This window comes from Peptoniphilus olsenii, from assembly GCF_040545475.1.
Taxonomy (GTDB): Bacteria; Bacillota; Clostridia; order Tissierellales; family Peptoniphilaceae; genus Peptoniphilus_A; species Peptoniphilus_A olsenii.
The window spans coordinates 1-57671 of the sequence record NZ_JBEPMA010000009.1; the positions used below are offsets into that span (position 1 = coordinate 1).

56 protein-coding genes (1 of these 56 running past the window's edge) are annotated in these 57671 nt (G+C 30.6%); 38 read left to right on the forward strand and 18 right to left on the reverse strand.

The window, feature by feature from the left end; genetic code table 11:
- Window positions 1–61: 61 nt before the first annotated feature.
- On the reverse strand, window positions 62–961 hold the full coding sequence (locus tag ABID14_RS07075) for a LysR family transcriptional regulator (protein WP_354368568.1): 900 nt from the start codon (window positions 959–961) through the stop codon (window positions 62–64).
- 128 nt (window positions 962–1089) lie between these two features.
- On the opposite strand from ABID14_RS07075, the gene ABID14_RS07080 reads away from it, so the two are divergent.
- The 5 genes from ABID14_RS07080 to ABID14_RS07100 all read left to right on the forward strand — a co-directional run bounded on the left by ABID14_RS07080 (window position 1090) and on the right by ABID14_RS07100 (window position 7130).
- Window positions 1090–2331 carry an NAD/NADP-dependent octopine/nopaline dehydrogenase family protein gene (locus tag ABID14_RS07080; protein WP_354368570.1) on the forward strand — a complete coding sequence of 414 codons (1242 nt, stop codon included), beginning with the start codon at window positions 1090–1092 and terminating at the stop codon, window positions 2329–2331.
- Between the two features lie 63 nt (window positions 2332–2394).
- Window positions 2395–3738, forward strand: a complete 1344-nt coding sequence (locus tag ABID14_RS07085; RefSeq protein ID WP_354368572.1) for an MmgE/PrpD family protein — start codon at window positions 2395–2397, stop codon at window positions 3736–3738.
- 5 nt (window positions 3739–3743) lie between these two features.
- The gene (locus ABID14_RS07090; RefSeq protein WP_354368574.1) at window positions 3744–5120 is read left to right on the forward strand and encodes a sodium/glutamate symporter; all 1377 of its coding nucleotides are present in this window, start codon (window positions 3744–3746) and stop codon (window positions 5118–5120) included.
- Between the two features lie 15 nt (window positions 5121–5135).
- On the forward strand, window positions 5136–6488 hold the full coding sequence (locus ABID14_RS07095) for an alanine/glycine:cation symporter family protein (RefSeq protein ID WP_354368576.1): 1353 nt from the start codon (window positions 5136–5138) through the stop codon (window positions 6486–6488).
- A 12-nt stretch (window positions 6489–6500) separates the two neighbouring features.
- Window positions 6501–7130, forward strand: coding sequence for a type 1 glutamine amidotransferase (locus ABID14_RS07100; protein ID WP_354368578.1), 630 nt, complete (start codon window positions 6501–6503; stop codon window positions 7128–7130).
- A 253-nt stretch (window positions 7131–7383) separates the two neighbouring features.
- Here the strand turns inward: ABID14_RS07100 and ABID14_RS07105 are convergent, their stop codons facing one another.
- Window positions 7384–8160, reverse strand: coding sequence for an IclR family transcriptional regulator (locus tag ABID14_RS07105; protein ID WP_354368580.1), 777 nt, complete (start codon window positions 8158–8160; stop codon window positions 7384–7386).
- Between the two features lie 155 nt (window positions 8161–8315).
- On the opposite strand from ABID14_RS07105, the gene ABID14_RS07110 reads away from it, so the two are divergent.
- The gene (locus ABID14_RS07110; RefSeq protein WP_354368582.1) at window positions 8316–9527 is read left to right on the forward strand and encodes an Nramp family divalent metal transporter; all 1212 of its coding nucleotides are present in this window, start codon (window positions 8316–8318) and stop codon (window positions 9525–9527) included.
- A 38-nt stretch (window positions 9528–9565) separates the two neighbouring features.
- Window positions 9566–10549, forward strand: coding sequence for an agmatinase family protein (locus ABID14_RS07115; protein WP_354368584.1), 984 nt, complete (start codon window positions 9566–9568; stop codon window positions 10547–10549).
- Window positions 10550–10623: 74 nt separating this feature from the next.
- Here the strand turns inward: ABID14_RS07115 and ABID14_RS07120 are convergent, their stop codons facing one another.
- Both ABID14_RS07120 and ABID14_RS07125 read right to left on the reverse strand, forming a co-directional pair.
- The gene (locus ABID14_RS07120; protein WP_354368586.1) at window positions 10624–11049 is read right to left on the reverse strand and encodes a hypothetical protein; all 426 of its coding nucleotides are present in this window, start codon (window positions 11047–11049) and stop codon (window positions 10624–10626) included.
- 20 nt (window positions 11050–11069) lie between these two features.
- On the reverse strand, window positions 11070–11432 hold the full coding sequence (locus ABID14_RS07125; RefSeq protein WP_354368588.1) for a hypothetical protein: 363 nt from the start codon (window positions 11430–11432) through the stop codon (window positions 11070–11072).
- Between the two features lie 143 nt (window positions 11433–11575).
- Here ABID14_RS07125 and ABID14_RS07130 point away from each other — a divergent pair, with 143 nt between their 5' ends.
- The 4 genes from ABID14_RS07130 to ABID14_RS07145 all read left to right on the forward strand — a co-directional run bounded on the left by ABID14_RS07130 (window position 11576) and on the right by ABID14_RS07145 (window position 15422).
- Complete coding sequence (locus tag ABID14_RS07130; protein WP_354368590.1) at window positions 11576–12433, forward strand: DNA adenine methylase; 858 nt, start codon at window positions 11576–11578, stop codon at window positions 12431–12433.
- A 5-nt stretch (window positions 12434–12438) separates the two neighbouring features.
- Window positions 12439–13221 carry a DNA-methyltransferase gene (locus ABID14_RS07135; protein ID WP_354368592.1) on the forward strand — a complete coding sequence of 261 codons (783 nt, stop codon included), beginning with the start codon at window positions 12439–12441 and terminating at the stop codon, window positions 13219–13221.
- Window positions 13205–14116 (forward strand): type II restriction endonuclease, encoded by a 912-nt coding sequence (locus ABID14_RS07140; protein WP_354368594.1) that lies wholly within the window; start codon window positions 13205–13207, stop codon window positions 14114–14116. The genes ABID14_RS07135 and ABID14_RS07140 overlap by 17 nt, the downstream gene beginning before the upstream one ends.
- A 289-nt stretch (window positions 14117–14405) precedes the next feature.
- Entirely contained in the window at window positions 14406–15422 is a 1017-nt protein-coding gene (locus tag ABID14_RS07145; RefSeq protein WP_354368596.1) for a CAMP factor family pore-forming toxin, read from the forward strand.
- Here ABID14_RS07145 and ABID14_RS07150 read toward each other — a convergent pair.
- The 13 genes from ABID14_RS07150 to ABID14_RS07210 all read right to left on the reverse strand — a co-directional run bounded on the left by ABID14_RS07150 (window position 15395) and on the right by ABID14_RS07210 (window position 29738).
- Window positions 15395–15634, reverse strand: coding sequence for a hypothetical protein (locus ABID14_RS07150; protein WP_354368598.1), 240 nt, complete (start codon window positions 15632–15634; stop codon window positions 15395–15397). The two genes, ABID14_RS07145 and ABID14_RS07150, sit on opposite strands and share 28 nt — an antisense overlap.
- Window positions 15635–17070: 1436 nt before the next feature.
- Window positions 17071–17532 carry a MarR family winged helix-turn-helix transcriptional regulator gene (locus tag ABID14_RS07155; RefSeq protein ID WP_354368600.1) on the reverse strand — a complete coding sequence of 154 codons (462 nt, stop codon included), beginning with the start codon at window positions 17530–17532 and terminating at the stop codon, window positions 17071–17073.
- 15 nt (window positions 17533–17547) lie between these two features.
- The gene (gene lplA, locus ABID14_RS07160) at window positions 17548–18504 is read right to left on the reverse strand and encodes a lipoate--protein ligase (RefSeq protein WP_354368602.1); all 957 of its coding nucleotides are present in this window, start codon (window positions 18502–18504) and stop codon (window positions 17548–17550) included.
- The gene (gene lpdA, locus ABID14_RS07165; protein ID WP_354368604.1) at window positions 18480–20159 is read right to left on the reverse strand and encodes a dihydrolipoyl dehydrogenase; all 1680 of its coding nucleotides are present in this window, start codon (window positions 20157–20159) and stop codon (window positions 18480–18482) included. Before lpdA ends, lplA begins: the two co-directional genes overlap by 25 nt.
- Window positions 20160–20308: 149 nt before the next feature.
- The gene (locus ABID14_RS07170; protein WP_354368606.1) at window positions 20309–20752 is read right to left on the reverse strand and encodes an OsmC family protein; all 444 of its coding nucleotides are present in this window, start codon (window positions 20750–20752) and stop codon (window positions 20309–20311) included.
- 1229 nt (window positions 20753–21981) lie between these two features.
- The gene (locus ABID14_RS07175; protein ID WP_354368608.1) at window positions 21982–22554 is read right to left on the reverse strand and encodes a GNAT family N-acetyltransferase; all 573 of its coding nucleotides are present in this window, start codon (window positions 22552–22554) and stop codon (window positions 21982–21984) included.
- 70 nt (window positions 22555–22624) lie between these two features.
- Window positions 22625–24211, reverse strand: coding sequence for a potassium/proton antiporter (locus tag ABID14_RS07180; RefSeq protein ID WP_354368610.1), 1587 nt, complete (start codon window positions 24209–24211; stop codon window positions 22625–22627).
- Between the two features lie 55 nt (window positions 24212–24266).
- Window positions 24267–25619, reverse strand: a complete 1353-nt coding sequence (gene mgtE, locus ABID14_RS07185) for a magnesium transporter (RefSeq protein WP_354368612.1) — start codon at window positions 25617–25619, stop codon at window positions 24267–24269.
- A gap of 114 nt (window positions 25620–25733) precedes the next feature.
- Entirely contained in the window at window positions 25734–26015 is a 282-nt protein-coding gene (locus ABID14_RS07190; protein WP_354368614.1) for a hypothetical protein, read from the reverse strand.
- Window positions 25984–27204 carry a pyridoxal phosphate-dependent aminotransferase gene (locus ABID14_RS07195; RefSeq protein WP_354368615.1) on the reverse strand — a complete coding sequence of 407 codons (1221 nt, stop codon included), beginning with the start codon at window positions 27202–27204 and terminating at the stop codon, window positions 25984–25986. The genes ABID14_RS07190 and ABID14_RS07195 overlap by 32 nt, the downstream gene beginning before the upstream one ends.
- 9 nt (window positions 27205–27213) lie before the next feature.
- Window positions 27214–28173: an ATP-binding protein gene (locus ABID14_RS07200; protein ID WP_354368617.1), complete on the reverse strand. Its 960-nt coding sequence runs from the start codon at window positions 28171–28173 to the stop codon at window positions 27214–27216.
- Entirely contained in the window at window positions 28148–29164 is a 1017-nt protein-coding gene (locus tag ABID14_RS07205) for a DnaD domain-containing protein (protein ID WP_354368619.1), read from the reverse strand. The genes ABID14_RS07200 and ABID14_RS07205 overlap by 26 nt, the downstream gene beginning before the upstream one ends.
- A gap of 4 nt (window positions 29165–29168) precedes the next feature.
- Window positions 29169–29738 carry a GNAT family N-acetyltransferase gene (locus ABID14_RS07210; protein ID WP_354368621.1) on the reverse strand — a complete coding sequence of 190 codons (570 nt, stop codon included), beginning with the start codon at window positions 29736–29738 and terminating at the stop codon, window positions 29169–29171.
- A gap of 192 nt (window positions 29739–29930) precedes the next feature.
- On the opposite strand from ABID14_RS07210, the gene ABID14_RS07215 reads away from it, so the two are divergent.
- The 18 genes from ABID14_RS07215 (at window position 29931) to ABID14_RS07300 (ending at window position 48959) form a co-directional block, all read left to right on the forward strand.
- On the forward strand, window positions 29931–30419 hold the full coding sequence (locus ABID14_RS07215; RefSeq protein WP_354368623.1) for an Lrp/AsnC family transcriptional regulator: 489 nt from the start codon (window positions 29931–29933) through the stop codon (window positions 30417–30419).
- A 23-nt stretch (window positions 30420–30442) separates the two neighbouring features.
- A complete protein-coding gene (locus ABID14_RS07220; RefSeq protein ID WP_354368694.1) occupies window positions 30443–31144 on the forward strand; it encodes a response regulator in 702 nt (233 codons plus the stop codon).
- Window positions 31144–32937 (forward strand): HAMP domain-containing sensor histidine kinase, encoded by a 1794-nt coding sequence (locus ABID14_RS07225; protein ID WP_354368625.1) that lies wholly within the window; start codon window positions 31144–31146, stop codon window positions 32935–32937. The genes ABID14_RS07220 and ABID14_RS07225 overlap by 1 nt, the downstream gene beginning before the upstream one ends.
- Window positions 32927–34315, forward strand: a complete 1389-nt coding sequence (locus ABID14_RS07230) for a hypothetical protein (protein WP_354368627.1) — start codon at window positions 32927–32929, stop codon at window positions 34313–34315. Before ABID14_RS07225 ends, ABID14_RS07230 begins: the two co-directional genes overlap by 11 nt.
- On the forward strand, window positions 34263–35111 hold the full coding sequence (locus tag ABID14_RS07235) for a two-component system regulatory protein YycI (protein ID WP_354368629.1): 849 nt from the start codon (window positions 34263–34265) through the stop codon (window positions 35109–35111). The genes ABID14_RS07230 and ABID14_RS07235 overlap by 53 nt, the downstream gene beginning before the upstream one ends.
- A gap of 49 nt (window positions 35112–35160) precedes the next feature.
- Window positions 35161–35946: an MBL fold metallo-hydrolase gene (locus ABID14_RS07240; RefSeq protein ID WP_354368631.1), complete on the forward strand. Its 786-nt coding sequence runs from the start codon at window positions 35161–35163 to the stop codon at window positions 35944–35946.
- Window positions 35947–35956: 10 nt separating this feature from the next.
- Window positions 35957–36709 (forward strand): 5'/3'-nucleotidase SurE, encoded by a 753-nt coding sequence (gene surE / locus ABID14_RS07245; RefSeq protein WP_354368632.1) that lies wholly within the window; start codon window positions 35957–35959, stop codon window positions 36707–36709.
- Window positions 36710–37343: 634 nt separating this feature from the next.
- Complete coding sequence (locus ABID14_RS07250; RefSeq protein ID WP_354368634.1) at window positions 37344–38405, forward strand: TAXI family TRAP transporter solute-binding subunit; 1062 nt, start codon at window positions 37344–37346, stop codon at window positions 38403–38405.
- Window positions 38405–38935, forward strand: coding sequence for a DUF1850 domain-containing protein (locus ABID14_RS07255; protein WP_354368636.1), 531 nt, complete (start codon window positions 38405–38407; stop codon window positions 38933–38935). Before ABID14_RS07250 ends, ABID14_RS07255 begins: the two co-directional genes overlap by 1 nt.
- Entirely contained in the window at window positions 38925–41030 is a 2106-nt protein-coding gene (locus ABID14_RS07260; RefSeq protein WP_354368638.1) for a TRAP transporter permease, read from the forward strand. Before ABID14_RS07255 ends, ABID14_RS07260 begins: the two co-directional genes overlap by 11 nt.
- Window positions 41031–41365: 335 nt before the next feature.
- Complete coding sequence (locus tag ABID14_RS07265) at window positions 41366–42553, forward strand: M20 metallopeptidase family protein (RefSeq protein ID WP_354368640.1); 1188 nt, start codon at window positions 41366–41368, stop codon at window positions 42551–42553.
- 1 nt (window position 42554) lies between these two features.
- Complete coding sequence (locus ABID14_RS07270; RefSeq protein ID WP_354368642.1) at window positions 42555–43388, forward strand: DUF3100 domain-containing protein; 834 nt, start codon at window positions 42555–42557, stop codon at window positions 43386–43388.
- Complete coding sequence (locus tag ABID14_RS07275; protein ID WP_354368643.1) at window positions 43385–43831, forward strand: DUF340 domain-containing protein; 447 nt, start codon at window positions 43385–43387, stop codon at window positions 43829–43831. Before ABID14_RS07270 ends, ABID14_RS07275 begins: the two co-directional genes overlap by 4 nt.
- 256 nt (window positions 43832–44087) lie before the next feature.
- Window positions 44088–45926, forward strand: a complete 1839-nt coding sequence (gene ftsH / locus ABID14_RS07280) for an ATP-dependent zinc metalloprotease FtsH (RefSeq protein ID WP_354368645.1) — start codon at window positions 44088–44090, stop codon at window positions 45924–45926.
- 18 nt (window positions 45927–45944) lie between these two features.
- Window positions 45945–46898, forward strand: a complete 954-nt coding sequence (locus tag ABID14_RS07285; protein WP_354368647.1) for a glutathione S-transferase family protein — start codon at window positions 45945–45947, stop codon at window positions 46896–46898.
- Window positions 46899–47781: 883 nt separating this feature from the next.
- Entirely contained in the window at window positions 47782–48252 is a 471-nt protein-coding gene (locus ABID14_RS07290) for a DUF2975 domain-containing protein (protein ID WP_354368649.1), read from the forward strand.
- Window positions 48253–48259: 7 nt separating this feature from the next.
- On the forward strand, window positions 48260–48466 hold the full coding sequence (locus ABID14_RS07295) for a helix-turn-helix domain-containing protein (protein WP_354368651.1): 207 nt from the start codon (window positions 48260–48262) through the stop codon (window positions 48464–48466).
- A gap of 4 nt (window positions 48467–48470) precedes the next feature.
- Window positions 48471–48959 carry a hypothetical protein gene (locus tag ABID14_RS07300; RefSeq protein WP_354368653.1) on the forward strand — a complete coding sequence of 163 codons (489 nt, stop codon included), beginning with the start codon at window positions 48471–48473 and terminating at the stop codon, window positions 48957–48959.
- Window positions 48960–49035: 76 nt separating this feature from the next.
- On the opposite strand, the gene ABID14_RS07305 is transcribed toward ABID14_RS07300, so the two are convergent.
- On the reverse strand, window positions 49036–49581 hold the full coding sequence (locus tag ABID14_RS07305; RefSeq protein ID WP_354368654.1) for a nitroreductase family protein: 546 nt from the start codon (window positions 49579–49581) through the stop codon (window positions 49036–49038).
- 348 nt (window positions 49582–49929) lie between these two features.
- Between ABID14_RS07305 and ABID14_RS07310 the strand changes: the two genes are divergently transcribed.
- The 9 genes from ABID14_RS07310 to citF all read left to right on the forward strand — a co-directional run.
- On the forward strand, window positions 49930–50592 hold the full coding sequence (locus ABID14_RS07310; protein WP_354368655.1) for an S-layer homology domain-containing protein: 663 nt from the start codon (window positions 49930–49932) through the stop codon (window positions 50590–50592).
- Between the two features lie 215 nt (window positions 50593–50807).
- Window positions 50808–51629: a triphosphoribosyl-dephospho-CoA synthase CitG gene (gene citG, locus ABID14_RS07315; RefSeq protein WP_354368656.1), complete on the forward strand. Its 822-nt coding sequence runs from the start codon at window positions 50808–50810 to the stop codon at window positions 51627–51629.
- Complete coding sequence (gene citC / locus ABID14_RS07320) at window positions 51626–52627, forward strand: [citrate (pro-3S)-lyase] ligase (RefSeq protein WP_354368658.1); 1002 nt, start codon at window positions 51626–51628, stop codon at window positions 52625–52627. The genes citG and citC overlap by 4 nt, the downstream gene beginning before the upstream one ends.
- Window positions 52605–53138 (forward strand): citrate lyase holo-[acyl-carrier protein] synthase, encoded by a 534-nt coding sequence (gene citX, locus ABID14_RS07325; protein WP_354368660.1) that lies wholly within the window; start codon window positions 52605–52607, stop codon window positions 53136–53138. The genes citC and citX overlap by 23 nt, the downstream gene beginning before the upstream one ends.
- A complete protein-coding gene (locus ABID14_RS07330) occupies window positions 53122–54468 on the forward strand; it encodes a pyruvate carboxylase subunit B (RefSeq protein ID WP_354368662.1) in 1347 nt (448 codons plus the stop codon). The genes citX and ABID14_RS07330 overlap by 17 nt, the downstream gene beginning before the upstream one ends.
- 196 nt (window positions 54469–54664) lie before the next feature.
- Window positions 54665–55294, forward strand: coding sequence for a 2-hydroxycarboxylate transporter family protein (locus ABID14_RS07335; RefSeq protein WP_494338277.1), 630 nt, complete (start codon window positions 54665–54667; stop codon window positions 55292–55294).
- 12 nt (window positions 55295–55306) lie between these two features.
- Window positions 55307–55588 (forward strand): citrate lyase acyl carrier protein, encoded by a 282-nt coding sequence (gene citD, locus ABID14_RS07340; protein ID WP_354368664.1) that lies wholly within the window; start codon window positions 55307–55309, stop codon window positions 55586–55588.
- On the forward strand, window positions 55588–56487 hold the full coding sequence (citE, locus tag ABID14_RS07345; RefSeq protein ID WP_354368666.1) for a citrate (pro-3S)-lyase subunit beta: 900 nt from the start codon (window positions 55588–55590) through the stop codon (window positions 56485–56487). Before citD ends, citE begins: the two co-directional genes overlap by 1 nt.
- Window positions 56477–57671, forward strand: partial view of a citrate lyase subunit alpha gene (gene citF, locus ABID14_RS07350; RefSeq protein WP_354368667.1) — the 5' portion only. 353 nt of this gene lie beyond the right edge of the window; the window shows 1195 of its 1548 coding nt (coding positions 1–1195); it begins with the start codon at window positions 56477–56479; its stop codon lies beyond the right edge, outside the window. Before citE ends, citF begins: the two co-directional genes overlap by 11 nt.

The following is a 57671-nucleotide window of genomic DNA, read 5'->3' on the forward strand; positions in this document are numbered from 1 at the left end:
TTGACAGAACCTTTTAAGTATTTATTTGATAGCTAAGGCAAATGATAGATTAAATATTGTACTAGATTAATTTACACAATATTATGGACTTGACATCTAATTGTTTTACCAAATTTATATAATATTTTAAAAAAGGAGATTTCCATTTTTCTTTATTTATATTTGCACTTAATTTAACATTAATTTTAGGTAGTTTAGTATCTAATATTATAAAATTTTTATCTTCAATGTATTTTCTAACTACATACTTTGGCAGAAAAGTTATTGCTTCATTATATTCTAAAAAGTCTAGTATCGCATATATATTTTGCATATGAATTTTTTTATTTAGGATGATGTCGTTTTTCACAAATAGATTTTTAAGTTTTTTATTGTAATAACTTTCCTCTTCAGTTAAAACAAATAAATTATTATATAAATTATTTATATCTATATTATCTATATATTTTTTGTTAGCCATAAATACTAAATCTGTCTGTGTAGAAAACACTTCTTCAAAATCTGTTATATTATTTGGGTCTGAAATACCAAATACAATATCTAAATTATTTTTAGATAGTTCATTATAAAGCTCAAAAGAGCTCCCTGTCCTTATTGATATTTCAACTTTAGGGAATTCCTGCATAAATTCTGAAAACTCATGCATAACTCCAGAGTAGAATAACGATTCTATAGTTCCAATTCTCAATGTACCTTCCATATTTTTCAAATCTTTATTTAAATAATTCATTTCCAAAGAAAGATTATACATTTCTCTAGCTAAAGACAAAAACTTTTCTCCATAAGATGTTAAAAATATTGATTTTCCAATTCTGTCAAATAATTTCACATTTAATTCTTCTTCCATTTGTTGAATTTGCATAGTTACCGTAGATTGGGCATACCCAATGTTTTCTGCTGCTTTTGTAAAACTATTATATTTAACGATTTGTAAAAAGGTGATTATATTTCTTAATTCCATGATTATTCTCCAATATAGTTCAATTTTTTTGATTGATATCATTGTTAACATCTATTTTACTTATGAATAATATCATATTATAATAACGTTGTAAAGTGAAAAGTACATAAATTTTAAGGAGGAAGAAAATGAAAAATATGGAATATTTAAAAGAAAAACCAATTGCAGTTCTAGGTGGAGGAGCAGTTGGTAAAACAATAGCAGCGGATAGTAAGCTTGGTGGAGTAGAAGTAAGATTATATGATATTATGCCTTTTGCTGAAAAATCCTTAAAAGGATTAGAAAAAACAGGAATCTTATTAGATGGAATACAAAGAAATAGAGATGGTTTTGAAAGATCTGGTAAAGCATTTATAGATGTCATAACTTCTGATATGAAAGAGGCTGTTAAAGGTGCAGGAATAATTGTCGTAGCATGCGGTTCTTGGGGACATGAACCAATGTTTAAAGAACTTATTCCACATCTAGAAGATGGTCAAGTAATAATGATATTCGCTGACAACTTCGGTTGTCTTCTACTGAGAAGAATGATGCGAGATATGAATTGTGATAAAGATGTCATTATTGGTGGATGGTCTAGTGCTCCTTATGGAACTCGCGTTGAATCTATAAATGGTTTTCAATTCCCACATGTTGGGGTTAAATATAGAGCTATTACTTTAAGAGGATCTGCATTGCCAATGACAGACACTGAATCTTTTATTGAAGCGGGTAAATACCTTCCGGCAATGGATGCTGTTTATAATGGAGATGGACTTACCATTGGCGAAACTATTTTGGATATTGATTTTGCAAATGTTAATCCAGTAATTCACGTGCCAGCAACAGTACTTGGGGTATCTACAATGGAAAACTGGGGAGTTATATATTGTGGTCACGATAGAACAACTTACTCTATGTATAGTCATGGATTATCACCTTCAATTTGTGAAGTTCAATATAAGTTTTACAATGAAGAAATTGCATTAGCTAATGAAATTGGTGTTGGAATACCAAAATATAAGAAAAAAATGTTCTTCTCGAGAAGAAGTGTTCTTACTCAAGAATATATGGGTTTAGATGAAAATGGAGATGATAATGTTGTATTTCCATTAGATCAACCTTCTGATGAAGGTAATACTGGACCAAATTCAATACATCACAGATATATGACTGAGGATGTGCCTATTGGTTGTAAAATATATCATGATTTAGGTGTACAATATGGAGTAAAAACTCCAGTTATAGATTCAATGATAATTTTAGCCGGTGCAATGCATGATAAAAACTTCTTTGAAGAAAGTAAGTATACATTAGAGTATCTAGGAATTGATAATATGTCTAAAGAAGAACTTTTAGAATATTTAAATAATGGAGTTTATAATAGATAAACTTTAAAGAGGCTTATAGTTTTTGTTATAAACTAAAGCCTATTGTTTTATATGGAGGATAATATGCAATTTAATTTTAATAGGAATCTCAAAATTGAGAAATATATAAAAAATACAAAATGGGAAGATTTTTCTGATGATATAAAATCACAAGCTATAATATGTAGCATCGATTTATTTAATGCTTTAATATTAGGTAGTTGTGGAGAACAGTTTAATATTGGACTGAGTTTTGCTAAAGATTTTTATAGTAAAGGAAAAGTTAAAGTTGTAGGAACTGATGAATTATTAAATTTACCAGGGGCAGTAGTAGCTATGTCACATTCGTCAAATTCATTTGATATTGACGATGGATATAATTTGATTAAAGGTCATCCTGGAACTTCTTTTATTGGAGGTTTATTAGCTTCTTCGTCTTTTAAAAATGTAAATTATAAAAATTTTTTAGAAGCATTAGTAGTTTGCTATGAAGTTTGTATTAGAGCAGGATTAGCTATACAAGATCATTATAATTACCTCCACAGTACAGGCACTTATGGGGCTGTAGGTACAGCGGTAGCAATTTCGAAAATACTTGGTCTAAATGAAAGGCAAATAAACAATGCGCTCTCAATTGCCGAATTTCATGCTCCACTCACTCCTGTTATGAGATCAGTACAGCATCCTTCTATGAATAAAGATGGTGTCCCTTTTGGAGGACTAATAGGTATGCAATCTGTTCTTGAAACAATATACGGAAGTACTGGAGTAGGGTATTTATTAGAATTACCTGAATATGAACATTTTGTTCAAACATTAGGAAAAAAATATTTATTTAGAGACCTTTATTTTAAACCTTATACGTGTTGTAGATGGGCACATCAACCTATTGTAGCTAGTATAGATTTGATAAATGATAATAATTTAGATTATAAAAATATAAAAAAAGTAAATGTTTATACATTCAGTGCAGCTGCACAATTAAGCAAAATAAAACCAAATACAACTGATGAAGCACAATATAATATATCATGGCCAGTTGCGGCTGCCTTAGTATATAAAGATGTTGGTATTGCACAGGTAAAAGACTCTGCTCTAAAAGACAATGAAGTTATCAATATGATGGATAAACTTTCTTTTAAAGTAGATCAGGAAATGGAAAGACAATTTCCAGAAAAAAGATTAGCTTGGATAGAAATAGTAATGAATGACAATAAAATATTTAAGTCAAAAGTTTATTCAGCTCCAGGCGAACATACTGACAAGATTGATATCGAATGGATTGAAAAGAAATTTATTACAAGAACAAAAGATATTATTAAAGATTCATCACAACTTGAAATTTTAGATGTTTTACAAAATGGTATAGACCTTAAGATAAATGACATTATAGATTTAATAAATAAACAATTAATTAATAAGGGGTGAGTATTATGACAGGATATGATTTTCTAATGGATTTCGCATTGATGTCAATATTACTGTTTGTAGCACAAATTTTAAGAGCTAAAGTAAATTTAGTCCAAAAACTTTTACTTTCATGTTCTCTAATTGCTGGGTTTTTAGGATTATTCTTAGGTAGTCAATTTTTGAATATACTTCCTTTTTCTGAAGAAGTAGGAAGTTATCCTTACATGTTAGTAGTATTTCTATTTGCTTCTTTATTTATAGGAAATAAAAGACAAGGTTCTTTTAAAAAAACTATGAATGAGGTGGGAGACACCTTTCTAATAAATTCATCTGTATATTTTTTGCAATATGCTATTGCTCTTGTGATAGGTGGAATAATTTTAAAATTGTTTTTTCCTAATGTGCCTGATGCATTTTCTGTTTTAATGCCAGGTGGATTTATAGGAGGTCATGGTGCTGCAGCTGCATTTGGTGGGGCTTTTGAAGAACTTATAAATTGGAGCGAAGCATTGCCAATCGCTCAAACATTTGCAACTATTGGACTTGTTTTTGGAGTTTTAGGAGGAATAGTTTTTATAAATATTGCTACTAGAAAAAGATGGACTAGATTTATAAAAACAATACAAGAATTACCAACTGGGATGAGAACTGGAATGAATCCAGTTAATGAGAGAGAAATTATAGGTGAAGAAACCATTAATAATATGAGTTTAGATTCATTAACTTGGCATTTTATGTTAATCTTGATAGCTACATGTGGTGGATATTATCTAACTAATTATTTACAAAGTTTATTTCCAAAGTTGAGTATTCCAATGTTTTCTATCTCTATGCTATTTGGAGTTTTATTGCAAGGAATATTAAAAAGTTTAAATATTGATGATTATGTGGATAAAAATGCAATAAGCCATATAGGTAGTATGGCTACGGATTATCTTGTAGCTTTTGGTATCGCTACTATAAAGGTTTCAGTTGTTATCAAGTATATCATTCCAATAATAATATTAACTTTAATAGGTGCAATATTTGTAACCATGTACTTATTATTAGTTTCTAAAAAATTATTTTCAAAATATTGGTTTGAAAAAGGTATATTTATATTTGGATGGTCTACAGGTGTTATTGCTATAGGAGTAACTTTGTTAAGAATAGTAGATCCTAACTATAAAAGTAAAACATTAGAAGATTATGGAATGGCATATATTTTTATTTCATTTATTGAAATAGGTTTAATCGCAATTTTGCCTACCTTAATAGTTAATGGATTTTCAATTATTTCAGGTTTAATTTTGGCAGTAATCGGATTTATATTGCTAAATATATGTAAGAAAAAATATGGAGTTTATAAAGATGCTGGTTCGGAATTAAGACCTGGCGAAATTGAAGTAGATTTTAAATAATAGTAGGAGGTAAAAATGGTATTACAGATTTTAAAAATTATTAAATCAATTAATGGTTTCTTATGGGGGCCTGCAGCTCTAATATTTTTAGGATTGATAGGAATTTATCTAACTATTGGAACAAAAGGTGTACACATCAGAAAATTCAAATTAATTTTATCTAAAACTATTGGAAAGATAGGTAAAAAAAATGAAGATGATGGAGTTGGAGTTCTGACTTCTGCCCAATCAATGTTTACGTCTCTAGCTTCTGTAATAGGAATGGGAAGTATAGTAGGAGTTGCGTCTGCTTTAATTTATGGAGGACCTGGTGCTATTGTTTGGATGTGGATAGCTGCTTTTATAGGAATGATAATTAAATATGCAGAGATAATAATTATTATAAAATATAGAAGAAAAGCAGAAGATGGCACATATGTTGGAGGACCTGGATTATATGTAAAAAATGGTTTAAATATACCTGGTTTAGGAGAAATTTTAGTCGCTCTGATGGTAATAGTATGTTTATTAAGCACGATGATTCAATCTAACGTAATTATTGAAAACGTAATCAATATTATTCCAAATGCTAAAAATTATAAAATAGTAGTTACAATTATTAACATGATTTTGGCGGGTTTAGTAGTTATTGGAGGTATTAAACGAATTGGCGATGTAGCTGAAAAGCTAGTTCCGTTTATGTCTATTTTTTATCTAATAGCTTCTATAATAGTGATAGGTTTTAATTATCAAAATATTATTCCAATAATTGGACTAATGTTTAAAGGGGCTGTAAGACAAGTTTCGATTACTGGAGGAGCACTTGGTTATGGGATAATGAAGGCTATGCAATTTGGAATTGCAAGAGGTTTCTTTGTTTCCGGAGCAGGACAAGCAGTGTTTACTGTGTCTCATGCACCAGCAAGGGTAAAAAATCCGGTGGAACAAGCTATATATGGTGTTACTGAAATATTTTTAGTGACAATAATTTGTACGGCTACTGGTTTAGCAGTTTTAACCAGCGGAGTCTTTAGTCCAGATAATAATTCTGCAATTATGGTGACTCAGGCTTTTGCTCAAACATCTAAAATATTTGGATATGCTGTAGGAATAGCCACAATTTTATTTGCTTATACTACTGTTATTGGTTTTGGGTATATAGGAGAATCTCAACTTTCTACAATTATTTCCTCGAGAAAATCTAAATATTATAGAATTTTTTATTTAATTGCAGCTTTTATAGGTGGAATTACGGTTTTAGATTCAATATGGGACATAACAGATTTTTTCTTAGCAATAATTATGGTAATTAACTTAATTGTGATTTTATTAAAAAGCAGAGAAATATTTGATATTAGTAACGATTATTGGAGAAATTTAAAAGCATAGGAGGTAAAGTATATGAAAAAAATTCTAATAATAAATAATGAAAAAGATCGTGATGATTTTGGTTGGATACCTATAATAAAAGAGGCTATACTCAATATTGGAGATTATGAATTTTACGTATTACATTATACAGAAATAAATGAAAATATTTTTGCTTCATTTAAACCCGATTTTATTTATTTAACAGGTAGAGTAACCTATGATTGGGATTTAGAAGAAATACTTCAGAACTATTCACAAGAACTTAAATTAATTAAAGATACTACAGTTCCTACCATAGGAGTATGTGCAGGACATCAGTTAATAGCTGTAGCTCATGGAGCTGATTTTGGAAAAATGGTTGAAGTAAAACAAGATGAAGAGGATATAAGGGAAAAAGGATTTACAAAAGTAGATATTGTAAAAAGAAACAGAATTTTTGATGGTTTAAGTGATAATTTTAAAGTATACCAACTACACAGAGACGAAGTAAAAACTTTGCCTGAAGACTTTGAATTGCTTGCATCTACAGAAATGTGTAAAATTCAAGCTATGAAACATAAACAAAAATATCTATATTCAGTACAATTTCATCCCGAAAAGTATAATGAAGAAAATATTGACGGAAAAATAATATTGGAAAATTTTTTGAATATAAAGTAGTAATATAATATCAAAATGTATTAGAAAATATTCGTATAAAATAGGATTAAATTTCATAATTCATACAATAAACTTAAAACTAAAATTTGGATTATTACAAATTTCATTAGAAGTATCAAGCCCCAAATTTTAGTTTTAATTTGGCTATACCAAAATGATTATAAATAACTATCAGATTATACAAATATAATATCATATGCATCAAATGATTCATTATTGGAAGTATATTTTATTTTTTTATTGAATAATAGAGCTAAATGGAATTATTTACTAAAGAATTTTTTATCATTTCTGCACTTTCTACTAAATCTTCTATCACTTCATTTTTAATTTTTTCTAAATATTCTGAAAAGCTTGTGACACTAATAGTTGCTAAAAGCTTTGTATTATCTTTAGAAAATATAGGAACAGCGATTCCTCTGACGCCTAATTGATATTCTTGGTCTTCAATTGAATATTTTAAACTTTTAATTTTTTTTAATTCCTTTTTTAAATCATCCAAACTTACTATTGTTTTATCGGTATATTTGTTGAAAAAATTATTTGATAAATTATTTAAATATTCTTCAGAAGCATTATAAGCTAATGTCAATTTTCCAGAAGCAGTCACTAAAAGCGGTAGGAATGTATTTTCTTGAACTTGGATTTCGTAACCTTTACTATTATTACTTGAACTATATATTGTATAACAATTTAAATTTTCAATTAATTGAAAACTTGATGTTAAATTATATTTATCGGATATATTTTTTACAGATTTTTGAATTGTATAGTTATATAAAGAATTTTTACTTAATAAAATACTAGATTTGTGTAAAAAATATAAACCTAGTTTGTACTTTTTATTATCTTCATTATATTGAAGTAGTCCATGAAAATAAAGAGTTTTTACTAAACCTCTACAAGTACTAATGTTTAAATTTGTCATTTCACTAATTTCATTTAACGTAAGACTAAAATTCTCATTTGAAAAACAATTTAATATTGCTATAGCTCTATCTAATGCCTGAATTGTTTTAATAGTTTCCACCAAATTATCACCCATTCATTATAGTTTATTATACATATAAGAAAAATAAAAGTAAACTTAATTATTGACAACATTTTCCTTTGGTGTTATAATCTACTAAAACAAATGATAATAACGCAAAAAAAACGACATTATCATTTAACAGGAGGTTATACATGAAAAAATACACTTTAAAAGAAAAACTTAAAGCATTAGGACCAGGTATGTTAGTGGTAGGATCATTTATAGGACCAGGAACAATTACAAGTTCAACAAGAGCAGGTGCTATGTATGGATATAAATTATTATGGTGCATACTTTTTTCTGTAGTTGCAGTAATTGTAATGCAAGGTATGGCTTCTAGATTGGGAATTATTACCCAAACAGGTTTATCTGAAAATTTACTTATAGCTTTTGAAGATAATCCTACTATAAAAAAAATTATGATTGCACTAGTATCATCAGCTATAACATTAGGTGGCTTAGCTTATATGAGCGGAGATCTTACTGGAACTGCAATTGGAATTTCGGCTATCACTGGAATATCTTCAAGAATAATAGCACCTATTTGGGGGATATGTATATTGTTTATAAGTAGTCATAGTGATGCTATAAAATGGTTAGAAAAATTATTAACAGTCTGTGTTTCTATAATGGCTGTAATATTTATAATAACTATGTTTGTAGTCAAACCTAATATTGCAAAAGTAGTTAATGGTATTATGCCAGAAATACCAAACAAGGATATTATGTCATGTGTAGCTTTAATAGGAACTACAGTGGTTCCATATAATTTATTTATACATACTACTAGTTCCTCACAAACTTGGAACGATCCTGATGATATAGAATTAGCACAATTTGATGTAAGATTTTCTATGATTATTGGTGGTATTATAACAGGTGCAGTTTTGATTACTGCAGGTACTGTTGTTAGAGGATTGGAAATAAATTCAGCCGTTGATATGGCCCAACAATTAAAACCACTATTAGGAGATTTTGCAGTGCCTTTTCTAGCCTTAGGGTTAATAGCTGCTGGTATATCTAGTGCAGTGATAACACCATTAGGTGTATCTTATGTATTATCAGGTTTATTTGGATGGAAACTTGATAAAAGTGATAAAAGATATTTTTACACAAATATAGGAATAGTAATATTTGGAATTATTGTTTCTGCTACAGGTATTAATCCAATTAACATAATAATTATGGCACAAGCAGTAAATGGTATTTTTTTGCCAATTAGTGTCCTTACATTATTGTATTTAGCTAGCAAAAAATCTATTATGGGTGAATATAAAAATAATACCCTTCAAATAATACTTGGAACTGTAGTTTTCCTTATATCTTTATTTATTGGTATAAGTAGTATTATCTCGTTATTTTAAGTTATAGTTTTATTTAAAATTAAGAAAGGAAATAAAAAATGAAAAATAGTAAACCAACAATTTATGATCCAAAGTTTTTACCTAACAATATTTATAGTGGAGTACCATCATGGCTAAACTCTCCAGTTATAGAGAGTGACGAAGACTTAAAAAAATTAGACGTAGCTATTAGTGGAATACCTTGGGAAGGAGGTTGTACAATAGGGGGTTATTCTTCTTGTACTGAAGGACCAAAAGCTGTAAGATCAGCTTCTATTAGATATACTGGGTTTTTACCTGATTTTGGTATAGATTCCTTTGATTATTTAAAAGTAGCAGATTATGGAGATGTTGCTACACAAAACGGAAGTTATGATTTTACATTTTCGCAAATTAGAGAAAGAACGCAAAAACTGATAGAAAATAATATAATTCCAATAACTTTTGGAGGAGATCATTCCATTTCATTTCCTATAATTAGTGAAATTGCTAAAAAACATCCTAAAAAAGTAGCGGTTTTACATTTTGATGCACATTTTGACAACTATGAACAATATGGGGATGATTTATATGCTAGATGTTCACCATTTTATAGATTATATAATGATAAAAATATTGATCCAACAAAAATTGCTCATATAGGTATTCGTGGACCAAGAAATCACAAGGAAGAATTTGAAAATGCCAAAAAATTTGGCGCCAATGTATACACATCAATTGATGTAAAAGAAAGAGGCTGGAAAGAGGTTATAAAAGAAGCTTTAAGAATTATTTCTAAAAACACTGAGTTTATTTACATCACTATATGTTCTGATGCTTTAGATGCTGCATTTATGCCCCAAGGACCTCAAGATATGGCTGGACTAACTTCTTATGAATTATGTATGATGGTTCATGAAGCAGGGTTAGCTGGAGCAAAAGGATTTGATTTTGTAGAAATATATCCTTATACTAATTCTCTACAGACAGCGGCACATGTGGGAAATTGGTTAGCTCTTTATTATCTAAACGGTTTAGCTCAAAAAGTAAAAGAAAATAAATAATAATATAAAATAAATACTAAATAATAAAACACTCCTGTCCAAAAGAAAAAAGGAGTGTTTTATTATTTTAAGTCTTAACCATTTAATTTAGAATCTGCCCATAATGGATATTCCAACATATCTTCAAAAATATAGTCGTTATCAACATACATAAAATTTAAGTGTTCGAGTGAGTTGTATTCATAAAAAGAGTTTGAAAAATCTACATAGACATCTTCGTCTATTACTTGAATTATGAATTTTTTAGTGAACTTATTTACACTTTGTGCTTTTTTTAAGTTATTGGTAGCTCTCCTCATATTATCTAATCTGAAATATAGCATAGAAAGGGCAAGATAAAATTCTACACTTTCTTCATCATATTTTTTAATTAATTTTAGTAGTTTTTCTTCTTCTTCTAAATAAGCATAAATGAAAGCTAGGTTATATCTTATACCTAGATTATCTCCATCATTAAGTCTTATAATATCTTCTGCTTCGGCAGCAGCTTTTTTCATCATTCTAAGACTTAGAAGAGTGTCTAGATATTATTTTTTTGCAAGGATATATGGGGTCTTGTTTCATATATTAGATAATAATCGCCAATGCATGAATCATCTTCATAACCTTCTTTTTTCAGTTTTGAAAATTCTCTTGATATAATTTTTTCTATTTTCTTTTTCTTATCTATTAAATTTTTTGCTGTAGCTTCAGCGAGATTAAGTCTAGCATCTATATTGTCTGGATCGCTTTTTAAAATTTCTTTATTTGTTTTAATTACCTCCTCCCTTGTATTTTTTAATTGAGTAATAATTTCCTTTATTTCTTCTAATTGTTCGTTCTCTAACTTGTCAAAAAAATTATCGATTGAATCTTTTCCTATAGATTTGTCATCAAAATTCATAAGTATTCCTCCTTTATTTTAAATATTAATTAGATATTAGCATTTAATTGGATATTATGGTATTAACGTAAATGAAATTAAAATATATGTTTGATATAATATTTATCAAGATTAATAAATATTTGTAATTAAGGAAGATGATTTTGAATATATTGAAAGAAAATAAATTGATGCCTTTTACTAAATGGACAGGTGGTAAAAGACAGCTATTGAAAGATCTAACTAGATACCTACCAAAAGAATTTAATAGATATTTTGAACCTTTTATAGGTGGTGGGGCTTTATTTTTCCATTTGACTCCAAGTGTGGCAACTATAAATGATATGAATGAGGATTTAATACTTTCATATAGACAAATTAGAGATGATGTTGATAATCTTATCGAGTTATTGGAAAAACATTCCAAGAATAATTCTAAAGAATATTTTTTAGATATTAGAAAAGTTGATAGGGATGGAAGAATTAAAGAAATGAGCGATACTGAAAAAGCTGCTAGATTATTATATATGCTTAGAGTAGATTTTAATGGTTTATATAGAGTAAACAAAAAAGGACAATTTAATGTTCCTTATGGTAGGTATAAAAATCCAAAAATTGTTAATGAAACTCTATTGAGAAATATAAGCTTTTATTTAAATAGTAATGAAATTGATATATTAAATACTGATTTTGAAGAGGCTATTTTAGAAGCTAGCTTTAATGATTTTGTATATATTGACCCACCTTATGCTCCTATTTCTGCTACAAGTGCATTTACAGCTTATACTCATGATGGTTTTAATGAAAGTGATCAGATAAGGTTAAGAGATACCTTTAAAAAGTTAAGTGATAAGGGGGTCAAAGTTATGCTTTCTAATTCAGATGTTGGTGCTATACGGGACTTATATTGTAACCTGCCTGGTGTCAATATTGAGGTTGTTAGAGCTAGAAGAAATATTAATTCTCGGGCTGATGGTAGAGGTAAGATCAATGAATTGATAATTAGAAATTATTGTGAGTGATTATTATGGAAATAAAGGTATATTTTTCGGATAAAACTTATCATTCTAAGTTAGTATTAGCTGATACTTTTGAATATTTAAAAGCTGCTCCTGAGAATCGTTTTGATATGATATTTGCTGATCCACCTTATTTTTTGAGCAATGGAGGCTTTTCTAATAGGGGTGGTAAGAAAGTATCAGTTAATAAGGGTGATTGGGATAAAATTGACAGTTTAAATGAAAAGCATAATTTTAATAGGACATGGATAAAATTGGCTAAACGGGTACTCAAACCTAATGGAACAATTTGGATTTCTGGTACTCTACATAATATTTATTCTGTTGGTTTTGCCTTAGAACAAGAAGGTTTTAAAATAATGAATAATATTACATGGGTAAAAACAAATCCACCGCCAAATTTATCTAAGCGTTATTTTACTCATTCTACGGAAACAATTTTGTGGGCAAGAAAAAACGATAGAAATATAAAACATTATTATAATTATGATCTAATGAGACAATTAAATAATGGTAAACAAATGAAAGATGTGTGGCAAGGTTCTTTGACTCCTCCAAGAGAAAAAAGAATGGGCAAGCATCCAACGCAGAAACCAGAATATATTTTGGAAAAAGTGATACTATCATCTACAAAAGAGGGAGATTCTATATTAGATCCATTCGTAGGCAGTGGTACTACTGGAGTTGTAGCTAAGAAGTTTAATAGATCTTTTATTGGTGTGGATAATAATATAGAATATTTAGAAATTGCTAAAAGACGATTGGAGAATACTAATGGAATTAAATTATAATGAATATTTAAAATTAAATGCTAATGATAAACTATCTTATTTTATGTCATCCTTATCTTCTACAAACCGTACTCCAGAGTATTATGTTAATTGGGATAAAACTATAAGAAATACTAAAAATTATGAATTAGAATTAAATACTTTGAATTATTTAATTGGAAAAGATAATATTGTCGAACTTGCTACAAATCTATTTAATCAGCAGCCAGAATTATTAAAAGCTGTTCCTATTTTGATAGCACACAGAGATATGAGTTTTGATGTGTTAGAATTATTGGAAGATAAAGCAGATTTTTACCATTTGAATTTCGATATTATAGATACATATAACATCAATAAATATATAAAATTTTGTGAAGAATGTGGACTACTCAATTTTTTAAAAAATGAGGCAAATAGGTCCCTAGTAGATTATGTTTATGGAGTGGAAGTGGGGCTTGACAGTAATGCTAGGAAAAATCGTAGTGGCTCTATAATGGAGATGTTAGTTGAAAAAAATACTAAGAAAATTTGTGAAGAGATAGAGTTTCAATATATGATTCAGGCTTCACCTAAAAATTTAAAAAAGGTTTGGAATATTGATGTGCCAGTTGATAAATCGTCTAGAAAATTTGATGTAGCTGTATTTGATCCTTTTAAAAGAAAACTATTTTTAATTGAAACTAATTATTATGGTGGTGGGGGCTCTAAGCTAAAATCTGTTGCAGGGGAATTTACAACTTTAAATAATTTTTTATTATCTAATAGTGAAAATATTTCTTTTCTATGGATTACAGATGGTCAAGGTTGGAAGACGGCACATATACCTTTATTAGAAGCTTTTGGTAAAATAGATAATATTTTTAATATTGAAATGTTGTCGAAAAATTTCTTAAAAAGCTGTTTTTTGAAATAATATATGCATGTGGTTTATTAGTATTGATATTAATCCTGTTTCAATCAGGTTTAGTGTCAGATTTAGTATTAAAAGCTATGAAAATATTCTCGAATTTTTAATGGAACATACATTAATGTATTGCACTAAACTTTAGTATTATTTGACAAACATAAAAATCAAGTCTATACTCAAACTATAGTAAAAAGAAGTAGAAAAAAGCGCTTTATTAATCTGCAAAATATTTTACTATTAGGTAAGTGTATAGTTCCTATATTGTTCAATAGCAATATACTAATAGGGGATAATTATGAAAATCAAAAAGAAATTAGTTGGGGTATTAGCCATTACATTATTATCAAATGCGGCAATGCCATCAGTATATGCAGCTAATCAAACAGATGATGTCAATGCACCTGTTGTATATGCGACAGAAGAAAGAACAGTCAATGAAGTAAATTCTAAGCTAGACTGCTTGAGTAATTTAATTAAAGGGATTAAAGATATTTCTGATAGTTTAACAGATGGGCAATTAAATTTGTTAAACAGATTAGAAAATGCCTTTGATTTTATTGACAAAATTGTAAACAAGAAAATAGGAAATATTAAAGAATTAAGAACTAAAATTATTCCAAGAATTGAACTATTGATTAATGTTGCTGAAACAATTACAGCAGATGCAACTGAATTAAATGATAGTGAGCAAGAGGCACATGTTATTATTGGTTTTTCTGTGACACGTGCTATGTTAAAGACTACTGATCTTTTTGAAACTGCAGATGGTCTTAATAAAGCATCTGAAGGCTTGTCATCTGCATTAGAAAGAGCGAGAGAAATTCCTAAACAAACAGAAAATTCTGTGAGAACACACTACAATTTGGATAAATTAAATAGGGTATTAAGTAGGGCAAAAGATTTAAGGAATAGAGAATTAAAAAATAAATTAGATCCATCTAAATTAGCGGAAATTGATATTGTCATAAGAAAAGCTGACAATGTCCGAAGAAACACAAGAGCCACTGTATTGGAAGTTAAAAATGTAACAGAAGAGCTTGATAAAATAATAGATAAAGCATATTTAGCTATACCTGACGGTGAAAGAGTTGCAAATAATGACACAAAACTTCAATTAGAAAAAGATATACAAATTGCAAAAAATTTGCGTGATTATAAGTTAAAAGGCAATGTTGATTCAGCTGTAATTAGAGAATTAAATAGAGAAATCTCAATAGCTAATAGAGTTTTAAACAATAGTAAATCAACAGTAAATCAAGTTGTAGACGCTGATGAAACAATAGTTCAAGCAACACAAGTTGCATTAGAATGACTTGATGCAAATGATGAAGAGGTTGTAGAAGAACCAACTGTTGTTGAATATAATGATGAAGCGAAAGACAGCACAGAAACAGAAGGTATTGAAGAAAATGCTGAGTCTTGGCAGACTTCTGATACTACATAAGATGAATTTGTAGAAATAGTTGAATAATTGTTTAAAATTTGGAAAATTTTATGATTTTTGAATAAAATTAATATAGTCAAAAATACTCTGGGTTATTTTATCTCAGAGTATTTTTTGTTGAGGTGATTTTTTTCAATGTTAAAATTTTTGATTTTATTTTTATGAAAGATTTTTAATTATTCATACAGTGCGGCTACTCTACAGGCAGATTCCTCGACTACAGTAAATTTTTTTCAAGAATTCACTTCCGCTCGGAATGACAGTTGTGGAAGTTGTCGTTACCCTTTCCAATGTCATCACAACTAAGTGAGCGACAGCGAACGCATAAAGAGTCTTGCATGTGATGGGGATAATGTGTACTGATGAAATAGAAAGGGTGGTATTATGCATAGGAAAAGACTTTTTATTATATCTACAGAGCTGCTACTAAACAAGCAGATTCCTCGACTACAGTAAATTCTTTTCAAGAATTCACTTCCGCTCGGAATGACAGTTGTGGAGGTTGTATCGGTCTATATGTTTCAATTCTTGCGAATTTTCTTTTGCGTACTCTAATGACAATAGTAAATCTTAAATGAAATCCTCTTATAGTGTCATCTCGACTAAGTGAAAGGTAGCGAACGCATGGAGAGATCTGCATTTAATGGAGAAAATCTGTAAAGTTTTAAATAAAAAAGTATTCAAGCACCCAAACCACGAACAACTATAGCAAAAAGTCGAAAAAGATTTTTAACTGTTCGAGCGTCAGCGAGTTTTAAAAATCCGACTTTTTGCGAGTGACAAAGAAAAATTAAAGAGGTAAAAACTTTGTCTAAAAAAGGCGTGGGGGTTTGGTTGGTAGCTCGAAGGAAGGAAAGGGGGCCTCGCAGCGAAAGCGGAATGCCCACTTTCCTTCCTTCGAAAGAACAATAGAAAATGGTGGTTTAGAAAATATTTATTAAAAAAAGATTTTTTATTATTTCTACAGAACTACTCCTCTACAGGCAGATTCCTCGACTCGCCTTGCTCGCTCGGAATGACAGTTGTGGGAGTGGTCTTGGTCTATAGACTTTAGTTCTTGACAATTATTCTTTCGTGTATTCTAATAACAATAGTAACTCTTAAATGAAATCCTCTTATAGTGTTATCTCGACTAAAAAGCGTAGCGAACGCATAAAGAGTCTTGCATGTGATGGGGATAATGTGTACTGATGAAATAGAAAGGGAGGTATTATGCATAGGAAAAGACTTTTTATTATTCCTACAGAACTACCCCATACAGGCAGATTCCTCACTCTTCGAGTACAAGGCGACTTTCCAAACCCTTCGGGTTTTCCGCTCGGAATGACAGTTGTGGAAGTTGTCGTTGCCCTTTCAACTGTCATCTCGACTAAAAAGAGTGCGAATGCATAAAGAGTCTTACATGTGGTGGAGAGAATCTATAATAATGAAATATAAAGATTAATTATAAGCATAAGAAAAAATTTGAAACTTCACCTGATTTAACAATCAAGCTCGGTTCCAAATTTTAGTAAGTTTATTGTGATATTTTAATTTCTTTTGTATCTTCATCCCATTTTTCTGCTGATACTACCATTTTGTTTAGTATTTGTAGAAATGTTTCTTGGTCTTTCTCGTCAATACCTGATAGACAAACATCTCTGAAGTCTTGGGCAATTTCTGTGAGTTCTTCATTAATTTCTTCGCCTTTTTTTGTCAAACGAATAAATTTTCTTCTTTTGTCTTTTTTATCTTCTTTTCTTATTATTAGTTTTTCTCTTTCTAGTCTATCTATTATGCCAGATATTGTGGGTTGTTTGGCACCCATTAGTTCTGCTAAGTCGTTATTATTTAAACTTTTATGTCTATTTATATAATACATTGCAATCCATTGGGATTTGGTTACTCCATATTTTAACAATCTGTTATTTAGACACTCTGAAAGTGTTTTTGATGCTATATTGGTAACAAATGCTACGCAACAATCTAAGTCAAACAAGAATATCCTCCTGTTCTAATTAAAGATATTTTTTATTATTTGATTTATATCCACTTCTAAATATTTTTTATGCAACAGACTATTTTTAAGTTTATCTATTGCTCTTAAGTTTAGGCTGTCCGAATATATTTCCAGTTTGTTAATTATATCATTCTCAATCCAAATATCCAAGTTAATTGGTTTATTATCTACGAAATATGTTTTTTGAAGCTCTGCTTTTTCATTTTTACCATAAATCCACTCTTCTTTTTGTATTGCTTGAGATATTTTTTGTTGATTTGTACTTTCTTTTTGTTTTTCTATAATAGTGTTAGGATAAAAAGTTCTAAAGGATTTTACCAAGTTTTCTTTAAGTTGTGTAACTGTTATTTCTTTATTGATATCAGATAGATTGCAAACTCTACTTTTTACAGATTTAATTCCCTTACCTATAAATTTGCTATAATCGGGCGTTAGGCATTTGCCCAGTACGGATAAATCAAGATTTACCATTAGTGTTCCGTGTATCATAAATTTTTCTTCATCTTCTAGCCATGCCATTCCCGAAAATTTTTTACCATTGCATAATAAGTCGTTTCTGCCTTCTTTTTTGGCTTGTATATCAGATAATTCTAATGCATTAAGCAAAATTTTCATCCATAAATCTAAATCTTTATTTTTTTGTGATGATATAAATGTAAAATTTAAATTGCCTAAATCATGATATACACAACCGCCACCTGTAAATCTTCTAACAGGGGATATTTTATTTTTTGTTATATATTCTAAATCTAATTCACGAAATATATTTTGATTTCTGCCTATAACGACACAAGACTCATTTTGCCACAACAAAAATATTATTTCATCTTCTTTTATATTGTTATAATAATCGTATTCTGTGGCCACATTTTCGTAGGGATTGTTGGAATTTAAATCTATTATTGTAGATTTCATTACATGTGTACTCATCTTTGTAAAAAGTTTAAGCATGCCTCGTGAATAACTTCTGCAGTAGTTGGATGTGCAAATACTGTATGAGTAAGCTCTTCAATTGTAATTTTGTTTTTCATGGCAATTGTAATACTTGATATTAAACTTGATGCATCAGGTCCAATTATCACACAGCCTAATATCTCACCCTTTTCATTGCCCATTATTTTTATAAAACCACTGTTTTGGTTCATAGTTAAAGCTTTTCCATTTGCTGTGAAATCAAATCGTGACACCTTATAATCTATATTTTTTTCTTTCAAATCTTCTTCGCTATATCCTACGACAGCTATTTCTGGTTTGGTATAAACTACTGATGGAATATCTGTATCAAGTAGTTTTCTCTCTTCACCGAGTATGTGATCAACTGCAATCATTGCTTCATGTGATGCTAAATGAGCAAGTTTTAACCTAGAAGAGACATCGCCTATTGCATATATATTGTCTAGATTTGTTTTTCTAAATTCATCTACAATTATGCTATTCGTTCTCTCATTTATTTTTATACTTGTATTTTCTAGACCCAATCCTTCTATATTAGCCTTTCTTCCTGTAGACATCAACACTTTATCCGCTACAGTACTATAATTTTTGCCGTCTTCTTCAAATGTAACTATATAAGTTTTTTCGACTGTTTCTTTTATTCCAACAACTTTACTTGAAACATCTATGGATATACCTTTTTGTAATGCTGTCTTTTTAATTTCTATGCCGCAATCACTATCTAGCATTGGAAGTAAAGTATCTTGGTATTCAATTACATGAACTTTAGATCCAAAGCTATTATATATAAAAGCAAATTCAAGTCCTATAACACCGCCACCTATCACAACTAAAGATTTAGGCACTTCATGGATATTTAAAGCTTCTGTTGAGTCAATTACTCCTTCTAGGTCATATCCTTCAACTTTAAGTTCATTTGCTACTGAACCAGTTGCTATAATTATATTTTTGGCCTCTACCACAGTATCATTTACTTCTACATTTTTATCGTCAATGAATGAACAGTTTCCTCTAAATAATTCGATATTATTTTTGGAAATTAAATATTCCACGCCCGAAACGAGAGTTTCTACTACATTTTCTTTTCTTTTTATTACTTTTTCAATATCTACAGTTACATTTTTATCAATATTTATTCCAAATAAGTCCATTTCTTTAATGGAGTCTAAGTGATGAGCACTTTCTACTAAAGACTTTGTAGGTATGCAGCCTACATTTAAACACGTGCCACCGAGTTCGCCTTTTTCTACTAGGGCTACATCAAGACCTCTTTTTGCAGCATAAATAGCAGCTACATAACCACCAGGACCCGCACCTATTACCAATAAATCTTTTTGAACTTTATTCTTTGTAGATTTTTTTATTACTATTTTTTTATTATCTTCGATGTTTTTAGAATTATTTGTATGATTATTATTTAAATTTTCATCAATTAGAATAATCACATCATTTGAAGATACCTCATCGCCTTCTTCAAAAAGAATTTTATTGACAACACCATTTACATTGGCCTTGATATCTCTATTTCCTTTGGCAGTTTCCACTTGACAAAGTGAATCCCCTTTAGAGACCACATCTCCCACAGTCACATCAATTTTTCCCACAACACTTGGTTTTTTCCCAGGAATCATGGGTACTTTAATCTCAATCATTTTTTCTCCTTTATAATCAATATATTCGTTTGAAAAACAAAAAAACCTCTTTAAAATTAATAATATGTAGCTCCCACACTTTTAGTTATTAGTTATTTAAAGAGATTTAAAATAAAAAATGCCTGCGTTATGACAGGCATTCGTTATAATTATGCAACAACAACTTTTGATAATTTTAATGGAACACCATTAGTCAAGCAGTCTCCAACTGGACATCTTGACTCAATAAATTCTGCATATTTTTCAAGTTCTTTTTGGCTTGCATCTGATTTGAAGTGCATAGAATAACGAATTTCTTGGAAACCATTTCTAACACCTTCAGCGAGCCCCATAAACCCATCTGGATCTAAATCCCCTTCAAGCTCAACATGAAATCCTTCCAAATTAATTCCACTAGCTTCAGCAAATGCAAAAGCAACTATTGTTTGGCAAGAACCAAGTGCACATAACAAAGCTTCAACAGGATTCATGCCAGTATTTGTGCCACCCATTTCTTCAGGTTCATCAAGAATCATTTTAAAACCTCTTGCTTCGGATTCCACTTGAAGACCTTCGCTGGTCTTTTTTGCAATTACTTTAAAAGTTTCTTTCATAATTGTTCCTCCTCAATATTCAAAAATATTAGCTCGCTAATACTTAGCACGCTATGTATTTCGAGAATATAATAATACATAATAAATTAATTGTCAAGGAGGCTTTACTTTTCTGAAATATTTGTCTTTTTAGAATTAGAAGATACATATATTTATTTAAACAGAATTACTCCTAAATAGGCAGATTCCTCACTCTTCGAGTACACGGCGACTTTCGCCTTGCTTGCTCGGAATGACAGTTATGGGGTTGTCGTGGTCTATTGGATTCAATTCTTGGTAATTATTCTTTTGTGTATTCTAATAACAATAGTAAATCTTAAATGAAATCTTCTTATAGTGTCATCTCGACTAAGTGAGCGGGAGCGAACGCATAAAGAGTCTACATATGGAGAAGAGAATTTGCATAGTTTTAAATAAAAAAGTATTCAAGCACCCAAACCACGAAAAATTATAGCAAAAAGTCGAAAATGATTTTTAACTGTTTGAGCGTCAGCGACTTTTTGCGAGGGAAAGAAAAGCTAAAGAGGTTAAAACTTTGTCTAAAAAAGGCGTGGGGGTTTGGTTGGTAGCTCGAAGGATAGGAAAGGGGGCCTCACAGCGAAAGTGGAATGCCCACTTTCCTTCCTTCGAAAGAATAATATAAGATGTTAGTATAGAAAATAATTGTTAAAAAAGACTTCTATCTATTTATACAGACCTACTCCTCTACAGGCAGATTCCTCGACTCGCCTTGCTCGCTCGGAATGACAGTTGTGGGGGTTGTAATCGTCTATATGCTTCAATTCGTAAGAATTTTCTTTCACTCGGAGTGACAGTTGTAGGGGTTGTCGTTACTCTTTCCAATGTCATCTCGACTAAGTGAGCAAAGCGAACGCATGGAGAGATCTACAATTAATGGAGAGAATCTGTTTAGGTAAAAAAGAAGTGTAATGAGAAAGATAATAAAAAAGACTTTTTATTATTTCTACAGAGCTGTTACTAAACAGGCAGATTCCTCGATTCCAAAAAATTCTTACGAATTTTCTTTCACTCGGAATGACAGTTGTGGAAGTTGTCGTTACCCTTTCCAATGTCATCTCGACTAAAAAGCGTAGCGAACGCATAAAGAGTCTGCATAGTTTAACATAAAAAAGCATTCTAGCACCTAAACCACGAACAATTATAACAAAAAGTCGAAAAATATTTTAATATTTAATAAAAAAGGAGACAATATGCATTCTTATAAATTCTTAAATTGTGGAATCCTTAGTCTTTTTATTCATGTCATAACCAAGTTCATAGTAATTATTGCCATTAAATACAAAAGTTTTAATTATTTCCATTCCAAGTTTTTCTGTGTGAGTGTGTAGTGAACGCGGATTTATTTTATTTATGAATGTAAGCATTATAGGGTATCTGTCTTTGAATTCTTGTCTTGAATATTCAAATATATTTTGGATAATTCCTTTGCCTCTATAATCTTTGTCTATACAAACTGGTCCATATTGGAAAGAATTTTTGGTATCTAAATCAACTCCATTAAATTTAGTGTTTGCTAAATCCTTTATCATGTGTTCAAAAAGTGGCCACTGTTTCCAATAATCCCAAGATGCATTCATTGCATAAGCGACTATTTTATCTTTATCTTTTGCAATTATTAGACCATTTTCTTTTTCTATTAATTCTTCAAATTGTTCACGAGTGAAAAGAGTTGTTACAAATCCATCTTTTTTATCTTCTTCGGATATTGTTGATACATGGTACTTTTGTTGCAGTCTTTCAACTTGATTTAAGTCTTCTTTGGTAGCTGTTGTGTAGTTCATAATGCCTCCTAATTTTAATATATTCCTATATTAAAGTATTAACTTAAAAATCAATAATGTCAATTGTTTTTTATTTATTTACTTGTCTTGATAGAACTATGCGATCATTTTGTTTAAGAATTATATCTCCTCTAGGTATAATTAATTTTCCTGAGGGTTTTTGTATCATAATAATTAGCTCATTATCAGGAATTTCGATATCTTTTAGTTTTTTATTTGCCCATTTGTGATTATCTGATATTTTGATATCTAAAAGTTTTTCACCAGTTTTATCAAAATAGGCTTCTCCTCCTAGGACAATAAGGTCATTTTCTTTTAGTACTGTATCTCCCCTTGGCACTATAGATTTACCTTCTCTTTCAATTTTTGCTATTATTACATTAAAAGCAATTTGTATTTCACTTATTTTATTATTTATCCAAGGTGAATTCTTTGAAACCTTAGTTTGAATGAATTCTAAATTTGTTTTTGCAGAATAATAATTGAAAGTGCGAAGTACGGAATCAGTTGGATCAAACATATTTAATTTTCTAGTAGCAAAGGGTAAAATACTGCCTTGAATTAGAAGGGAAAATATACATATAACAAAAACTATATGGTACATATCTGATGATAAATACACATGACTATTTATGACCATTATTGCAAAAGCAATAGCGGCTGCTCCTCGTAGGCCTGCTATTGATAATAGTATTAACTGATTCTTTTTAAGTTTAAAAGGTTGCATTAGACCAAATACAGCAATTGGTCTTGCTATCAAAAACATAAAAATCATGATGAATAGGCCTTGTGGTAGTGCCTTTAATATTGCACCCACATCTGATAATAATCCAAGTAAAAAGAACATTGCAATTTGAAAAATGGAGGATAGACCATCGTAGAAAAATATGACATCTCGTTTTTGCCTAAACTCATGATTACCAATATATATTCCCAGTATATATATTGATAAATATCCATTTCCATCGAAATAACTAGTAAGAGCATAAGTTCCTATCATTGCTGTGGCAATGAAAACAGAAAAAATTCCATCTTGGTCAATTGAAAATTTCTCTGTTATTATAAAAAATATATAACCGATAAAAAAACCTAAGACTATTGCTATTACCACTTGCTTTAATACTAGTAAAGGTATAGCTATTTCTTCTCCCAGCATCAATGATAGAAATATCATAGTCATTGTATATGCTGTAGGGTCATTAGAACCACTTTCCAGTTCTAATAATGAGGCAGTTTTATATTTTAAATTTAGCTTTTTGGATATTAAAATATTAGATACAGAAGCAAAATCTGTAGAACCGACAATAGAACCCAAAAGCATAGCTTCAAGAATTCTAAATTTGAGTATATAATGGCAAAAAAATCCTGTAATAATTGCAGTAATTATTACACCAAATGTAGATAAAACTATAGCTTCTTTTGCTTTTGGTTTAGCCATAGTCCAATTAGTGCCAAATCCTCCATAAAACATGATTATCATAAGTGAAATTGTAGCAATATTATTTGCTATTTTGTAATCATTAAACTCTACACCTAATGCAGAAAAAACAACTCCAAGTCCTAAAAACAGTAATAGGGCAGGAAGACCTGATTTATTTGAAAATTTTGTGGCAATTATTGCTAAGAAAAGAACTAAAGTTATTAATAATAAATTCATGTATTCTCCTATAAAAGTTTAAATATAGGGAGAAGCAAAAGCCTCTCCCTCAAACCTAAAATCTATATAACAATAGCCCAGCTAGTCCAAAATAAATAATTAAAACTAGAGAGTCTACGATAGTTGTAATAACAGAACCTGCCATCAATGCTGGGTCAGCTCCAAGTTTTTTTACTATTATTGGTAAAAATGCACCCATCAAATTAGATAGAATAACAGTAACGATAACTGTTAAAGTAACTACAAATGCAATGGGAAGAGGTGCTTGAGCTAGAAAAATAAGTCTTAAAAAGTTTACAAAAGCAAGAGTTGAGCCTACTATAAAACCAATTTTAACTTCCTTAAATATAACTGGAAACATATCATCTAGTTCGATATCACCAGTGGCAAGCCCACGGATGACCATAGTTGATGATTGCGATCCGGTATTACCACCAGTGTCAGTAATCATCGGTATAAAGTTTGTTAAAATTAAAAAGTCAGTTATAATCCAATTATATTTATTTATAATTCCACCAGTAAATGTTGCTGAAATCATCAAAATTAATAGCCATGGTATTCTGTGTTTTGCTAAGTTCCATGGTGATTCATCTATATATGAAGAAACTGAAGGCTCAATAGCAGCCATTCTGTGAAAGTCTTCTGTGGCCTCTTCTTCAATTACATCCATTACGTCGTCAAATGTTATAATACCGCAAAGTCTATGTTCTTTATCAACTACAGGCAGTGCCAAATAGCCGTATTTTACAAATTTGTCAGCGACTTCTTCTTGGTCATCCAAAGTTTCAGCAAAAACTACATCTTCGAGCATTATATCTTCAACTATTAAATTTTCGTCACTGATAACCAATTCTCTCAAAGATACAAAGCCTAATAGTTTTTGATATTTATCTTTTACATAACAGGTATAAATGGTCTCTTTACTCATTCCAACTTCTTTTATATATTCAAGAGCTTTTTTGACAGTCATATCAGGACTAAGTGCCACATATTCTATTGTCATTATAGAGCCAGCTGAATATTCTGGATATTGTAGGAACTGATTTATTAACTTTCGCTCTTCAGCTGGAGCATTTCCTATAATTCTTGTGACAAGCGATGCAGGCATTTCTTCTAAAAAGTCAATTCTATCGTCAAAATATAGTTCTTTTATTATTGCATCAAGCTCTTTATCAGTCATTGAAGCAACTAGTTTTTTTTGTTGCGACGAGGTCATATGACTAAATACATCTATAGATAAGTCTTTGGGCAGCATTCTAAAAACGAGAAGAGTTTCTCTGTCATCGAATTCTTCTAATATTTCGGCAAGGTCAGCTTCGTTAAGCTTCGATACTTCCTCTTGCAAAGTCAATAAATCTTTTGAATCTATCAATTTACGCAAGTATTTTTCCATTTCTTCAATGTTCATAATTCCTCCTTTTCGCTAAACAAAAATTTCAACTATAAAAAAGGGCTCACAGAAAAACTGTAAAACCCTGTACCATCTGTCATTATAACACAATAACAACAAATTTAATATTAATTATATTCTGCCAGCATTTTTAAAAATTAAAAATAGACCGCCAGATAACAAATACATCACGAGTAAAGCTATAGTTAAAGTTTTATTTTTATCTATAATACTCATAATTAAAGAAATAATAGCTGCAAATATTATAAGAATTATTTGAGCAAGTATTATAGTTTCATTTCTCGCACTATGAGATGTTTTAATATATTGATTTGCCATCACCAGTATCATGATAAGTGTGACAATAAATATTAAAATTTTTTCAAGAATTTTTAATACTTTTTCTCGTTTCATTTTTTGAATTATACTCCTCTAAGCCTTCTCTCAGTATACGCATGCTTTTTTTAATTGATTCATTATTTAAAATAAAGGCTATTCTCACCATGTTTTTGCCATCAAGTGGATTTTTGAAAAAACCATCTGCTGGAGCTAGCATCAAAGTTTCACCGTCTATATCAAAGCTTTCAAGTAGCCATTTTGCAAAATCTTCAGAATCATCCACAGGTAGAATAGGCATTATATAAAATGCGCCCCTTGGCTTTTCAACTTTAACTCCTGGTATTTTTATAAGTTCTTCATATATTGTATCTCTTCGAGATTGATATTCTCTGTTGACTTTTTCAAAATACTCATCAGTTTCTTCGTATAGCTTGGCAGCAGCCATTTGTTCAATTGTAGCAACTGCGAGTCTTGAAGTTGCAAGTTTTCCAATAGCTGACATAAATTCTTTATTTTTACAAGCTATAGATCCAATTCTTGCACCACATGCTGCAAATCTTTTAGAGATAGAGTCTACCAGTATTAGCCTATCTTCTATGTCTTCTATTTCTCCAAAAGATATATAATTATTGTCATCATAAATAAATTCGCGATAAACCTCATCGGCTATTATAAATAAGTCATGCTCTTTGGCAATTTCACAAATACGCATTAGCTCATCTTTACTATACATTGCTCCTGTTGGATTTGTAGGATTAGAAAGAAGTATAGCTGCAGATTTATCTGATACATTTTTTTCGATTTCTTCTTTTGATGGAATTGCAAATCCTGTTTCGGGACTTGTTTTAAATGCACTTATTGAAACATTTAGTTGTTGAAAAACTGTATTATAATTTGAATAAAAAGGGTCAGTAGTAATAATTTCATCACCGGCATCTGCAACTGCTTCTACTGCAAATAACAGTGCCTCACTGCCACCATTTGTAATAATTATCTCATCTGGTGAATAATTTATATTTTTATTTTTATAATAATTTGAAATGGCGACTCTTAAGCTTTCAAGTCCCTCTGATGGGGCATATGGAAGTGGACCTTTCTCAACATTTTGAAAAGTTTCATAATAAACATCAGGCACATCAACATCAGGTGCTCCAATATTTAAATGGTATATTTTTTTGCCTTCCTTTTTAGCTTTTTCAGCTAATGGACTGAGCTTTCTTATTGCTGAATACTCAACCCGTTGAACTCTTTGTGATATTTTCATTTTTTCCCCCTACTGCCATCTTAAATCTTCACCAAAAAACCTTATGGGTACAAATTTTTGAAAGACTCGTGAAAACACTCGGTCTGTATAAGTGTTTGATAGTTCTTTTGGCGATAAATTTGTAGATATTAGCGTTTTTTTGCCACGCAAAAGTCTTGTATTAATGATATTAAAAATTTCTGAATTTGTAAAGCTTGTTACTAGTTCTATCCCCAAATCATCTACGATTAATAAGTCAGATTCAAAATAAAGATTATACTTTTCTTCGTCTCCTTTGTGTCTAAACTTGCGGTCTTCTAGAGTTTTTACTATTTCATAGGCAGTTTGATATATTACTATTTTATCTCTATCCATGAGTTCTTTTGCTATACAGTTCAAAAGAAAAGTTTTTCCTTGTCCAGTAGGGCCCCAAAACAATAGATTCAAATCATTTTTATCGTCAAAAGTATGAATATATTTTTGGGCAATTTTTAATACTCTGGCCATATTTTCTTTGGGAGATATATCAAATTTTTCGTATACCTTATCAGAAAATACATTTAAATCGAAAGTGTCAAAATTTTCTTTTTCTAACACATAGGAAATAGAGCTCATATCATATAGTTCTTCTACAATTTGCTTTTGTAGACATCTGCATTTTTCACCATTTTCAGTAAATCCTGTATCTTTGCAAATTTCACAGTTGTAAATTTCTTTTAGATAATTCTCTGGATATCCATTTTTTTCTAATAGTTTAACTTTTTCAACTTTTAAATTGTATATCTCTTCAGAATGTTTGATGCTTTTTTCTTCACTTGGATTTTTTATTTGCTCTAAACTTGCATTTAGTCCAATTTTGGTGATTAAGGAGTCTATTTCTTTAATCTGAGGAATTTTTTTGTAAATTTCTTCGCGACGTTTTTCTTCTAATATTCTATTTTTTCTATTTATATCTTCATAGTATTTATTTATCTTCGCGGAAAGTTTCATAATCAACACCTAATTTTTTAAAGCCTTCTCTTTGTTTTTTCATTGCAACATTTTCTAGCTCGTCATCAGAATAATTGTCTGTTATCTGTTTAAAATTATGGAAGGCTGTTGGCTTTCTTTTTCTCTTTTGTCTATCTTTTTCTTCTATTTCTTCTACAGAATTTATGCCGAGTTTTTTCCAATTTCTTAAAATTGCATCAACATAGTTAACATTTGGATTTTGAATCTTTGAAGTTCTATTGCAGGCGGCAAGCACAATATCGAGAGTATATCCAAATTCATCGAACCAAGAATTTATGATGTTAAAATCTACTTGGGTAAATTGTTTTTTGGAAAGGCCAATATATCTCATCACTTTAGAATATCTCATGTATCTTATATCATGTTCCATATATGATTTTTCAATATCTTCCATAGTTCGGATATTGTCTTTTGACCAATTCCTTACAATTTGCTCTATATAATTGATTTTATAAATGCCTTTAACTTCTGTTGCATAAAAGAAAGCTTCTTCTATTAATTCTGCCGGCATATTGTATGCGGATATCCAATTAGCTATATCAAGTTTTTTCATTGGAGGTATTGGCTCTCTCATTAAAAATTCAACTCTAGTTAATAAGTTGGCAATTGTAGGATTTTCAACAACTTCAGAATAACCTTTGTCTTTCTTTTTTTCTTTTTTAAGATTATATACATTCGTTATATATAATTCTTTTAAATCAACAAATTCTACGTTGTAACTCTTATCTATATTTACAATGCCCATTTTATTCCAATATTGCCATGCTCTTATAACATCAGATTCTAGTATTCCCAAAAAATCTGCTATGTTTCCATTATTTATATCTTTTCTACCTTCTTTTGCAAATTTATATCCTAATATATACACTTTTACAAAATCGCCATTAGCACCAGGCATGAAGTCGTTTAAAAATATATTGGGTATTGCTGTTTCTCCTAAATCGTATTTATTATTTTGTAATTTAAACATTGATTCACCTTTTCTTTAAATGAAGCTCCATTTTATAAGCATAAAAGAATGTTTTATTTAATACTTTTTTAAAACATTCTTTATTTTCTACAAATTGAGGGTCATCTTCAGTGATTTTTCCGTTCTGGAAGGCCATAAGTTTTGTTTGAACTCTTTTAAATCCTAGATTTTCATATAGATGTATTGCTCTTTTATTAAAAGAGGCTACATAAAGATAAATTTTTAAATATCCTTTTTGCTCTAAATCTTTGAAAAATATATTTAATATTTTAGTACCAATTTTCATGTTTATGTAATTTGGATCAATTACAATTCCAAGGGTCGCAGATTTTAATATTTTATTAATCTTTTTTAATGACAAAAATCCTATTGGTTTTTCGTCAATAGTTATTGCAAAATACTTCGAAAATGGTTTTTTGGTTTTCCAATTATACCAAGCGAGCATTTCACTTTTGCTATCCTGACAAAAATTATAGTCATAATATAGTATGGAATCATGATGACCCCAGTTTTTAAATGTATAAACATCTTCTAATTTTAGTGGTCTATAATTTAAGAGTCCATTCTTTTTCATAAGAGCCTCCATAGAGTTAATTATATACTATTTTATAAAACACTTAAAGATTTTGAGATGATAAAGTGATAAATTATTTAAATTTAAGAAAAAAGTTGATTTCGCTTGTTTAATTATTTTATAAATATGTTAAAATAAAGTAAACCTTTAAATTATTTAAAATCAGAACGTAATAAAATATGAGGAGATTCTATGAAGAAAAATGTAAATTTAGATGAAATCGATATAAAGATTCTAGAACTTTTACAAGAAAATGGAAGAATGAGCCATGAAGAAATCTCAAAACACTTGAATTTAACTAGGCCAGCAATTCACAGAAGAATATATAAAATGGAAGAGGCTGGATACATCAAGGGTTATAAGGTTTTAATAGACTGGCAAAAAATAGGTTATAATGTGGACACATTTGTACTTGCTAAAGTAAATACAAATGATTTTGATAGACTTATCTCTTCAATTATGGAAATAAAAGATGAGAACTTCAAAATTTTTGAATGCTATAGAGTAACTGGAGAGCAATGTATTATGCTTAGAATAAAAACTATAAACACAAGTGATCTTACTAGATTTTATGATATGATTCTAACTATACAGGGAATTGTAGATACAAAAACTCTTTTGATACTATACTCTGAAAAGGGAAACAACGAAATATTTACTAGAACTGATGAAAATAACTAATCTTTAAAAAAGGAATGAATTTAATGGAGGATAAAATACTTGTTGTCGATGATGAGGTTGCCATTTCTGAAATTATTAAATTTAATTTTGAAAAAGAAGGCTATCTTGTAGACACTGCAGACAATGGACGAGAGGCAATTGAATTAGTGGAAAAAAACGACTATATGCTAGTGCTTCTTGATATTATGATGCCAAAATTAAATGGTTTTGAAACTCTTAGAGAAATTAGGAAGTGTTCAAATATAGCCGTGATAATGCTCACAGCCAGAGAAGAAGAGGTAGATAAAGTACTTGGACTTGAACTTGGTGCTGATGATTATGTAGTAAAACCATTTTCAATGAGAGAGCTTTTAGCTAGAGTAAAAGCAGTTCTTAGAAGAAGTGATTTTATTGACAAAAAAGACGAAAAAGAAATTATGCAGGCAAAAGATCTTGAGATAGATCTTGTAAAATACGAAGTTAGAAAAAGAGGAGAGGTTATGGAGCTTACTCTTCGAGAATTTGAACTTCTAAAATATTTGGCTGAAACGCCAGGACAAGTTTTTTCTAGGGAAGAGCTACTAGAAAAGGTTTGGGAATATGAATACTATGGCGACATTAGAACTGTAGATGTTACAGTTAGACGTCTTCGTGAAAAGATAGAAGACAAAGATAAAGAGTTTAAATATATTAAAACTAAAAGAGGTGTCGGATATTATTTTGATGACTCCGACGAGGAGCAATAATGTTTCAAAGTATTAAATATAGATTTATTTTGATTTATGTAGTTTTGGTTGCAATTGCAATGTCAATTGTAGCCACATTTATTGTAGATAGACTTGAAAAAATTCAAGTAGAAAATGCCACTGAATCCATGATTAAAACCATGGATACAATGGCAACTACAACTACGGCTCTATTAAAAGATAATATGGAAAATGCACTACCCCAGCTTGATAAAACATTGAAAGACTGGGGTATTTCCAGTGGTGAAGCTGTATATATTTTGTCAACAGACAAAAGTCCAATGATAATTGCTTCAACAAGAGATTTGAAAGAAGATGAATTAAATAGTGCATATTCCATGACATCTCTTGAGCCAAAGTTAATTATGGATGCACTTGATGGCAAGACACGTGAAAAAATAGTGCGTTATCAAAATGAAAATTCAGTAGAAAAACATATAGTAAGACCGATGCTATCAGATGAGGGTAAAATTCAGAGTATAATGTATATGACAAGAGATTTAAATTCTATATATACAATAATAGACGAATCTAAAGTTATAATAACAAATGCTACTATTATTTCCCTTATAGCTACATCTATTTTGGGTTATTTTATATCAAATTCTATAACTGTGCCTATTAGAGATTTAACCAAAAAAGCACGTAAGATGGCAAAGGGTAATTTCAACCAGAAAGTTGATGTCAAAAGTGATGACGAAATAGGTAAATTAGCCACAATGTTTAATTATTTAACCCAAGAATTGGCAGAGACTATTGAGCAAATGGACCTTGAAAAATCAAAGCTCGACACAATATTTAATTATATGGCAGAAGGAGTAATTGCAATTGATAGAAAAAATAGGCTAGTTCACTCCAATTCCATTGCCAAAAAACTTTTAAATATTTCAGATAAAGATATAAATAGAATAATTAATCTTGCCAGTATAAATTTAGAAAAAATTGACTACAAAGAAGAAGAAACATTAAAGGGAGAGGAGCTCACTAAAATAGGCGATAAGTTTTATAAAGTAAAATTTGCCCCTTATAAATCAGATTATAATGTAAATTCTGGTCTAATTATCGTATTCCAAGATGTAAACAAGGAACATATGCTGGATATAATGAGAAAAGAGTTTGTGGCAAATGTCAGCCACGAACTAAAGACGCCTATAACAACTATTAAATCTTATACAGAAACGCTTTTAGATACGGAACTTGATAGAGAAAATGAAAAAAGATTTTTAAAAGTAATTGACAGAGAAAATTTTAGGATGAGCCGCATTGTAACAGATTTATTATATCTATCAAATATTGATTATAATAGGGGCGAACTAAATTATACTAAATTTGACACTTATGAATTTATAGATGAGGCTATAGAATCGCAGTCAATTTTAATACAAAACAAAAATCACAAAATTAAATTTGATATTCCAATGGATATAAGGGATATACATGCAGATAGAAATGGTGCCGAACAAATACTTACCAATATAATTTCCAATGCATGTAAATATACTGAAGAAAATGGCAAAATTGAAATATCTGCAAAAAACGCAGATGATTTTGTCCAAATTGAAATATCAGATAATGGGATTGGAATACCAGAAGAAGATTTAAATAGAATAACTGAAAGATTTTACAGAGTAGAGAAGGGACGCAGTAGACAAATGGGAGGTACTGGTCTTGGTCTATCTATAGCCAAAGAGATGATTGAAAGTTTTGGTGGAAAAATGAACATCCATTCAGTTCTAAATAAAGGCACAACTGTATGTTTGTATTTTCCAGCAGGTGATTTAGATGAAGATTAAAGATAAAAATTATCTCTCCACAGGCTTAATAGTTTTTCTTTTTTTGCTACTTCTTTTTCAATCGAGATTTATATGGATGGATTTTGGTCAAAAAGAAGAAAATTTCAACGGCAATGCAAACTCTACTCAAATAATGACAGAAGTGCTCATGCCTCAGAGAATAGTGGCAAATTATTCTTTCAAAGAGCATTATGTACTTCTAGAAACACGCAAATTTTGGAGTGAATTTATAAAAGATATTTCAGAAACACTCAAAAAAGCAACAAGTGACAATTTGATGGTAATATCAACAGACGAGTTTCTAAATCTTCAAAATAAAGAATCAATAGTTTTTAAATTTAACTCTCCATTATCAGGCTCTATATTTGTCAATTTAATAGGAGATGAAGGCGGTGCAAGTGATATAAATTTGAGCGTGGACTCGATTTATATAGACAAAGAAAATCAAATTTATGTTGCAGGTGGAAATAATTATTATAAATTAGACGGCATAAAGACCAATATAAATATTGAGGATGTACTGGAAGAAGGCAAAAAAAATGGCATTGAATCCCTTAACTTTTTTGAAGCTTATGGAATTAAGAAAGATATATTGGTACCAAAAAATAATCATATAAAAATAGAGAAAGTATATTATAAATCAGGTCTTAAAGATTTATTAGATAGTGAAAAATCTAATCTAGCACAAAGATTTTTAAATGCACCAATAGATTATATACGTGAAATAACCGAAGATGATAAAGAGACTTTCGTATATGAAAATGAATATCTATCTCTCACAAACACAAGCATAGAATATTCAAACAATTCAAAGTTTACAAATGAAGACAGAAATTTGTACAGGTCTTTAAATAAAGCCATAGAATTTATAGCACGAAAAACCAGCATCAGTGGTGGTATATATTTAGAAAAAATTGAACCACTAGATTTAGGAGAAAATAGAGGGTATTCATTTTACTTTAATTTAAAAGATGGAGCAATTCCTCTAGTTCTCACATCAAAAGATCATTCCTTTATTGAAATAGATGTGTTTTCTGAACATGTTAAAAGTTATAGAGAATATTATATAAGGGAGGTCGATGATCCAAGTTACGAACAAGAAGATATCTATCTTGAGGATATAGACGACATTGTAAGACGAAACACGCATTTATTTGATGGAGATAAAGTTGTGGATATGCTATCCAAAATTACATCTATAAATATGGTATATTTAAATGATCAAGAAAGTGCAGTCAAAAAACCCAAACTTGTATACGAGATAATTTGTGGAGATAAAAAGTATTATTTTGATGTAACAGATGGAAAGTTAGAGATGTTTAAAAATGGATTGGAAAAAGTCGAAAATAATTCTAATAATAGTGCTTTTAATAGCTAATTTATTGTTATTTTTCTATATAAATTACAACAAAGTTAGATTTAGAGATGAATCTGGCACGACAGAATTTACAAGAAAAGTAGTTAGTATATTAAAAGAAAAACAAATAGAAATCGATGGAGATATACCAAAAAAAGGGTTGCTATTGCCATCGGTACTTGTAGAGCTACAAATATCTGAACCCAAAGATTTAAATGATGTATATTTTGATGGAAAGGGTACTATTACAAGGCCTTCTACCGATAGGACAGTAATATCACTTGGTGAAGAATATATAAATTTAGTAAACAATAAGAGAATATTTTATGAAAATAGGAAAGAAGAGCAAAAATATAAAATAAAAGACTTAGACGAAGCACAACAAATAGTTGAAAACTTTATGTTAAAAAGAAAATACGACACAAGAAACATGGCACTTTCCTATTTTGAAGTGGTTGATGATAAATATATATTAAACTACACTAAAAAATTTGAAAATCTACCTCTAGAATCAACTTACACAAATTTTGTAATTGATGGACGTGGAGTTGTATCTATGGATAGACTTTGGCTAAATGTAGTAGATAAATCCGATCAAGAAATATATTTATCACCCGCCCCAGAGGCTCTACTTTCTCTATTGAATAAAGAAGATGTATACTCAAAAACCATAAACAAAATATCCCCTTGTTACTATTTTAACCCAGAAGACCAAGGTTATATTGAAGATATAACTAGAGCAGTTAAAGGAAGAGCAATACCTGCATGGAAAATAGAATTTTCAGATGGTGATTTTATTGTAGTTGATAACTACTAAGCCTTAACAAAAAAATATAGCTGTGTTAAAATGAACATGGAGGTTTATTATGAAGTTTAGTTCATTGGCAAGTGGATCAAGTGGAAACTGCCAATATATTGAATATAAAAATACAAGAATATTAATAGATGCAGGCCTTTCAGGCAAGAAAATAGAACAAAACTTAAAAGAAATAGGAGTAGATCCTAAAACAATAGATGCAATTTTTGTAACTCACGAACATATTGACCATGTCAAAAGTGTAGGGGTTTTGTCAAGAAGATATGATTTGAAAGTTTTTGCTAATATGAAAACTTTCGAAAGAATGCGTCCAACAGTCAAAGAAATAGATACAAAAAACACATTTATATTTGAAAATAAAAGAAATTTTCAATTTAAAGACCTAAACATCAATCCAATATCTACATTTCATGACTGTGCACAGGGTTGTGGTTTTGTAATAAATGGCAACAAAAAACTATCTGTACTCACTGATACCGGTTGGATAAATAGCGAATCTATGGAAGCAATGGATAAATCTGAATTTTATTATTTAGAATCAAATCACGATGTAGAGATGCTAATGAATGGAACATATCCATGGCCCACAAAGCAGAGAATACTATCGACAAAAGGTCATCTTTCAAATGAAAATGCAGCTGAGGTTTTGGACACACTTTTGAAAAAAAAGAATGAAAAAATACTTTTAGGTCATTTATCATCAGATAATAATCTGCCTGATTTAGCACTTAAAACGATAAAGAATATTCTATCTGAAAGTTTTAAAGAAGAAGATGTAGATTATACAATTGATGTAGCGCCGCGTTTTGTGCCATCAGCTGTATACGAAATTTGAGGGGGATAACTTGAATATACTTGTAACAAATGATGACGGAATAAATGCAGAGGGAATAGAAGTATTGGCAAGAGCTATATTAGATGCGGGACATAAAGTAATAGTTTCAGCCCCTAATGTAGAAAATTCTGGTAAGTCACATGCCATAACATTTAAACATCCTTTAATGGTTCAAAAAGTTGAGCTTGAAGGTTTAAAAGACGTTCCATGTCTTTGCGTATATGGAACACCTGCTGACTGTGTACGTGCAGCAGTACACTTGATAGATGATAAAATTGATTTTTGTTTTTCTGGAATAAACTCTGGATTTAACTCTGCCACAAATGTATTATATTCAGGTACAGTATCTGCAGCTATAGAGGCAAATCTTTTTGGAATACCAGCAATAGCAGTGTCGGCACAGTGGAAAAAAGGACATTCAAAGTATGAAGCAGCAGCTCGCGTTGCACTTGAAGTATTTGACAAGCTTGACAATTTCTCCACAGTGCAAGTATTAAATATCAATGTTCCTTATGCAGAATATGAAAATTTAAAAGGAATTAAAGTTTGCAAAGTTGGTAAAGATGTAATGAGCATCTATGATGTTTCAGAGGATGAAGAAGGTTATAATATGAAACTTAAAGGTTTCCCTGAAGCTGCAAAAGACGTAGAGTCCGATATAAATTATCTTATGGAAAATTATGCTACGGTAAGTCCGCTTTTATATGATGTTACTAATATGACATTAATTAACGAATTAAAAGAAATGTTAGGCGATAATTAAAGCTAAAATCCATTTGTATAGAAATTATATCTTTAATAAGGGTTTAAATAGTATAAAACTTGGATTAGTATTAAGTAGAAATTAATTTTATAATTATTACAATTAAATATAGTGAAATTAAAAATAAAATTTGGTATATGTAATCACTTGAGAGATAATGTTCCAAATTTTATTTTTTTATTATTCATAATAAATTACTTTCAATTAGATATAAATTATAAAATATAAGTTGCTTGAATAATTTAAGACGATTAATTCTTAAACTTTTTTATTATTTTAATTGAATATTTATCAATTTAACAATTAGGATATAGAAATGTTTAAGATACAAACAATATTTTTGTTAAAAGAAAACGATTGGATATATTTTAAGTATAATACCGCACTAAATCAGCAAATATGAACGTATTTTAAAATAATTAACATGCTATGTATTTATAAAAAATAATTTGGCTAAACTGCAGTCATAAATAATAATTTTTTTAAACTATGAAAAATCAATTATACAATTTTACATAGATTAGTTTTTGTCAATTTCATTGACTTTTTTTATTTAATGGGGTAATATAAAAATAACAAATAAACATTTTCATAAATATATAAGTTTATTTGAATTATGTCAAGGAGGAATATTATGACAAAGAAAAAACTTATTGCACTTATCATGGCAATTGCTATGGTTTTAGGTACTTTGACTGCTTGTGGAGGCGGCAATAATGCCAAAAAAGATAATGGCGCTAACAACACAAAAGTTGAAGAAAACGCTAAAGAAAATGGCGGAAACGCAGAAGTGTCTGCTGATGGTTTAATGGAAACTGAAGGTGGATTTATGTCAGTTGCAACTGGTGGTACTGGTGGTACATATTATCCATTAGGTGGAGCAATATCTAATATCCTTAACGGTGCAGGGCTAGATTATACAGCTACAGCTCAAGCTACTGGTGCTTCTGTTGAAAACGTAGAATTAATTGCTAATGGCGATGCTGAAATCGCATTCATCCAAAATGACGTATCTTACTACGCAGTAAATGGTACGGATACTTTTGAAGGAAATAAACAAGAGTCTTTAAGAGGACTTTGCTGTCTATATCCTGAAATAGTACAAATAGTTGCTTCAGATGAGTCTGGAATTGAAACTATAGATGACCTTAAAGGCAAAAGAGTTGCAGTTGGAGCTCCAGGTTCTGGTGTAGAAGTCAATGTTAAACAAATTCTTGATGCTCATGGAATTACTTATGATGATTTAGGAAAAGTTGACTTTTTATCATTTGCTGAAGCTTCTGATCAAATTAAATCTGGTCAAATAGATGCTACTTTCTTAACAGCAGCTATTCCATCTTCAGCTATTACTGAACTTGCTACAACTCACGATGTTCACTTAGTTCCAATAGCAGAAGATAAAGCTAATGAATTGATTGAAAAATATCCATTCTATGTTCACTTAAATATAACTCCTACTGAATACAAAGGACAAGAAGGCGAAGTTTCAGTAGTTGCAGTTCAATCTATGCTTGTTGTAAATGAAAACATGGCTGACGCTGATGCTTACAATATAGTAAAACTTTTATTTGAAAACTTGGATACAATGAAAGAATCTCACGCAAGAGGTGGAGACATTGCTCTTGATAAAGCTCTTGATGGTATGAGTATTGAAGTTCATCCAGGTGCACAAAAATATTTTGATGAAGTTAAATAATGAATGTAAGAAATAAAGGGGGCGTTGGAAGGAAGTTTTTCCTTCCAATACTCTTTATTATATTTATTTTTCTTGTTCTATCCTTTATAAAAATTGATGCAATAATAGTAAAATCTTATTTTGATAAAGATATTAGAAGAATTGAACATTTAAAGGATGGAGAAATGTTTGGTATTGTCTACACTCATTCTGTTCAAAGGACAGAGACAAGTGAATGGTATGAAGCAAGAGACGGAATATTGGTACTAATGGAAGAAAGATATCATTCTCAAGGAGCGGGACTACCAGTTAATCTTATTTATAAATTTAAATATGATGAAGACGGTGGATTCGTACTCTATGATATGGAAGAACCTTTCGAAAATGTTATTTATAGGACTGGAGCCGTTAGGGCAAATCATAAATTTGTAATTGGGAATAAAGAAATTCCATTTACAGATTTTTCCAAACCTAAAGAAGCTTTAGAGTTTTCCACTGAAAATATTTCACTTTTACAATATGCACTGAGGAGGTGCCAAATTGGACAATAAAGACAAAAAACTAGATGTAAATCTAGAAAATGAAGGGATAAAAAAAGATGAAACAGAGCCAAAAACTCAAAATATAAAAGACGACAATAACGCTCAAACTGATGATGCCAGCATTATGAAGTCAGCTGAAGAACTTGGAGCTATGGACGTTGATGAGTTGATGGAACAATATGACCTTGAGACTGGCAAACTTAGAAAGTTAACAGGTACTGTGGCAAAAATTATAGCAATCGTTGCAATTTTAATGTCGGCTTTTCATTTATTTACAGCTTACCATGGTACACTTTTAGCTATGAAACAAAGATCGCTTCACTTGATATTTGCTTTTACTCTTGGATTTGCATTATTTCCAGGTAGTGAAAAATCATCAAAAACTAAAATTCAAATTTTAGACTGGTTGTTGATAATTGTTTCTGTAGTAGTATGGGGATACATATTCTTTAATGTTGAAGAGATTGCACTAAAAGGTGGTAGAATGACTACCTTTGACATGGTGATGGGAGTTCTATCTGTATTACTAACTTTAGAAGTTACAAGAAGAGCAGTTGGACCTGAGCTTCCTATAGTTACCATCATATTCTTGCTATTTGCATACTTTGGCCGTAGTTTGCCAGGTGTTTTTGCACATAGAGGCTTCAATATAACAAGAATTGTTTCACATATGTATATGACAACTGAAGGTATTATGGGTACGCCTCTTGGAGTATCATCTACTTTCGTATTTATGTTTATATTATTTGGATCATTTTTGGATAAAACTGGTGTGGGTGAATTCTTTATAGATTTTGCTTATGCACTTACTGGTTCTACAAAATCAGGACCTGCAATGACATCAGTTCTTTCATCTGGACTTATGGGTTCAATCTCAGGATCATCTGTTGCAAATACAGTTACTACTGGTGCATTTACAATTCCGCTTATGAAATCAGTTGGTTATAAACCACATTATGCAGGTGCGGTTGAAGCTACGGCATCTACAGGAGGACAAATAATGCCTCCAGTAATGGGTGCTGCCGCATTTATTATGGCAGATTTTACTGGTTTTCCATATATTTCAATTGTAAAAGCAGCTATAATTCCAGCAGTTCTTTATTATATTGCAGTTGGTACTATGGTCCACTTGGAAGCATGTAAACTTGGTCTAAAAGGAATGCCAAGAAATTCACTTCCAAAAGTTTCTAAAATTTTGGCTAAGCAAGGTTATTTAACTCTACCTTTAATAGCTATTATATTTATGTTAATTAAACAATATCCACCTACATTGGCTGCTCTAGTTGGTATAGTAATTGGTGTTGTTGTAGCACTTGTTGCATCTTTGGTTAAAAAAGATGGTTCATTTACTCCAAAAGATATTATAGGAGCAATGGAAGCGGGTGCTAAATCTGCAGTTGGTGTAGCATGTGCATGTGCTTGTGCAGGTATGATAGTTGGTGTTGTAACTTTAACAGGTTTTGGTCTTAAAATTGCAGAAGTTATAGTTCTTATAGCACAAGGTAAATTGATACCTACTTTACTTCTAACAATGGTTGCTTCAATTATACTTGGTATGGGACTTCCTACTACGGCAAAATATATTGTACTAGCTACTATGGCAGTTCCAGCAATAACTAAACTTGGAGTTAACTTGATGTCAGCTCACTTATTTATATTATACTTTGGTGTAGTTGCTGACGTTACACCTCCAGTTGCACTTGCAGCATATGCAGGAGCAGGTATCGCTGGTTCTAACTCGATGAAAACGGGAGTGCAGGCATTTAAGCTGGCCATAGGGGCATTTATAATACCGTATATATTTGTTATAAATCCACATTTGATAATGGTAGATTCGGTTGTAGGCACAACTGTTAATTGGCTACCTGTGACAGCGGCTCTTCCAACGATAGCAACAGCTTTAATAGGAACAGTTTGCTTGGCAGGAACAGTTGAAGCATATTTATTTGGAAAACTTAGAGCTTGGCAAAGAGTTATACTTGTAGTTGCAGCTTTTGGACTTCTTGATCCAAAACTTCTTACTGACGCAATAGGACTTGGAGCATTGGTGCTTACATTTGTAACTCAAAAAGTATTAAATAAAAAAGAACAACAAACAGCATAATCTTTAAGTTTTATTGGTGGTGTGTCAAATATTAATTTTGACATACCACTTATTTTTGTTGAAATATTATTTGTTATTGGTGTTTGTGATATGGTTGGTGGAAAAATTAATTTAATTGTTCAAAGAGAGTTTTTATAGATACAATTATCTAAAACTAGAAAAAGAATATTTAAATAGTACAGAATAGGCTAAAAAACTATATTATAATTTAAAATAATGATTGTATTTTTATATAAATAGTAATACAATAGAGTATAAAAAACAATGAGTATATTGAACTAATATACCAAAGCATTAAAACATTCTTTCTATTTGAAGAAAAAAGAGGAGTTATTATGAAAAGTTTAGATTTAGCGAAAAAAATGGAAAGTGAAATAATTAAAGATAGAAGAGAATTGCATAAAATTCCAGAGTTGCAATTAAATTTGCCAAAAACTGTTGATTATATAACTGGAGAACTTAAAAAATACGATATTGATTATAAGTTACTAGTAAATGGAAATGCAATTGTAGCTGAAATTGGAAAGGTTGACGGCAAATGCATTGCTATAAGAGCGGATATGGATGCGCTTCCTATTGAAGAAGAAACAGAAAATGAATTCAAATCAACACATGAGGGCAGGATGCATGCATGTGGACATGATTCTCACAGTGCAATGGCTCTAGGTGCTGCGAAAATATTAAAGGGCATGGAAGATGAACTAAATGGAAAAGTTAAAATCTTTTTCCAACCTGGTGAAGAAATTCCTGGCGGTGCTAAACCAATGCTTGATGAAGGTGCTATGAAAAATCCTAAAGTAGACGCAGTTATTGGCATGCATGCTGGAACTTTATTTGACGGTGTAAAAAAGGGAGCTGTGGCATATAAGAAAGGGCCTATGATGGCTTCGATGGATAGATTTAAACTAATTGTAACTGGAAAAGGTGGCCATGGTGCTAGACCTCATCAAGTAATTGATCCTATTATTATAATTTCAGAAATTAATCTGGGTCTTCAAAAAATTATATCTCGTGAAATTGACCCCAATATTCCCGCATTAATTTCAATTTGTCAAATACATGGTGGAACGACACAAAACATTATTCCAGATGTTGTATGGGAAGAGGGAACTGTGAGAAATTTGGATGAAAATACAAGAGACTTAATTGAAAAAAGAATGTCTGAAATTGCAGAGAATATAGCTGCTGCATATAATGCTAAGGCTGAAGTTATATATGAAAGGTTTTATCCGACAGTGATTAATGATGAAAAGTTTACTGAGTTTGTGAAAAACATTGCTATAGACTTGTTTGGAGAAGAAGATGTAATTGAACTTAAACAACCAACAATGGGTGGCGAAGATGTGGCATTTTTCTTGCAAGAAGCACCCGGAACATTTTTGGCACTAGAAAATCCAAGGGTCTATGATGATGGAAAAATATATCCTCATCACAATTCTAAATTTGACATAGATGAAAGTCTTATGTATAAAGGTAGTGCCCTTTTTGTAGAAGTGGCTACTAGATTTTTGAAAGGAGAATAATATGAAAAACATCAAACTGCATTTAATTGCACTTGCTATTGTAATAATTGCAGAACTTATTGGAAAACACACATTTGATGTTGGGATAGGTACAATTGTACTGCTTCCAATGTTATTTGCATTAGTAATAGGTATATTTACTACTCCAAAGTTTCTAAATATTGCAAAGCAAAAAGAAATGGACGATGCTGGTCAGCTTATAACTGTAACATTATTACTTTTAATGGCAAAATATGGAACTACTATTGGACCTACAATTAGTACAATCATTCAATCATCACCGGCACTAATTTTACAAGAATTTGGTAATGTAGGTACAGTAATAATTGGCGTCCCTATTGGAGTAATGCTTGGACTTAAAAGAGAAGTTATAGGAGGTGCTCACTCAATAGGAAGAGAGCCCAATGTAGCACTTATAGCAGAAAAGTATGGCTTAGATTCCAAAGAAGGCGAAGGCGTGTTAGGAGTTTATATTATAGGGACTGTTTTTGGTACAATTTTTATGGGAATTATAGCTTCATTACTTGCTACTGCAACGCCCCTTCACCCATATTCTCTTGCGATGGCATCAGGAGTTGGATCAGCTTCAATGATGACTGCATCTGTAGGAGCTTTGGTGGAATTGTTCCCACAAATGGCGGATAAATTAACAGCCTTTGGAGCTGCATCTAACCTGCTTTCTGGTCTTGATGGAGTTTATATGTCAGTATTTATTGCTCTTCCTCTAGCTGAAAAACTCTACAGAATTTGCTATAAATCTAAATATAAACACGAGCCGCCACAAAATTATGAATTAAATCCTGAACAAAAAGAAAATAGGGAGGAAGACAAATGAAATTTAAACATCAAATAATTGTGCTTGCAATTACAGCTGTAATTTCTGTTATAGCAAACTACATTGGACCAGGAATTAGTCCTCTGTTGGGTATTCCGGGAGTGATAATTCTTGCTATACTTTGTATAATTGGAATTGGTTTATCAAATATAATGCCAGGTAATATTCCTGCAGTAGCTTATATAGTTACAGTTGCAACTATAGCTACAATACCAGGCGTTCCTTTTGCAGACAAAGTCAGCTATTATACATCAAATGTGGATTTTGTAACTTTATGTACACCAATCCTTGCATATGCGGGTATTTATACTGGTGCCAATTTAGATGGCCTTAAGAAAACAGGACCAAAAATAGTTGCCCTTGCGATTATTGTAATGCTTGGAACGTATATTGGCTCAGCAATTATTGCACAAATCATATTAAAAGCAATAGGTCAAATTTAAAATTTTTATAAATCTATTTCACAAAAAGTGTCTTTACTGAGAATCTTTTTGTGAAATAGATTTTTATTTTATTTAGAATTATTTTTGGTATTAGAATCTATTTAAAAGTAAACTTATCATAACTCAATTAAAGAATACATAACTATACATATAATAATATCTATATTTTTTATCAAATATTGGGGTAAGTATAAGATTACAAGTGTTTTAATTTTTAATTATTACATATTTTTACATATAAATAGAGGTGTTTAATATGAAAGATGAAAAGGATAATAGAAATCCTAATTATAATATTTTTAAATATTATATTATAGCAATACTTGCTGTTTTTGCTTTTAATTGGTTGATATTACCAATTATTTCAGAGAATAGTATGACTACAATCGATTATTCTCAGTTTAAACAGATGCTTAGAAATGACGAGATAGAAAAAATAAAATTTGAAGAAAATCAAATTATATTTGAGAAAAAATCGCCTGATAGTTCGAAAATAGGGATTTATAAAACTGGAAAAATGCCAGACCCAAATATAACAGAAGAGTTAGACGCAAAAAATGTAGAATATGGAGCAGAAATACCCGAAAAACCAAGCATATTTTTATCGCTCTTGATGACTTGGGCATTTCCTATATTTATATTCTTCATGTTTAGAAGAACTCTCATGAATAAAATGGGCTCAATGCAAGGTGGGCTATTCAAAGGCAAAAAAATTGAAAAATATGAACCGAGTGGCGACACTGTAACTTTTGATGATGTTGCGGGACAAGAAGAAGCAGAAGATTCTTTAGTAGAAATAGTAGATTATTTAAAACATCCCCAAAAATATTCCCGAATTGGAGCAAAGTGTCCCAAAGGAGCTCTATTGGTAGGACCTCCTGGTACTGGTAAGACACTTCTTGCAAAAGCTGTTGCAGGTGAAAGTCATGTTCCATTTTATTCATTGGCTGGACCAGAATTTGTGGAGATGTTTGTGGGCAGAGGTGCAGCTAAGGTCAGAGAATTATTTGAAGAAGCAAAGAAAAATGCTCCATGTATTATATTTATTGATGAAATAGATACAATAGGTAAAAAAAGAGATTCTGTTGGTATTTCTGGAAATGACGAACGTGAACAAACTCTAAATCAATTATTGACGGAGATGGACGGCTTTGATGCGAATCTTGGTATAGTGATGCTTGCTGCTACCAATAGACCAGAAATATTAGATCCAGCCCTGCTTCGTCCTGGCAGATTTGACAGACAAATTAGAGTCGAGCTTCCTTCTCTTAAAGATAGAATTGATATATTAAAAGTTCATGCCAAAAATTATCTGATGGCAGATGATATAGATTATTCGCTAATCGCAAGGTCAACAGCTGGAGCATCAGGTGCACAGCTTGCCAATATTTTAAATGAAGCTGCTCTTCGTGCTGTGCGAATGGGTCATGAAAAAGTACAACAAGAAGACATTCAAGAGTCTATTGAAGTGGTGATAGCTGGAGAACAAAAGAAACAAGATATACTATCGCCAGAGGAAAAGAAACGTGTCAGCTATCACGAGATTGGCCATGCTCTTGTGGCAGCGGTTCAAACTGGTTCTCCACCGGTAGAAAAGATAACTATAATACCAAGAACTTCAGGAGCACTTGGATATACAATGCAAGTACCTGAATCTGAAAAAAACTTATATACAAAAGATGATTTAATAAATCACATCACAACTCTATGTGGTGGTCGTGCTGCTGAAGAGGTAATATTTAATGAAATATCAACTGGTGCAGCAAATGATATTGAAAAAGCAACAGAACTTGCACGCTCAATGGTAGTAGAATATGGTATGGCAGAAAAGTTTGGTATGGTAAGATTTCAAGAACAAGGTGCTCGCTATATGGGTGAGAAAGGAAATATGAATTGCTCTGAAAGCACACTAAAAGAAATTGATGATTTAATAGTGGAAATAGTCAAAAATGCACAAGAAAAAGCTCGTCAGATGATTGCAGATAATAAAGATGCAATGAAAGAATTATCAGAATTCTTGCTAGAAAAAGAAACAATTACTGGCACAGAATTTATGGAAATATTTGAAAAATATGTAGATAAAAAATCAATTTAATCTGTACAAGGAGGATTTATGGGATTATTAGTTGAAGGTAAATGGCAAGACAAATGGTATGATACAAAATCTACAGGTGGCAAGTTTATAAGAAAAGACTCTTCTTTTAGAGATTGGGTAACAAAAGATGGGTCTAAATTTGAAGATAGACAGACATTTCCTGCAGAAAAAGGCAGGTATCATTTGTATATTTCCTATGCATGTCCATGGGCATCTAGAATATTAATGGCAAGAAAATTAAAAGGCTTAGAAGATTTAATTGATATTTCAATTGTCAGCCCGATCATGTATGAAAATGGATGGGAATTTGGCGGTTATGAAGGTGCAACAACTGATAAAGTACATGGTTTTAAATATTTATATGAAGTTTATGCACATTCTAACCCAGACTATACAGGCAGAGTGACAGTTCCGGTACTTTATGACATGAAGAGAGAGAAAATAGTAAATAATGAGTCGTCAGAAATATTGCGAATTTTTAATGAAGCTTTTGATGATTTAGGAGCAAAGGATGGAGATTTCTATCCTAAAGAATACAGAGAAGAGATAGATAAAATAAACGAATTGGTATATGAGAATATCAACAATGGAGTATATAAAGCTGGATTTGCAACTGAGCAAGATGTATATAATAAAGAGGTTGAAAATCTTTTTAGAGCACTAGATAAAGTTGAAGAAATACTTTCCAAAAACAAATATTTAGTGGGTGATGTTTTTACAGAAGCAGATATTAAACTATTTACAACCTTAGTTAGATTTGACTCCGTATATTTTGGGCATTTCAAATGTAATTTGAGACCACTTACAAGTTATGAAAATATTTGGAGATATACTCGTGAGATTTATAATATGGATGGTATAAAAGAAACTGTAAATATGAATCATATCAAAACTCACTATTATAAATCACACACAATGATAAATCCAAATCAAATTGTACCAGAGGGGCCAATACTTGATTTTAGTATATAATAATTAAATTTTTCTATCTTATATTTATCTTTCGAAAAAAGGAAAGGGGGCATTGGGCTTTCGCTGCGAGGCCCCCTTTTCCTTTCCTTCGAGCAACCAACCAAACCCCACGCCTTTTTTAGACAAAGTTTTTACCTCTTTAGTTTTTCTTTTTACTCGCAAAAAGTCGGATTTTTAAAACTCGCTTACACTCGAACAGTTAAAAATCATTTTCGACTTTTTGCTATAATTGTTCGTGGTTTAGGTGCTTGAATACTTTTTTATTTAAACCTTACAAATCCTCTCCATTAAATGCAGATCTCTCCATGCGTTCGCTATGCTCACTTAGTCGAGATGACATTGGAAAGGGCAACGACAACTCCTACAACTGTCATTCCGAGTGAAAGAAAATTCGTGAGAATTTTCTGTAATCGAGGAATCTGCCTGTAGAGGAGTCGCTATGTGTTGATAAATAGAAGTTTTTTATTATTTTTAATATTACTTTTTGTATTTTAAACTTTACAGATTCTCTCCACTAATTGTAGACTCTTTATGCGTTTGCTTTGTTCACTTAGTCGAGATGACATTGGAAAGAGCAACGACACCCCACAACTGTCATTCCGAGTGAAAGAAAATTCGTGAGAATTTTCTGTAATCGAGGAATCTGCCTGTATAGGAGTAGTTTTGTAGATATAGGTAGAAGCCTTTTTTTATTATCTTTTCCTTTATACTTCTTTTTTTACCCAAACAAAATTTCCCCGTTACATGCAGATCCTTCGATTCAGAAATCTTACAGATTTCTTTCGCTCAGAATGACATAATAAGTAAAATTATTTATCTAATATCGATAAATAGTTATTGCAATTCGATAACAATATTGATATTATAAATACAGAGGTGAGATATGAAAAAGTTTAGAGTAATGTTAGTAGAAATCTCTCTATTGATTTTAATTGCATCATTATTAATTTTGGCATACAAGTTGGTAAATATTTCGGGCATGGTTTCATCATTATATCCAGAATTTTCAAATATGAGATATCCATTATTAATTCTTTTGGAATTTGTATTTTTAGTTACAGTTTTAGCTCTAATATTTGGTTTTAGTTGTCTTATTTTATACAAAAAGGACTGCATTTTTGATAAAAGAATGTATAGAGGTCTCCAAAATATTGGACTTTCATTTATCGCTGGAATATTTTTAATGATTTTAATAATATTTTATACAAATTTAAATTTAAGTGCCTCTATCACCAATGTATTTATATATTTTGGAATTTTTATATATCTGATAATTTCACAAATTTTCTTCATACTTTCAGATCTAGTTAGTGAAGGTATAAGTTTAAAAGAAGAAAATGACTTAACTATATGAGGTTTTCATGGGAAAAATAATTGTAAATTTAGATGTAGAATTGGCAAAAAATAAAATGAGTCTAACAGAGCTTTCTGAAAAGGTTGGTATAACCCTACCTAATTTATCTATACTCAAAAATAATAAAGCTAAAGCAATTCGATTTTCAACACTTGAGAAAATTTGTGAGGCTTTAAACTGCGATGTTTGTGATATATTAAAATACGAAAGGTGAAAAAATGAAAGATAATTATGTAAAGAAAAGTATAATGTTGATGTTAATCCTTTTTATAATATCTTCTATCCCTTTATATTTCTTGTCTGATAGAAGAATAGAAGTTGCAAAGAGAATTTCTTATGTATTCGATGTAGATATTTCAGAAAATGCAAAAAGGGTTCAGGAAGCATATAAAGAACCAAGTTTTCACGGAGATGGAATAAGAGCAGTAAAATTAACTGTAAAAAGTGATGAACTTCGCAATATATCCAAAGAATTGAGCATGAACAAAGAAATAAAGAAACTAGATATAGATAATGACTATATAAAATTTCCTATAAATTATTTAAACAAAGAAAAATCTTTTAATATTAAAGAACCAAAAAATTATGAAATTTATTCTAAATCAAAGAACGATAAAGAAAGTGGTATAAATTATTTTGCAAACTATTATTTGTTATTAATAGAAAAGAATGGAAAAGAAATAATCTTCATAGAATCAGATACTTGATTATATGAAGATTATTTAATTTAGTTATTAAAAATTATTTTTAAATTAGATTATAAACTTTTGTCTTAACAAAAATTTAAAATTCATTGTAGTGAACTTTTGAGCTAATGTCGAACTCTTCGTGATTTTTAGTTCCCATTTTTTTGTAGCCTATAGGTATCAAACACTGAACTCTATAAGGAGATTTTACGCCAAATTCATCTTTGAAATATTCCTCATAGGAAATTTTATCTTGAGTATTTCCTTCTTTGACATTTATCCAACAAGTAGAAAGTCCTTCTTCTTCGCATAGAAGTTGCAGGTAACTTGCGGCAATTGATGCTTCCTCAACCCAAGTTTTACAAATTTCAGTATTAGCCATTACAATAACGATAGCAGGAGCCTCTTTCAAATACATTGTGGCAAAAGAATTCATCTCTGATAACTTTTCGATTTTTTCCTTATCATCAACAACTATAAACTCAACTGGATGAGAATTTCCGTTAGATGGACCCATTGATGCGTACATTAGGATATTTTCTAAAACTTCACTATCGATTTTTTTATCTTTGTATTTTCTAACTGAACGTCTTTTTTTGATTAAATCTTTTAACAAAATATCACCTCTTACATATTTTATCATAAACTCTATCAATAAGAAATTGATTGCATAAATATCATATTATATTTAATAAAGGGCTATAACACATTTAAATTACAAGAATATTAGAGTTAAATAAATATTAAAAATTTTTGAAAATATTTTCATAAAAAGCTTGACAAAATTATTTTAGTAAAGTACAATATAAGAGAAGTGAAAACTTCATCATCTTTTTTCTTCCCTTAGAGAGTGGTAAATTAATACATAGACCACTCTCTCTTTATTTGTTTCAAACATATTACAAAAGCACTTATTTGTAACACAATCTTAAAACAATTTCACTAATAAAATTAGACAATTTAATATATAATTAGGTTGAAGGTGATTGAGATGAAATTTTTTAAAAAATTTTCATTGATCTTTATCTCCTCAACACTAATTCTCACAAATTCTGTGTTTGCAAGAAATTTTAATGACACAAGAGACCATTGGGCAGCAAATTCGATTGATGTTATCACTGACAACAGAATAATGCAAGGTTATGAAGATAATACTTTTAGACCTGAAGATTTTATATCTAGGGCTGAGTTTTATGCGGTAGTAAACAATATGGCAAAACTTGACAAGACTTATACTGTAACATTTTCAGATGTAAAAACATCAGATTGGTTTTATCAAGATGTTGCCAAGGGCATAAAAGCCGGTTATCTAACGCCAACAACAGGACCTCTTTATCCTGACAGAGAGATTAACAGAGAAGAAGTTGCAGAAATTCTGGGCTACATGTATTCTTTAAAGGGTAATGTTTCTGCTACAAATGAATTTAAAGACAGAGGCAACATCAAAAGCTCTGCTAGGGGCTATGTAGGAGCACTTGTCGAAGCGGGAATTCTCAGAGGATATTCAAATGGAAATTTTTATCCTAAAAGGTCAATGAGAAGATCAGAAGTAGCTGTGCTTTTAAGATCTCTAGTGGATAAATATGGTTATCCAACACAAAAGAGTGTCAACAATAGCAAAATTAAATTTGGAAGTAGAGATCTCTACGAATGATAAAGGCATTTAATGCCTTTATTTTTTTGCGTAAAATGGGTATTAAATAAGCACAAATCTATGCACAATCGATTAATTATTTATCTCTTTATAACAATTGAAAAATCATATGATATAAGCAAAACCTATACCGGCTATTGCGAAATGGTATAGCAAAAAGTCTATAATAAAGCAATTAAGCGTGTTATCTCTGTTATAATTTATTTGAGGTTACTATGATAAATGAATTTGTTATTTCTAAAATTGCTTTTAAATCTTTAATATGTGAAGTTTCTGCCACACCCAAACCAGGATTGGTGGATTTAATAGACTCGGGATCTCATAAAGATATGAATTATCTGACATTTATAAAAAGTTCTGTTGCTATAAGTGATTATTTTAAAAAAGCTTATTTGTTAGGTATAAAAAATTATAAATTTGAAGATTTTATAGAGTTAAGAGAAGAAGGAAAATTTGCAGAAATTGAGATGTATAAAGCCACAGAGGATGTAAACACGCATAAGGGAATAATCTTTTCATTAGGTCTTTTAGTTTATGCAACAGGAATACAGAAAAGCCTTGGAGATATATCATCTTTTTCAATTGTAAATCGTGTTAAAAGTTTATGTTCGAATATAACTGAAGAACTAAATAACGATTTAAATACTGCTGGTGGACTACAATACAAAAAGTATGGACTCAAAGGTATTAGGAATGAAGCTGAAGAAGGATTTGAAAAAGCTTTGACAGTTGGATTGTATAATTTTAAAAGATATATACACACACTTTCTTTTAATGATGCTATTGTTAATACTTTGATGCATTTCATGGAAATTTTAGATGATTCAAACCTAATAAAAAGAGGTGGACTTTGTGGATTAAATTTTGCAAAAGAGTCTGCGTCAAAGGCAATAGAATTAGGGTCAATGAATACAAATAAGGGGCGGGCATATATTGCCAATTTAAATAAAGAATTTATTGAAAAAAATCTGAGTCCTGGTGGTTCAGCAGATTATATAATTCTCACACTATATTTTTATTTTTTGGAGGAATTATGATTAACTATAGAGAAGCTATTCCCAAAATTGATAAAAAAGATATTATAAAATTTTTGAATAAATTTGATTTGAAATTTGAAGAAGACATTGATTATACAATAATTGCAGAAGAAGACCAAAAGATTGTAGCTACAGGATCTCTTTCAGAAAATGTACTGAAATGTTTTGCTGTAGACAAACATTATCAAGGTATGTCTATTTCTAATACGATAATAACTAAACTCTTAGATAAAGCTTATTCACTTAATAGAAGTCATTTATTTATTTTTACAAAGCCCGAAAACGAAAACATTTTTAAAGATTTTGGATTCAAAGAGGTGTGTAAAGTCCCAGAAGTTATGCTCTTAGATAATAAAATAGAATGTTTATATGAAAGACTAAATGAGTTAGAAAACTCAGTGGAGTCTGGGGCTATAGTAATAAATGCGAATCCAATGACTAAAGGACATTTAAAATTAATAGAGACTTGTTCAAAATTAGTAAATAAACTTTATGTTTTTGTGGTCTCTGAAGATAAATCAATCTTTCCTTTTAAATTCAGATATAAAATTGTGAAAGAGGCTTGTAAAGGCCTAAAAAATGTTGAAGTTATTGAAGGCAGTGAATATATAATTTCCAGAAATACCTTTCCAACTTATTTTTATAAAGATTCTAAAATAATAATAGAAGCTTACACAAAACTTGATATTTCAATTTTTGCTCAGTACTTTGCAAAAGCTATGAATATAAAAAAGAGATTTGTAGGTACCGAAACTAATGATTTAGTAACTAAAGATTATAATAAAAAAATGAAAGAGATTTTACCTGAATTTGGTATTGAGCTCATAGAGATAGAAAGATTTAAAGAGACAGGTGAAATTATATCTGCTAGTACTGTTAGAAAACTTATAGCAGAAAGTAAATTTGAGGAATCTAAGAAGTTTTTGCCAGACGCAACTATTAGAGCACTTGAAACACCAGAAGGTAGAGAGATAATTGAAAAACTACAAAAAAATTGAACAAATCAATAAACTATTAGAAGCTAAAGAGAAAAGGTTTATTTATCAACAAGAATTAATCAAAAAGTATAAAAACACCTTGATCTCATTCATGTTAAATATACCTGGAGAAGTGAAAAGTTCATCAAAAACAAGAGAATTTCAAAAGTATTATGTAAATGAAATAAAAACGATACTAAAACAAAATAATATTGAAATTTTATATGAAGATTTTAGATATAAAGATACAGGAGATGAGTATTTTGCAATAGTAAATGGCGATGCAGTAGTAGTTAAAAATCTTATGATAAATTTAGAAGAGTCAAAAAAAGAGTGTCGACTTTTAGATATAGATATATTTGATAAATCAATTAATCAAATAAGCAGACAAAAACTAGGCTTTGATAGTAGAAAATGCTTGGTTTGTGACGAAGAAGCAAAATTTTGCATGAGAAAAGGCACTCACACAATTGAAGAGATAATTGAGCAAGCAAATAATTTGTTGGAGGTAAATTATGAAAAAAAGAATTGATTTCGTAGAAACTGTTCTTAGAGATTCACATCAAAGTTTGATGGCTACACGTATGAAATATTCTGATTTTAAAGATGCACTAGATTTGATTGATAATGCAGGTTATCATGCAGTTGAGTGCTGGGGCGGAGCGACTTTTGATTCTTGTATCAGATTTTTGGACGAAGATCCTTGGGAAAGAATTAGGAATATAAAATCTAAACTTAAAAATACAAAAACTCAAATGCTTCTTAGAGGTCAAAATTTGTTGGGATATAAAAACTATCCAGATGACGTAGTAGAAAAATTCATTGAACTTTCCATTAAAAATGGAGTAGATATAGTTAGAATATTTGATGCACTAAATGATTTAAGAAATTTAGAGACATCTATTGCAGCTACTAAAAAATATGGAGCAGAAGCACAAGTTACTCTTTGTTATACAATTTCTGATGTTCATACTGTAGACTACTTTACAAAACTTGCATCAGATATCGAAGAAATGGGTGCAGACTCAATTGCCATAAAAGACATGGCAGGTATATTAAGACCTTATGAAGCATATGAACTTGTCAGAAATATTAGGATGAAGACAGATATCCCTCTGGAAATACATTCGCACACAACAACAGGACTTGGAACCTCAACTTTATTAAAAGCAATAGAAGCAGGAGTAGATATTATAGATACATCTATATCTCCATTTGCAGGAGGAACTTCACATCCACCTACTGAAACATTACACATGATAGTTGAGGAGAAAGGTTATTACTCACCCCTTAAAATTGAAGTATTACAAGAATTAGCAGAGTATTTTGAAGTCATAAAAGAAAAATATATAGCGGATGGTACACTTCCCGTTAAAATGCTTACAGAAGATCCAAAAGGACTTATATATCAAGTGCCAGGAGGGATGCTATCAAATCTATACAATCAATTAAAAGGTTTAAAACAGCTTGATAAATACAATCAGGTACTTTCTGAAGTGCCTAGAGTTAGAAAAGATTTAGGTTATCCGCCTTTAGTTACACCAATGAGTCAAATGGTAGGAACTCAATCAGCATTTAATGTAATAATGGGACAGAGATATAAAATGGTACCAAATGAAATAAAGGACTATCTTAGAGGCTATTATGGCAAGAGTCCAGTGCCAATTGATGATACTTTTAGAAAATCAATAATTGGTGAAGAAGAGCCTATCACTGATAGGCCAGCAAATCATTTGAAACCTAAGATGGACTATTTTAGAAACGAATCTAGTGGACTAGCTCGTACTGAAGAAGATGTGCTCACTTATGCAATGTTTCCAGAAGTAGCAAAGACATTTTTGAAAAATAAGTATGGGCTATAAATTAGATTTAATTTATAAATTTCTTTTTATCTAAAAATTAGGGAGGTATAGATATGAAAAAGAAATATTTTGGGTTGAACATGCCGTTACTGATAGCTGTATCATTGATAGTAATATTTGCTACAAAAATGGGCATTCTGTCAACTGAATTTTAAATATAATTTTATATTAAATGTAAAATTCTAATTCAAAATTAATAGGAGTTAAAGTCATACTTCTCAGTAATGCGGGAGAGATTGTTGCCAAAGAAGATGAAGCCGACACAGTTAAATTAACTCTTATAGATTATTGTGGAGCAATATTATTAGCCCTTACATTTTATCAATTGGGCAAGATATTCTCAGATTTAGTTTGGGATAAAATAGTACCAACTGTTCCTATTCACACTTTTGCATGGATGATTCTTTTTGTATCTTTAGCAAATGGATTGAATATAATACCTGCAAGCTTAAGAAGAGCAACTAAAGACGTACAAAAGTTTTTTACAAAAAACATGATTTTGATAATTATGGTGGGTGTTGGAGCAGATACATCACTTGCAGAATTAGCAGCAGCAATAACACCAGGAAATGTCGTAATGGCAACACTTATAGTTATTGGAGCAATACTAGGTTCAACTCTAGTGGGCTGGTTAGTTGGTTTCTATCCAGTAGACGCAGCTGTGACAGCAGGGCTTTGTATGGCTAACAGAGGTGGATCTGGTGATTTAGCTGTACTTGGAGCATCTGACAGAATGGGTCTTATATCTTATGTACAATTATCATCAAGACTTGGTTGGGGTATAATTCTTGTAATAGGTTCCATATTGTTTGGTTTATTGATGTAAAGGAGGCACAAATTGCAAATTAAAAAAGAAGCTATTGCCGGAACTTTAGAATCTAATGATATTATGATTACTTTAAATGAAGGCAAAGGAATTAATATCGAATTAGAAAGTAGTGTAAAAAAACAGTTTGGCAATCAAATTGAAAAAGTAATACGTGAAACACTTCAAAGTTATGGTATTGAAAACGCAAATATTAAAGCTGTGGATAAAGGAGCTCTGGATTATGTTATTATGGCACGAGTAAAAACAGCTATACAAAGAGCATGTGAAACAGATGAAATGAGGTGGCTATAATGAAGGACAGGTTGAGAAGAACCATGATGTTCTTGCCAGGAAATAATCCGGGTATGCTAACTGATGCACATATATATGAGCCAGATTCAATAATGATTGACCTTGAAGATGCTGTATCTATTAATCAAAAAGATGCAGCGAGAATGCTTGTATATCATGCGTTAAAGACAATTGACTATGGCAATGTCGAAACAGTTGTTAGAATAAATGCACTTGATAGTGGTTTTGGTGAAAAGGATATTGAAGCGGTAGTTAGAGCAGGAGTAGATGTTATAAGGCTGCCTAAAACTGACACAGCACAAGATATAATTGATGTAGACAAAATAATAACAAGAGTAGAAAAAGAAATTGGCCGAGAAGGAGAAACACTTATGATGGCAGCAATAGAAAGTGCCACTGGTGTAATAAATGCAGTAGAAATTGCTAAAGCATCTCCAAGAATGATGGGCATAGCTCTTGGGGCAGAAGATTATGTTACAAACTTAAAAACATCTAGATCCAGCCATGGAATGGAACTTTTTCTGGCAAGATCTCAAATTGTTTTGGCAGCAAGAAATGCAGGAATTGCTTGTTTTGATACTGTAAATTCAAATTTAGATGACATGGAGCAATTTAAAGAAGAAGTTAAATTTATAAAGGATTTAGGATTTGATGGAAAATCTGTAATTCATCCTAAACAAATATCTGCGGTGAATGAAGTTTATACTCCTACAGAAAAAGATATTAAAAAATCCATGAGGGTTATAGCTGGAGCAAAAGAAGCTGAGAGAAAAGGCTCTGGGGTTATATCTGTTGATGGAAAAATGGTAGATATGCCAATTATTGTCAGAGCTCAAAGAGTTATAGATTTAGCAATTGCTTCTGGAGTTTTAAAGGAGGAAGATATTGATGAATTATAATATAAATTCAGTAGGTAGACAGATACCCGAAAGTATTCCCGGAATAGGGAAGTTAGTTCCTTTTAAAGGAGAGGGAAATTACCTGAGAACAGAAAATAAAACCGGAGCTAAAATTAGATATGGTCAACGAGACGAGAGAAAACTCCTTTCATCAATAGAAGAAGCTGTCAAAAAATCTGGGCTAAGTGATGGAATGACAGTGTCATTTCATCACCATATGAGAAATGGAGACTATGTATTAAACAAAGTTTTTGATGTAATTCATGAGTTGGGAATAAAAGATTTAACCTTAGCACCGAGTTCACTTTCTCCTTGTCACGACCACATAATAGAATATATAAAAGATGGTACAATTACAGGTATTCAATCTTCTGGTCTTAGAGGTAAACTGGGAGAAGAAATCTCCAAAGGGATTTTAAAAACTCCTGCTATAATTAGAAGTCATGGTGGAAGAGCAAGAGCCATAGAAGATGGCGAGTTAAAAATTGACGTAGCTTTTATAGCAGCACCATCTTGTGATGAGTTTGGAAATATAAATGGACGAACTGGAAATTCTGCTTGTGGCTCATTGGGTTATGGTATAGTAGATGCAATATATGCAAACTGTGTAGTAGCTATAACAGATAATTTAGTTGAATTTCCAAATTTACCAGCTTCAATCGGAATGAAATATGTAGATTATGTTGTAAAAGTTGACCAAATAGGAGATCCTACAGGAATAGTATCAGGTTCAATTAGATTTAATGACAATCCACGCGATTTATTGATAGCACAAAATGCATTAAAAGCGATAGTTGCTTCTGGGCTTTATAAAGAAGGATTCACTTTTCAAACTGGGGCAGCAGGTTCTACACTTGCCGTTGCCAGACTTCTATTAGATAAAATGAAAAAAGATAATGTAAAAGCTTCAATGGCACTTGGTGGAATAACCGGATATATGGTTAAAATGCTTGAAGAAGGTTATGTGGATGGATTAATGGATACTCAAAGTTTTGATTTGGATGCGGTTAGATCTATTAGAGAAAATGAAAAACATTTTGAGATATCAGCCTCAGATTATGCAAATCCAAATAATCCAACTCCAGCAGTAAACACATTAGATTTTGTACTGCTAGGAGCATTGGAAGTTGATACAGACTTTAATGTAAATGTAATAACTAGATCTGATGGAGTAATTAATCAAG

Excerpts from the sequence above, each read along its gene's own strand:
- ABID14_RS07270 (WP_354368642.1), top strand. The coding sequence starts at position 42,555 with ATGAAAAACATCAAACTGCATTTAATTGCACTTGCTATTGTAATAATT.
- ABID14_RS07125 (WP_354368588.1), bottom strand. The coding sequence starts at position 11,432 with ATGAATTTTGATGACAAATCTATAGGAAAAGATTCAATCGATAATTTT.
- mgtE (WP_354368612.1), bottom strand. The coding sequence starts at position 25,619 with ATGAACATTGAAGAAATGGAAAAATACTTGCGTAAATTGATAGATTCA.
- ABID14_RS07115 (WP_354368584.1), top strand. The coding sequence starts at position 9,566 with ATGAAAAATAGTAAACCAACAATTTATGATCCAAAGTTTTTACCTAAC.
- ABID14_RS07225 (WP_354368625.1), top strand. The coding sequence starts at position 31,144 with ATGTTTCAAAGTATTAAATATAGATTTATTTTGATTTATGTAGTTTTG.
- ABID14_RS07250 (WP_354368634.1), top strand. The coding sequence starts at position 37,344 with ATGACAAAGAAAAAACTTATTGCACTTATCATGGCAATTGCTATGGTT.
- ABID14_RS07090 (WP_354368574.1), top strand. The coding sequence starts at position 3,744 with ATGACAGGATATGATTTTCTAATGGATTTCGCATTGATGTCAATATTA.
- ABID14_RS07210 (WP_354368621.1), bottom strand. The coding sequence starts at position 29,738 with ATGAAAAAGAATGGACTCTTAAATTATAGACCACTAAAATTAGAAGAT.
- ABID14_RS07145 (WP_354368596.1), top strand. The coding sequence starts at position 14,406 with ATGAAAATCAAAAAGAAATTAGTTGGGGTATTAGCCATTACATTATTA.
- ftsH (WP_354368645.1), top strand. The coding sequence starts at position 44,088 with ATGAAAGATGAAAAGGATAATAGAAATCCTAATTATAATATTTTTAAA.
- ABID14_RS07300 (WP_354368653.1), top strand. The coding sequence starts at position 48,471 with ATGAAAGATAATTATGTAAAGAAAAGTATAATGTTGATGTTAATCCTT.
- ABID14_RS07290 (WP_354368649.1), top strand. The coding sequence starts at position 47,782 with ATGAAAAAGTTTAGAGTAATGTTAGTAGAAATCTCTCTATTGATTTTA.
- ABID14_RS07100 (WP_354368578.1), top strand. The coding sequence starts at position 6,501 with ATGAAAAAAATTCTAATAATAAATAATGAAAAAGATCGTGATGATTTT.
- citG (WP_354368656.1), top strand. The coding sequence starts at position 50,808 with ATGATAAATGAATTTGTTATTTCTAAAATTGCTTTTAAATCTTTAATA.
- ABID14_RS07235 (WP_354368629.1), top strand. The coding sequence starts at position 34,263 with ATGGATTGGAAAAAGTCGAAAATAATTCTAATAATAGTGCTTTTAATA.
- citC (WP_354368658.1), top strand. The coding sequence starts at position 51,626 with ATGATTAACTATAGAGAAGCTATTCCCAAAATTGATAAAAAAGATATT.
- ABID14_RS07215 (WP_354368623.1), top strand. The coding sequence starts at position 29,931 with ATGAAGAAAAATGTAAATTTAGATGAAATCGATATAAAGATTCTAGAA.
- ABID14_RS07180 (WP_354368610.1), bottom strand. The coding sequence starts at position 24,211 with ATGAATTTATTATTAATAACTTTAGTTCTTTTCTTAGCAATAATTGCC.
- ABID14_RS07075 (WP_354368568.1), bottom strand. The coding sequence starts at position 961 with ATGGAATTAAGAAATATAATCACCTTTTTACAAATCGTTAAATATAAT.
- ABID14_RS07135 (WP_354368592.1), top strand. The coding sequence starts at position 12,439 with ATGGAAATAAAGGTATATTTTTCGGATAAAACTTATCATTCTAAGTTA.
- ABID14_RS07140 (WP_354368594.1), top strand. The coding sequence starts at position 13,205 with ATGGAATTAAATTATAATGAATATTTAAAATTAAATGCTAATGATAAA.
- ABID14_RS07220 (WP_354368694.1), top strand. The coding sequence starts at position 30,443 with ATGGAGGATAAAATACTTGTTGTCGATGATGAGGTTGCCATTTCTGAA.
- ABID14_RS07200 (WP_354368617.1), bottom strand. The coding sequence starts at position 28,173 with ATGAAACTTTCCGCGAAGATAAATAAATACTATGAAGATATAAATAGA.
- ABID14_RS07330 (WP_354368662.1), top strand. The coding sequence starts at position 53,122 with ATGAAAAAAAGAATTGATTTCGTAGAAACTGTTCTTAGAGATTCACAT.
- ABID14_RS07310 (WP_354368655.1), top strand. The coding sequence starts at position 49,930 with ATGAAATTTTTTAAAAAATTTTCATTGATCTTTATCTCCTCAACACTA.
- ABID14_RS07285 (WP_354368647.1), top strand. The coding sequence starts at position 45,945 with ATGGGATTATTAGTTGAAGGTAAATGGCAAGACAAATGGTATGATACA.
- ABID14_RS07255 (WP_354368636.1), top strand. The coding sequence starts at position 38,405 with ATGAATGTAAGAAATAAAGGGGGCGTTGGAAGGAAGTTTTTCCTTCCA.
- ABID14_RS07295 (WP_354368651.1), top strand. The coding sequence starts at position 48,260 with ATGGGAAAAATAATTGTAAATTTAGATGTAGAATTGGCAAAAAATAAA.
- ABID14_RS07190 (WP_354368614.1), bottom strand. The coding sequence starts at position 26,015 with ATGAAACGAGAAAAAGTATTAAAAATTCTTGAAAAAATTTTAATATTT.
- lpdA (WP_354368604.1), bottom strand. The coding sequence starts at position 20,159 with ATGATTGAGATTAAAGTACCCATGATTCCTGGGAAAAAACCAAGTGTT.
- ABID14_RS07195 (WP_354368615.1), bottom strand. The coding sequence starts at position 27,204 with ATGAAAATATCACAAAGAGTTCAACGGGTTGAGTATTCAGCAATAAGA.
- ABID14_RS07080 (WP_354368570.1), top strand. The coding sequence starts at position 1,090 with ATGAAAAATATGGAATATTTAAAAGAAAAACCAATTGCAGTTCTAGGT.
- ABID14_RS07085 (WP_354368572.1), top strand. The coding sequence starts at position 2,395 with ATGCAATTTAATTTTAATAGGAATCTCAAAATTGAGAAATATATAAAA.
- ABID14_RS07230 (WP_354368627.1), top strand. The coding sequence starts at position 32,927 with ATGAAGATTAAAGATAAAAATTATCTCTCCACAGGCTTAATAGTTTTT.
- citE (WP_354368666.1), top strand. The coding sequence starts at position 55,588 with ATGAAGGACAGGTTGAGAAGAACCATGATGTTCTTGCCAGGAAATAAT.
- ABID14_RS07095 (WP_354368576.1), top strand. The coding sequence starts at position 5,136 with ATGGTATTACAGATTTTAAAAATTATTAAATCAATTAATGGTTTCTTA.
- lplA (WP_354368602.1), bottom strand. The coding sequence starts at position 18,504 with ATGCTTAAACTTTTTACAAAGATGAGTACACATGTAATGAAATCTACA.
- ABID14_RS07170 (WP_354368606.1), bottom strand. The coding sequence starts at position 20,752 with ATGAAAGAAACTTTTAAAGTAATTGCAAAAAAGACCAGCGAAGGTCTT.
- ABID14_RS07120 (WP_354368586.1), bottom strand. The coding sequence starts at position 11,049 with ATGATGAAAAAAGCTGCTGCCGAAGCAGAAGATATTATAAGACTTAAT.
- ABID14_RS07275 (WP_354368643.1), top strand. The coding sequence starts at position 43,385 with ATGAAATTTAAACATCAAATAATTGTGCTTGCAATTACAGCTGTAATT.
- ABID14_RS07205 (WP_354368619.1), bottom strand. The coding sequence starts at position 29,164 with ATGTTTAAATTACAAAATAATAAATACGATTTAGGAGAAACAGCAATA.
- ABID14_RS07240 (WP_354368631.1), top strand. The coding sequence starts at position 35,161 with ATGAAGTTTAGTTCATTGGCAAGTGGATCAAGTGGAAACTGCCAATAT.
- ABID14_RS07110 (WP_354368582.1), top strand. The coding sequence starts at position 8,316 with ATGAAAAAATACACTTTAAAAGAAAAACTTAAAGCATTAGGACCAGGT.
- ABID14_RS07265 (WP_354368640.1), top strand. The coding sequence starts at position 41,366 with ATGAAAAGTTTAGATTTAGCGAAAAAAATGGAAAGTGAAATAATTAAA.
- ABID14_RS07305 (WP_354368654.1), bottom strand. The coding sequence starts at position 49,581 with ATGATAAAATATGTAAGAGGTGATATTTTGTTAAAAGATTTAATCAAA.
- ABID14_RS07175 (WP_354368608.1), bottom strand. The coding sequence starts at position 22,554 with ATGAACTACACAACAGCTACCAAAGAAGACTTAAATCAAGTTGAAAGA.